Origin of the sequence: Reella acinonychis (assembly GCF_052384575.1) — a bacterium.
In the GTDB taxonomy this organism is placed as follows: Bacteria; Pseudomonadota; Gammaproteobacteria; order Enterobacterales; family Pasteurellaceae; genus JBQSUQ01.
Map to the genome: position 1 here is coordinate 1 of NZ_JBQSUQ010000012.1, position 57,671 is coordinate 57,671.

51 protein-coding genes, 1 tRNA gene and 1 other RNA gene (1 of these 53 running past the window's edge) are annotated in these 57,671 nt (G+C 38.0%); 28 read left to right on the forward strand and 25 right to left on the reverse strand.

Going from position 1 to position 57,671, the window contains the following annotated elements:
• Positions 1 to 60: 60 nt before the first annotated feature.
• A complete protein-coding gene (erpA, locus tag ACT2CV_RS05855; RefSeq protein ID WP_464972198.1) occupies positions 61 to 402 on the reverse strand; it encodes an iron-sulfur cluster insertion protein ErpA in 342 nt (113 codons plus the stop codon).
• A gap of 132 nt (positions 403 to 534) precedes the next feature.
• Between erpA and map the strand changes: the two genes are divergently transcribed.
• Both map and glnD read left to right on the forward strand, forming a co-directional pair.
• Positions 535 to 1,338: a type I methionyl aminopeptidase gene (gene map / locus ACT2CV_RS05860; protein WP_464972199.1), complete on the forward strand. Its 804-nt coding sequence runs from the start codon at positions 535 to 537 to the stop codon at positions 1,336 to 1,338.
• A gap of 45 nt (positions 1,339 to 1,383) precedes the next feature.
• On the forward strand, positions 1,384 to 3,957 hold the full coding sequence (glnD, locus tag ACT2CV_RS05865) for a bifunctional uridylyltransferase/uridylyl-removing protein GlnD (RefSeq protein WP_464972200.1): 2,574 nt from the start codon (positions 1,384 to 1,386) through the stop codon (positions 3,955 to 3,957).
• A 91-nt stretch (positions 3,958 to 4,048) separates the two neighbouring features.
• Here the strand turns inward: glnD and ACT2CV_RS05870 are convergent.
• A tRNA-Asn gene (locus tag ACT2CV_RS05870) sits at positions 4,049 to 4,124 on the reverse strand.
• Positions 4,125 to 4,618: 494 nt separating this feature from the next.
• On the opposite strand from ACT2CV_RS05870, the gene uvrB reads away from it, so the two are divergent.
• From uvrB to ACT2CV_RS05925, 11 genes are all read left to right on the forward strand, one after another.
• Positions 4,619 to 6,652 carry an excinuclease ABC subunit UvrB gene (uvrB, locus tag ACT2CV_RS05875; RefSeq protein ID WP_464972201.1) on the forward strand — a complete coding sequence of 678 codons (2,034 nt, stop codon included), beginning with the start codon at positions 4,619 to 4,621 and terminating at the stop codon, positions 6,650 to 6,652.
• Positions 6,653 to 6,791: 139 nt separating this feature from the next.
• A complete protein-coding gene (locus tag ACT2CV_RS05880) occupies positions 6,792 to 6,959 on the forward strand; it encodes a hypothetical protein (protein ID WP_464972202.1) in 168 nt (55 codons plus the stop codon).
• Positions 6,960 to 6,974: 15 nt separating this feature from the next.
• A complete protein-coding gene (locus ACT2CV_RS05885) occupies positions 6,975 to 8,471 on the forward strand; it encodes a disulfide bond formation protein B (RefSeq protein WP_464972203.1) in 1,497 nt (498 codons plus the stop codon).
• Between the two features lie 161 nt (positions 8,472 to 8,632).
• Positions 8,633 to 9,748 (forward strand): carboxynorspermidine decarboxylase, encoded by a 1,116-nt coding sequence (nspC, locus tag ACT2CV_RS05890; protein ID WP_464972204.1) that lies wholly within the window; start codon positions 8,633 to 8,635, stop codon positions 9,746 to 9,748.
• 192 nt (positions 9,749 to 9,940) lie between these two features.
• Positions 9,941 to 11,179, forward strand: coding sequence for a saccharopine dehydrogenase family protein (locus ACT2CV_RS05895; protein ID WP_464972205.1), 1,239 nt, complete (start codon positions 9,941 to 9,943; stop codon positions 11,177 to 11,179).
• A gap of 52 nt (positions 11,180 to 11,231) precedes the next feature.
• Positions 11,232 to 12,953 carry a protein-disulfide reductase DsbD gene (locus ACT2CV_RS05900; RefSeq protein WP_464972206.1) on the forward strand — a complete coding sequence of 574 codons (1,722 nt, stop codon included), beginning with the start codon at positions 11,232 to 11,234 and terminating at the stop codon, positions 12,951 to 12,953.
• A 122-nt stretch (positions 12,954 to 13,075) separates the two neighbouring features.
• A complete protein-coding gene (locus ACT2CV_RS05905) occupies positions 13,076 to 13,483 on the forward strand; it encodes a DoxX family protein (RefSeq protein WP_464972207.1) in 408 nt (135 codons plus the stop codon).
• A 122-nt stretch (positions 13,484 to 13,605) separates the two neighbouring features.
• A complete protein-coding gene (gene purH, locus ACT2CV_RS05910; protein WP_464972208.1) occupies positions 13,606 to 15,207 on the forward strand; it encodes a bifunctional phosphoribosylaminoimidazolecarboxamide formyltransferase/IMP cyclohydrolase in 1,602 nt (533 codons plus the stop codon).
• Between the two features lie 149 nt (positions 15,208 to 15,356).
• A complete protein-coding gene (purD, locus tag ACT2CV_RS05915; RefSeq protein ID WP_464972209.1) occupies positions 15,357 to 16,646 on the forward strand; it encodes a phosphoribosylamine--glycine ligase in 1,290 nt (429 codons plus the stop codon).
• Positions 16,647 to 16,839: 193 nt separating this feature from the next.
• Entirely contained in the window at positions 16,840 to 18,105 is a 1,266-nt protein-coding gene (gene glyA, locus ACT2CV_RS05920; RefSeq protein WP_464972210.1) for a serine hydroxymethyltransferase, read from the forward strand.
• Positions 18,106 to 18,108: 3 nt separating this feature from the next.
• Positions 18,109 to 18,378 (forward strand): DUF1294 domain-containing protein, encoded by a 270-nt coding sequence (locus tag ACT2CV_RS05925; RefSeq protein ID WP_464973995.1) that lies wholly within the window; start codon positions 18,109 to 18,111, stop codon positions 18,376 to 18,378.
• A gap of 64 nt (positions 18,379 to 18,442) precedes the next feature.
• On the opposite strand, the gene tilS is transcribed toward ACT2CV_RS05925, so the two are convergent.
• The 10 genes from tilS to ACT2CV_RS05975 form a co-directional block, all read right to left on the reverse strand.
• A complete protein-coding gene (gene tilS, locus ACT2CV_RS05930) occupies positions 18,443 to 19,723 on the reverse strand; it encodes a tRNA lysidine(34) synthetase TilS (protein WP_464972211.1) in 1,281 nt (426 codons plus the stop codon).
• Positions 19,724 to 19,765: 42 nt separating this feature from the next.
• A complete protein-coding gene (gene pdxY / locus ACT2CV_RS05935) occupies positions 19,766 to 20,626 on the reverse strand; it encodes a pyridoxal kinase PdxY (RefSeq protein WP_464972212.1) in 861 nt (286 codons plus the stop codon).
• Between the two features lie 63 nt (positions 20,627 to 20,689).
• Positions 20,690 to 21,643 carry an acetyl-CoA carboxylase carboxyl transferase subunit alpha gene (accA, locus tag ACT2CV_RS05940; protein WP_464972213.1) on the reverse strand — a complete coding sequence of 318 codons (954 nt, stop codon included), beginning with the start codon at positions 21,641 to 21,643 and terminating at the stop codon, positions 20,690 to 20,692.
• Between the two features lie 178 nt (positions 21,644 to 21,821).
• On the reverse strand, positions 21,822 to 22,772 hold the full coding sequence (locus tag ACT2CV_RS05945; RefSeq protein ID WP_464972214.1) for a ribose-phosphate pyrophosphokinase: 951 nt from the start codon (positions 22,770 to 22,772) through the stop codon (positions 21,822 to 21,824).
• Between the two features lie 44 nt (positions 22,773 to 22,816).
• The gene (ispE, locus tag ACT2CV_RS05950) at positions 22,817 to 23,725 is read right to left on the reverse strand and encodes a 4-(cytidine 5'-diphospho)-2-C-methyl-D-erythritol kinase (protein WP_464972215.1); all 909 of its coding nucleotides are present in this window, start codon (positions 23,723 to 23,725) and stop codon (positions 22,817 to 22,819) included.
• Positions 23,725 to 24,354: a lipoprotein insertase outer membrane protein LolB gene (gene lolB, locus ACT2CV_RS05955; RefSeq protein WP_464972216.1), complete on the reverse strand. Its 630-nt coding sequence runs from the start codon at positions 24,352 to 24,354 to the stop codon at positions 23,725 to 23,727. The genes ispE and lolB overlap by 1 nt, the downstream gene beginning before the upstream one ends.
• Before the next feature lie 83 nt (positions 24,355 to 24,437).
• Entirely contained in the window at positions 24,438 to 25,703 is a 1,266-nt protein-coding gene (locus ACT2CV_RS05960; protein WP_464972217.1) for a multifunctional CCA addition/repair protein, read from the reverse strand.
• Between the two features lie 13 nt (positions 25,704 to 25,716).
• The gene (locus ACT2CV_RS05965; RefSeq protein WP_464972218.1) at positions 25,717 to 26,328 is read right to left on the reverse strand and encodes a TIGR04211 family SH3 domain-containing protein; all 612 of its coding nucleotides are present in this window, start codon (positions 26,326 to 26,328) and stop codon (positions 25,717 to 25,719) included.
• Positions 26,329 to 26,391: 63 nt separating this feature from the next.
• The gene (locus ACT2CV_RS05970) at positions 26,392 to 27,654 is read right to left on the reverse strand and encodes an inorganic phosphate transporter (protein ID WP_464972219.1); all 1,263 of its coding nucleotides are present in this window, start codon (positions 27,652 to 27,654) and stop codon (positions 26,392 to 26,394) included.
• A gap of 52 nt (positions 27,655 to 27,706) precedes the next feature.
• Positions 27,707 to 28,387: a TIGR00153 family protein gene (locus tag ACT2CV_RS05975; RefSeq protein ID WP_464972220.1), complete on the reverse strand. Its 681-nt coding sequence runs from the start codon at positions 28,385 to 28,387 to the stop codon at positions 27,707 to 27,709.
• Positions 28,388 to 28,544: 157 nt separating this feature from the next.
• On the opposite strand from ACT2CV_RS05975, the gene ACT2CV_RS05980 reads away from it, so the two are divergent.
• Together ACT2CV_RS05980 and radA are read left to right on the forward strand one after the other, a co-directional pair.
• Positions 28,545 to 29,603: a CYTH domain-containing protein gene (locus tag ACT2CV_RS05980; RefSeq protein ID WP_464972221.1), complete on the forward strand. Its 1,059-nt coding sequence runs from the start codon at positions 28,545 to 28,547 to the stop codon at positions 29,601 to 29,603.
• Positions 29,604 to 30,983, forward strand: a complete 1,380-nt coding sequence (gene radA, locus ACT2CV_RS05985; RefSeq protein WP_464972222.1) for a DNA repair protein RadA — start codon at positions 29,604 to 29,606, stop codon at positions 30,981 to 30,983. It begins immediately after the preceding gene.
• A gap of 46 nt (positions 30,984 to 31,029) precedes the next feature.
• On the opposite strand, the gene proA is transcribed toward radA, so the two are convergent.
• Together proA and ACT2CV_RS05995 are read right to left on the reverse strand one after the other, a co-directional pair.
• The gene (proA, locus tag ACT2CV_RS05990; RefSeq protein WP_464972223.1) at positions 31,030 to 32,289 is read right to left on the reverse strand and encodes a glutamate-5-semialdehyde dehydrogenase; all 1,260 of its coding nucleotides are present in this window, start codon (positions 32,287 to 32,289) and stop codon (positions 31,030 to 31,032) included.
• Between the two features lie 2 nt (positions 32,290 to 32,291).
• Positions 32,292 to 32,714 (reverse strand): DNA polymerase III subunit psi, encoded by a 423-nt coding sequence (locus ACT2CV_RS05995; RefSeq protein ID WP_464973996.1) that lies wholly within the window; start codon positions 32,712 to 32,714, stop codon positions 32,292 to 32,294.
• Between the two features lie 148 nt (positions 32,715 to 32,862).
• Here ACT2CV_RS05995 and rsmC point away from each other — a divergent pair, with 148 nt between their 5' ends.
• Positions 32,863 to 33,861 carry a 16S rRNA (guanine(1207)-N(2))-methyltransferase RsmC gene (rsmC, locus tag ACT2CV_RS06000; RefSeq protein ID WP_464972224.1) on the forward strand — a complete coding sequence of 333 codons (999 nt, stop codon included), beginning with the start codon at positions 32,863 to 32,865 and terminating at the stop codon, positions 33,859 to 33,861.
• A 49-nt stretch (positions 33,862 to 33,910) separates the two neighbouring features.
• On the opposite strand, the gene ACT2CV_RS06005 is transcribed toward rsmC, so the two are convergent.
• Positions 33,911 to 35,170, reverse strand: a complete 1,260-nt coding sequence (locus ACT2CV_RS06005) for a NupC/NupG family nucleoside CNT transporter (RefSeq protein WP_464972225.1) — start codon at positions 35,168 to 35,170, stop codon at positions 33,911 to 33,913.
• Between the two features lie 232 nt (positions 35,171 to 35,402).
• On the opposite strand from ACT2CV_RS06005, the gene ACT2CV_RS06010 reads away from it, so the two are divergent.
• The 4 genes from ACT2CV_RS06010 to ffs all read left to right on the forward strand — a co-directional run bounded on the left by ACT2CV_RS06010 (position 35,403) and on the right by ffs (position 40,013).
• Entirely contained in the window at positions 35,403 to 37,421 is a 2,019-nt protein-coding gene (locus ACT2CV_RS06010; protein WP_464972226.1) for a BCCT family transporter, read from the forward strand.
• Positions 37,422 to 37,540: 119 nt separating this feature from the next.
• On the forward strand, positions 37,541 to 38,179 hold the full coding sequence (locus ACT2CV_RS06015) for a tellurite resistance TerB family protein (protein WP_464972227.1): 639 nt from the start codon (positions 37,541 to 37,543) through the stop codon (positions 38,177 to 38,179).
• A gap of 149 nt (positions 38,180 to 38,328) precedes the next feature.
• Positions 38,329 to 39,747 carry an SLC13 family permease gene (locus ACT2CV_RS06020; protein WP_464974051.1) on the forward strand — a complete coding sequence of 473 codons (1,419 nt, stop codon included), beginning with the start codon at positions 38,329 to 38,331 and terminating at the stop codon, positions 39,745 to 39,747.
• Between the two features lie 167 nt (positions 39,748 to 39,914).
• Positions 39,915 to 40,013, forward strand: an RNA gene (gene ffs / locus ACT2CV_RS06025) — signal recognition particle sRNA small type.
• 24 nt (positions 40,014 to 40,037) lie between these two features.
• Here the strand turns inward: ffs and ACT2CV_RS06030 are convergent.
• Complete coding sequence (locus ACT2CV_RS06030; RefSeq protein WP_464972228.1) at positions 40,038 to 41,444, reverse strand: MATE family efflux transporter; 1,407 nt, start codon at positions 41,442 to 41,444, stop codon at positions 40,038 to 40,040.
• A 75-nt stretch (positions 41,445 to 41,519) separates the two neighbouring features.
• Here ACT2CV_RS06030 and ACT2CV_RS06035 point away from each other — a divergent pair, with 75 nt between their 5' ends.
• The 3 genes from ACT2CV_RS06035 to zevB are packed head-to-tail and all read left to right on the forward strand — an operon-like array spanning position 41,520 to position 43,743.
• Entirely contained in the window at positions 41,520 to 42,131 is a 612-nt protein-coding gene (locus tag ACT2CV_RS06035; RefSeq protein WP_464972229.1) for a riboflavin synthase subunit alpha, read from the forward strand.
• Positions 42,131 to 42,760: a zinc transporter binding subunit ZevA gene (gene zevA / locus ACT2CV_RS06040; protein WP_464972230.1), complete on the forward strand. Its 630-nt coding sequence runs from the start codon at positions 42,131 to 42,133 to the stop codon at positions 42,758 to 42,760. Before ACT2CV_RS06035 ends, zevA begins: the two co-directional genes overlap by 1 nt.
• A complete protein-coding gene (zevB, locus tag ACT2CV_RS06045; RefSeq protein ID WP_464972231.1) occupies positions 42,751 to 43,743 on the forward strand; it encodes a zinc transporter permease subunit ZevB in 993 nt (330 codons plus the stop codon). The genes zevA and zevB overlap by 10 nt, the downstream gene beginning before the upstream one ends.
• Before the next feature lie 23 nt (positions 43,744 to 43,766).
• Here zevB and ACT2CV_RS06050 read toward each other — a convergent pair whose 3' ends face one another.
• The 9 genes from ACT2CV_RS06050 to ACT2CV_RS06090 form a co-directional block, all read right to left on the reverse strand.
• Positions 43,767 to 45,005 (reverse strand): DUF2254 domain-containing protein, encoded by a 1,239-nt coding sequence (locus ACT2CV_RS06050; RefSeq protein ID WP_464972232.1) that lies wholly within the window; start codon positions 45,003 to 45,005, stop codon positions 43,767 to 43,769.
• A 12-nt stretch (positions 45,006 to 45,017) separates the two neighbouring features.
• Positions 45,018 to 45,653 (reverse strand): endonuclease III, encoded by a 636-nt coding sequence (gene nth / locus ACT2CV_RS06055; RefSeq protein ID WP_464972233.1) that lies wholly within the window; start codon positions 45,651 to 45,653, stop codon positions 45,018 to 45,020.
• On the reverse strand, positions 45,650 to 46,300 hold the full coding sequence (locus tag ACT2CV_RS06060; protein ID WP_464972234.1) for an electron transport complex subunit E: 651 nt from the start codon (positions 46,298 to 46,300) through the stop codon (positions 45,650 to 45,652). The genes nth and ACT2CV_RS06060 overlap by 4 nt, the downstream gene beginning before the upstream one ends.
• A gap of 39 nt (positions 46,301 to 46,339) precedes the next feature.
• Positions 46,340 to 46,942, reverse strand: coding sequence for an electron transport complex subunit RsxG (rsxG, locus tag ACT2CV_RS06065; RefSeq protein WP_464972235.1), 603 nt, complete (start codon positions 46,940 to 46,942; stop codon positions 46,340 to 46,342).
• Positions 46,942 to 48,012: an electron transport complex subunit RsxD gene (gene rsxD / locus ACT2CV_RS06070; protein ID WP_464972236.1), complete on the reverse strand. Its 1,071-nt coding sequence runs from the start codon at positions 48,010 to 48,012 to the stop codon at positions 46,942 to 46,944. The genes rsxG and rsxD overlap by 1 nt, the downstream gene beginning before the upstream one ends.
• Positions 48,013 to 48,021: 9 nt before the next feature.
• Positions 48,022 to 50,463 (reverse strand): electron transport complex subunit RsxC, encoded by a 2,442-nt coding sequence (gene rsxC, locus ACT2CV_RS06075; protein ID WP_464972237.1) that lies wholly within the window; start codon positions 50,461 to 50,463, stop codon positions 48,022 to 48,024.
• A 1-nt stretch (position 50,464) separates the two neighbouring features.
• A complete protein-coding gene (gene rsxB / locus ACT2CV_RS06080) occupies positions 50,465 to 51,052 on the reverse strand; it encodes an electron transport complex subunit RsxB (protein WP_464972238.1) in 588 nt (195 codons plus the stop codon).
• Between the two features lies 1 nt (position 51,053).
• The gene (gene rsxA / locus ACT2CV_RS06085; RefSeq protein WP_464973998.1) at positions 51,054 to 51,632 is read right to left on the reverse strand and encodes an electron transport complex subunit RsxA; all 579 of its coding nucleotides are present in this window, start codon (positions 51,630 to 51,632) and stop codon (positions 51,054 to 51,056) included.
• A gap of 169 nt (positions 51,633 to 51,801) precedes the next feature.
• The gene (locus ACT2CV_RS06090) at positions 51,802 to 52,155 is read right to left on the reverse strand and encodes a helix-turn-helix domain-containing protein (RefSeq protein ID WP_464972239.1); all 354 of its coding nucleotides are present in this window, start codon (positions 52,153 to 52,155) and stop codon (positions 51,802 to 51,804) included.
• A gap of 217 nt (positions 52,156 to 52,372) precedes the next feature.
• Here ACT2CV_RS06090 and ACT2CV_RS06095 point away from each other — a divergent pair, with 217 nt between their 5' ends.
• The 5 genes from ACT2CV_RS06095 to ACT2CV_RS06115 form a co-directional block, all read left to right on the forward strand.
• Positions 52,373 to 53,263, forward strand: coding sequence for a helix-turn-helix transcriptional regulator (locus ACT2CV_RS06095; protein WP_464972240.1), 891 nt, complete (start codon positions 52,373 to 52,375; stop codon positions 53,261 to 53,263).
• Between the two features lie 11 nt (positions 53,264 to 53,274).
• A complete protein-coding gene (locus ACT2CV_RS06100) occupies positions 53,275 to 54,300 on the forward strand; it encodes a biotin/lipoyl-containing protein (protein WP_464972241.1) in 1,026 nt (341 codons plus the stop codon).
• A 109-nt stretch (positions 54,301 to 54,409) separates the two neighbouring features.
• Complete coding sequence (locus ACT2CV_RS06105) at positions 54,410 to 54,796, forward strand: DNA repair protein (protein WP_464972242.1); 387 nt, start codon at positions 54,410 to 54,412, stop codon at positions 54,794 to 54,796.
• A 13-nt stretch (positions 54,797 to 54,809) separates the two neighbouring features.
• Complete coding sequence (locus tag ACT2CV_RS06110) at positions 54,810 to 55,895, forward strand: chemotaxis protein (RefSeq protein ID WP_464972243.1); 1,086 nt, start codon at positions 54,810 to 54,812, stop codon at positions 55,893 to 55,895.
• A 62-nt stretch (positions 55,896 to 55,957) separates the two neighbouring features.
• Positions 55,958 to 57,671: the 5' portion of a DNA repair protein gene (locus ACT2CV_RS06115; protein WP_464972244.1), read on the forward strand. It continues 71 nt past the right edge of the window; the window shows 1,714 of its 1,785 coding nt (coding positions 1–1,714); its start codon is at positions 55,958 to 55,960; the stop codon falls past the right edge of the window.

A 57,671-nucleotide genomic window follows, 5' to 3' on the forward strand; every position in this document is an offset into this window, starting at 1 on the left:
GTGGTTTTTAGTTAGCAATCAAAATGCTCGTCGCAATTGCTACGAGCATTTTTTATTGAATTAAATACTAAATGAAGAACCACAACCGCAGGTTGTTGTAGCATTTGGATTTTTGACAATAAAACGTGAACCTTCTAAACCCTCAGTGTAATCTACTGTGCCACCAATAAGATATTGCAAACTCATTGGATCGATAACCAATTTTACACCCGAATTTTCAACAATAAGATCGCCATCATTTACTTTTTCATCGAAGGTAAAGCCATATTGGAAACCGCTACAACCACCACCTGTGATGTAAACGCGTAGTTTTAACTCAGGGTTTTCTTCATCTGTAATTAATGCTTTGACTTTATTTGCCGCAGCGTCAGTAAAATGGAGCGGCACTGAGATATCAGACATTTACTTTCCTTAAAAACAAAATAAAAATTTTCGCCATTATCTAATAACCGACAAGTTCGTTCAAGGATATTTTCACATCAAAGGGGTTTAATGGTAATATATGTCAATCTTTTTTATTGTTAAGAGAAAAATATGGCAATTCCATTAAGAAATGAAGATGAATTAGTAAAAATTCGTGAAGCTTGTCAGTTAGCTTCAGATGTATTGGTTATGATCGAACCCTATGTCAAAGCTGGTGTAAGCACTGGCGAATTAGATCGTATTTGCCATGATTATATGGTCAATGTGCAAAAAACAATTCCTGCTTGTTTAAATTACCATGGTTTTCCTAATGCTACTTGTATTTCGCTCAATGAGGTTGTGTGTCATGGTATTCCGAGCCAAGACAAAATCCTTAAAAACGGTGATATTTTAAATATTGATGTCACAGTGATTAAAGATGGCTATTATGGTGATAATTCCAAAATGTATGTGGTGGGTGAAACTAATATTCGTAGCCAAAAATTAGTCGAAGCCGCACAAGAAGCACTTTATGTTGGATTAAGAGCTGTTAAAGCGGGTGTGCGTTTAAATGAAATTGGGCGTGCAGTACAAAAATATACAGAAGCACAAGGCTTTAGCGTTGTTCGTGAATATTGTGGACATGGGATTGGTGATCAATTTCATAGCGAGCCACAAGTCTTACATTATTATGCCGATGATGGTGGCGTGATTCTAAAACCTGGCATGGTGTTTACGATTGAACCTATGATTAATGCAGGTAAAAAAGAAGTGCGTTTAATGGGCGATGGTTGGACAGTAAAAACCAAAGATCGAAGCCATTCGGCGCAATATGAGCATCAAATTGTTGTCACTGAAAATGGTTGTGAAGTGATGACAATCCGAGAAGAAGAAGAGCGGGAAGGACGCATCACGCGTTTTATGATTAACCAATAGTAAGATGGTGGGGGTTACCCACCATTTTTGTATCTTATTGATATTATGTTTGTATTTGATCTCAATCCTAATGACGTAAAAGTTCAGAAAGAAGCGCTTAAACATCAAGAATTGTCTTGTTTTGCGACGACAGAAGTAAAATCATTGATTTCTAACCGCACTTTATTCTGCGATGACCTATTAATGCAATTATGGCAACATTTTCAATTAGATCAAACTGCATTAGCCTTGATCGCAGTGGGCGGATATGGACGTCAGGAAATGTTCCCTTTGTCTGATATTGATATTCTAATTTTATCTGAACAAGAAAACTCAGCTGAAACAGAACAAAAAATTACCGATTTTATTCAGTTTCTGTGGGATTGTGGTTTTGATGTAGGGGCGAGCACTCGAACCTTAACGCAATGTGAGATTGATGGAAAAGCGGATATTACTATTGCCACCAATTTATTAGAGAGCCGCTTTTTATGTGGAAATCAGAAAATCTTTGAAAAATTGACCGCACTTTTACAGCAAGAAGATTTTTGGGATAGAGAAACTTTCTTCAATGCAAAAATAGAAGAAAAAGTGCAACGTTATCAACGCTATAACAACACAAGCTATAATCTTGAGCCTGATTTAAAATACAGCCCCGGTGGATTACGAGATCTGCATTTAATTTATTGGATTGCTTTACGCCATTCTAATGCGATGAATTTAGAGCAAATTTTACAAGCGGGCTTTATTTATGCGGAAGAATATGCGCTATTGCTACAAAGCCAACAATTTTTATTCCGCGTGCGTTTTGCCTTGCATTTAATTTTAAAACGCTATGACAATCGTTTGTTATTTGAGCGCCAGCTAAAAGTGGCAGAAATGTTGGGTTATCAAAGGGAAGGAAATCAAGGTGTTGAACGTTTTATGAAACACTTTTTCCAAGCATTAGCCAATATTTCTATGCTGAGTGATATTTTAACCAAGCATTATCGTGAAAATGTGCTCACAACTGCGGTGCAAATTTCCCCAGTTTTGTTAGATGAAGATTTTGCTTTACAACATAATGCCATTATTTTGCGCAATATGGATTGCTTTACTCAAAAGCCCGACAAAATATTGGACTTATTTTATTATTTAACTCGCTATCCTGAAGCGGAAATTCATTCTTCTACCTTGCGTCAACTACTTATTGCTCTATCTCAATTGAAAGGCTATTTGTCTGAACAGTCACTGGCGAGAGAAAAATTTATCCGTTTATTTGCTCAGTCCAATGCCATTCAACGTGCTTTTGTACCTATGCATAAATATGGGGTATTAACTGCGTACATTCCAGAATGGAAGAATATTGAAGGGTTAATGCAATTTGATTTATTTCATATTTATACGGTAGATGAGCACAGTTTACAGGCAATGTTGAGATTGGAATATTTTTTACAAGCGGAATCTGCGCAAGAACACCCAATGTGCCATCGCCTATTTAGCCATTTTTTTGACCGCACTTTATTGTATATTGCGGCTCTATTTCATGATATCGCCAAAGGATTAGGAGGCGATCATGCTGAATTAGGCGCTGAAATTGTACGTCGTTTTGCGCAACAACATGGTTTTAATAAACGGGAAGTAGAAACGATAAGTTGGTTAGTTGAGCAACATTTATTGATGTCGATTGTGGCTCAGCGCCGAGATATTCATGATCCTGAAGTGGTGCAACATTTTGCTGAAGTTGTACAAAATAGAGTACGTTTAGATATACTAACTTGTTTAACGGTGGCAGATATTTGTGCGACTAATCAAACCTTGTGGAATAGTTGGAAGCGTTCGTTGTTTTCTACGCTATATGAATATAGCTTACAACAATTTAGGCAAGGAATGGATCAGATGTTGAACAATGAGGAAAAGATTGAATATCATCGTCAACAAGCTTTAGATCTGATTCAAAATAGCGATATGGATTTATCATTGACGCAGGTTAAGCAACTCTGGCAACGCTGCCAAGAAGATTATTTTGTGCGTAATACCGCGAAAGAATTGGTTTGGCATGCAGAATTATTACATCAATTTGAAGGTGATTTATTAGTTAAAGTCAGTAATCGTTTTTCTGATGGCGGCACCTTGGTTTTTGTTTATTGCAAGGATCAACCTAATCTTTTTTATAAGGTGGTGAGTCGAATCGGCGCGAGAAAATTAAGTATTCATGATGCTCAAATTTCCACAACTCTTGATGGTTATGCCATGGACAGTTTTATTGTCACTGAATTAGATGGTAGCTTGCTTAAATTTGATCGCAGACGTTTATTAGAACAGCAATTAACTGCGGTGTTAATGTCGGATAAATTACCAAAATATTCTCATAACAGTAATCCCAAATTAGCGCATTTTCATGTTAACACAGAGATTCGCTTTTTGAATATCAACCGGCAAGATCAAACCACAATGGAATTATTTGCGCTTGATAAACCCGGTTTATTGGCTGAAATTAGCCAAGTATTCTCAGCGCTGAAACTGACTTTACTTAATGCAAAAATCACAACAGTGGGGGCGAGGGCAGAGGACTTCTTTATTGTAGTAAATCAACACAAAAAGGCGTTAACCATTGAAGAAAGAAAACAATTAGAACAATGCTTGAGAGAAAAGTTAGCTTAGAAAAATAAATGCCCGAGAAACTCGGGCTAAAGCTTTTGGCGATTAATAAGCCTTTATCAAAGGAGATAAATAAAGACTTACCAAAAGAAAGTGGCTCCTCCTGCGGGACTCGAACCTGCGACATATGGATTAACAGTCCACCGTTCTACCGACTGAACTAAGGAGGAATAATTCTGTACACTTGCGATAATGGGTGCGTATCATACTGATCTGTTTTCCTCTTGTCAACAACAAAATGTAAATTTATTTATAACGTTTTTTGATGAAAAATGCGTCTATTTTTATTTGATAAACTTAACCTATTGTTTTAATTAGTTTAAAAATCACCCAAGCTTAGAGTAAAATTTTTCCTATTTTTAACCGCACTTTTATATCCACAAAATCTGTGGATAACTCTGTGAATTGTTTCTTGAAAAATCCGCTCAACCTAGATGAACACTGAGCTCATCTCTATTCTTATTTTAATTGATTGTAAAATGACATTTTGTTAGAAATCAATAAGTTATATAAAATCTAGGAAAATCTTTATAAAAATTAAAAATTTATTTTTTTATTTAACTTGACAAATATAAGTCTGTGTAAAACTTAGTTTTTTCTCTTCTGATTTTGTAACGAAATTGTGATAAAATTCACCGCACTTTATAAATGATCAGTAGTTTTTATGGCACAAAAAATTAATACCAAATCTTTTATTCTACATTCTGATTTTCAGCCTTCAGGTGATCAACCTCAGGCGATCGAAAAGCTAATAGAAAATTTAAATGATGGATTGGCTCACCAAACTTTATTAGGGGTAACAGGATCAGGGAAAACCTTCACCATTGCTAATGTGATTGCCAAACTCAATCGCCCTGCCATGTTGCTGGCCCCTAATAAAACCCTCGCCGCTCAGCTTTATGCAGAAATGAAAGCCTTTTTCCCTGAAAATGCGGTGGAATATTTTGTGTCTTATTATGATTATTATCAGCCTGAAGCCTATGTGCCGAGCAGTGATACCTTTATTGAAAAAGATGCCTCCATTAATGATCAAATTGAACAAATGCGGTTGTCCGCGACAAAATCTTTTTTAGAACGACGAGATACCATTGTGGTAGCCTCCGTTTCTGCCATTTACGGCTTGGGCGATCCTGATTCTTATTTAAAAATGATGCTGCATTTACAAACAGGTGCCATCATTAATCAGCGCCAAATTTTGGCACAATTAGCCGAATTGCAATATACTCGAAATGACCAAGCATTCCAGCGTGGTACTTTTCGTGTTCGAGGTGAAATTATTGATATTTTCCCTGCAGAATCTGATGATAAAGCGGTACGCATCGAATTATTTGATGATGAAATTGAGCGGTTAAGTTTATTTGATCCTCTTACCAATACGAATTTCGGTGCGGTGCCACGTTATACTATTTATCCGAAAACGCACTATGTGACCCCAAGAGAACGCATTTTAGATGCTATTGAAAAAATTAAAGCAGAATTGGTTGAGCGTAAAAAATTCCTATTGGAAAGTAACAAGTTAATTGAGGAACAACGTATTAGTCAGCGTACGCAATTTGATATTGAGATGATGAATGAGCTAGGGTATTGCTCAGGCATTGAAAACTATTCACGCTATTTATCAGGACGCAAAGAGGGCGAGCCTCCGCCGACCTTATTTGATTATATGCCTTCTGATGCTTTATTAATTATTGATGAAAGCCATGTTACTGTGCCACAAATTGGCGGAATGTATCGTGGCGACCGTTCACGCAAAGAAACTTTAGTGGAATATGGCTTCCGTTTGCCGTCGGCATTAGACAATCGCCCGTTACGTTTTGAAGAATTTGAGCGTTTAGCTCCACAAACGATTTATGTATCCGCTACGCCCGGTCCTTATGAGTTAGAAAAATCTGGCGGTGAAATTATCGACCAAGTGGTACGCCCAACAGGGTTGCTCGATCCTGAAATTGAAATCCGTCCTGTTGCCATTCAAGTAGACGATTTGCTCTCCGAAGCCCGACAACGTGCGGATCAAAATGAGCGTGTGTTAGTTACCACGCTCACCAAAAAAATGGCGGAAGATTTAACGGATTATTTAGATGAACATGGTATTCGTGTGCGTTATTTACATTCCGATATTGATACCGTTGAGCGTGTGGAAATTATCCGAGATTTACGTTTAGGGGAATTTGATGTGCTCGTGGGTATCAACTTATTGCGTGAAGGATTGGATATTCCCGAAGTGTCCCTTGTGGCGATTTTAGATGCAGATAAAGAAGGATTTTTACGTTCTGAGCGTTCATTGATCCAAACCATTGGGCGAGCAGCACGTAACCTAAAAGGGAAAGCCATTTTATATGCGGATCGCATCACCAACTCAATGGAAAAAGCCATTGGTGAAACCAACCGCCGTCGTGAAAAACAAATGAAATATAATGAAGAAAATGGCATAGTTCCACAAGCGTTAAATAAAAAAGTCGGCGAGTTATTGGATATTGGTCAAGGGGCAAATCAAAAAGCCAAAGCCAATAAAAATGCGAAAAAAGTGGCCGAACCTACCGCACTTTATCAGCTACCGCAAAATCCAAAAGACTATCAGCAACAAATTAAAAAGCTGGAACAACAAATGTATAAATATGCACAGGATCTCGAATTTGAAAAAGCGGCGGCAGTGCGCGATCAGCTACAACAATTAAGAGAACAGTTTTTGTTGGATTGATTTTAATATATTTAAAATAAGATATATTCTATTTCTGTGAGTTTCATCAAATGTTTATTTATCATTTAATGGTAGTATAAGGCGATTAATTTTTAGATCATATATTTTTGTTTTATTTAAATTAATGGAGGATGACCTTATGGAGTTGTTACAACTTTGTTTATATTTAGTTGCAGCGTACTTGATTTTTGCTAAACCAGAAAAAGAGAAATGGGCTTATCGCTTAACATACTTAGTTGTTTTAAGTGCATTTTTTGTTTTCTTTATGGCTACAAAAGCAATGCTTTTACCTGGTGTAAACTATTAAGGTAAGGAAATTAGTATGAATGAACGAATTTTTAATTCTATATTGACTTTGTGTGCGTTAGTTATAGCAGCAGTACTAGGGGGTGCCTCATTTTATTTAGGATTTATTGCAAAAGAGTCGCCTTGTATCCTCTGTTGGGCACATAGAATGTTGATGATCGGTGTTTCAATGTTCGCATTTTTAATTGTTCGCTATGGACCAAAACCAAAATATATTGGATGGATTATATTTATTGGTGTATTTGGTATGTTTGCTGGATTTAGACATTCTGCAGGTAGCTTTGCTTGGGATATTCATCAAGGTTGGTGGGATGAAATTCTAGGGGCACATACTTATACATGGCCTATTGTTATTCAAGCTGTAGTACTTTTGTTTACAGCATTAATTTTCTTATTCTCAAAAAATTTATATGGTTTCGTAAGCCAAACTTATAAGCCATTATCATCTTTAACTAAAGCTGTTATGCTTCTATTTATGGTGGTTTTAGGGGGGAATATGGTACAAGCATTTATGAGTACTGGGTTACCACCAAATATAGGAGTAGGGAATCCGAAAAGATTATCTTTTGATCCAGAATACTGGTATTGGACAACAGATAGCTGGAAACGCCTTGAAAGACCGACTTCTTTACGTAATGCATGGGATGTAGAACAACCTGATTTACCAAGCCAACCATCAAAGTTAGCATTGACTTCAGATGTTAGCTCTGCACCTTTAAATTCTACTAATAAATTAAATATCTCAAATAAGATTACGATTGAAGCAGATTTAAATGCACCGGCGACAGATTTTTCCTTTAATGGGAAAGATCAGTATTTTGTCGCCACTGAAAAATGGGGAATGTATCTGTTTGATAAAGATTTATCAGAAGTCAAACATTTTTCAGTATTAGATTATTTAAATGGTGCGAATGGTAGAGTTCCTGTTGGCAGTACATTCTTTAATGAAAATGAGTTTGGTGTTTTAGGGTGGAATAAAATATTTGTATTCTTAAAACAAGATAGTACTCGCTCAAAACGTGAAGGATTCCCTAGTTTTATTGAAGGATTACAAAATTATGTGGTAACGGCTAGAGGGGCTTATAACACAATTCGTTCTCGTATGTTCCATGTGCTTTCAATGGCTTATTCTCCCGAGTCAAATAGTGTTTATACAATCACTGTTCCAAATGTAAAAAAACAAGCATTAATTGTCTCTCGATTCGATAAAAACGATAATTTACTTTCAGAAGAGTTTACTCCAACTATTGGTCCTGATATTTTGCAGAAAGAAGGAAAAAATATAGGGGAGTATTACATTACAGGATTGACCAGCTATAAAGGTGATTTATATGCTGTGAGTAAACAATTTTCTCAGATATTGAGAATTAACCCTAATACAAAACAAATTACTCATGTTTATGAATTTAGTGGTATTGAAAATCCACAGGGTATTACGTTTAATTCTGAGCAAATGCAAATTCTTAGTTATGAGAATGGAAAAAATATTGTTTATACATTAACTGAACAATAATAGATTTTTTAAATTAAGCCCTCTAATCTTGGAAAATAATGAGCTAGTAGAGGGCTTGTTTCTTATATGAAAACAAAATATGGGGGACATAATTGCCAATCATCCCTATTTCGCTATAATAGCGCACTTTCTTGATTAATCTTACAAAGGGCGTCGGCATAATGGATGCATTACAAACACCTTATTATTTAATTGATAAAACGAAATTATTGCGCAATATGGAAAAAATTGCTTATTTGCGTGAGAAATCAGGTGCAAAAGCGCTGTTAGCGTTGAAATGTTTTGCCACTTGGTCTGTATTTGATTTTATGAGTCAATATATGGACGGTACAACATCCTCTTCATTATATGAAGTCAAATTAGGAAAACAAAAATTTGGCGGAGAAACCCATGCTTATAGCGTAGCTTATAGTGAGCAAGAAATTGATGAAGTGGTTGCTAACGCAGATAAAATTATTTTTAATTCAATCAGCCAGTTACAACGTTTTTTTGATCGTACTTTAGATTTACAACGTGGATTACGTGTGAATCCAAGAGTAAGTACATCAAGTTTTTTATTAGCCGATCCTGCTCGTCCACATAGTCGTTTAGGTGAATGGGATATTGAAAAAATCCGTACGGTAATGCCATTAATCAATGGATTTATGTTTCACAATAACTGTGAAAATGAGAATTTTGAAAAATTCTGCGAAATGCTTGATCATATTGAACAACAATTTGGTGAATTATTGCAACAAGTTGATTGGGTAAGCCTTGGTGGTGGAATCCATTTTACTGGTGAGCATTATCCTTTGGATGCTTTTGCTGAACGTTTAAAACAATTTTCACAGAAATTTGGTGTGCAAGTGTATTTGGAGCCAGGTGAAGCCTCGATTACTTTAAGCACAAGTTTAGAAGTAACGGTATTGGATATTCTTAATAATGGCAAAGAGTTAGCCATTGTTGATAGTGCGACAGAAGCCCATATGTTAGATTTATTAATTTATCGCTCTGAAGCTAAATTATTGCCTGATGCTTTCCAAGGCAAAGGCGATTATCCTTATATGGTTTGTGGTAAATCCTGTTTGGCTGGCGATATTTTTGGCGAATATTATTTTGAAAAGCCATTACAAATTGGCGATCGCATTTCTTTTTGTGATGCCGCTGGCTACACAATGGTGAAGAAAAATTGGTTTAATGGCGTGAATATGCCCGCTATTGCTATTAAAGAATTGGATGGTTCTATTCGCCTTGTTAAAGAATTCGGTTATCAAGATTACGTCGATAGCTTATCTTAATTCAAGTGCGGTGAATTTTTTGGTTGTTTTACAAAATTAGCGTAAAATACACCGCGCTTTATTTTGGGGGTATTCGTTAAGAATAAAGCCCGTTCCGCCCGATATTGACTTTTTAGGTTTTCAAAATGTATCGGGATTTTATTAACGCCTATGCCAATATAGAAGAATTGGCACCCGGGAGGAAAATACTAAATGAAAAAAAATGTATTAATTATTGGTGCTGGTGGTGTATCCAATGTTGTTGCTCATAAGTGTGCTCAACATAATGATTTACTGGGTAATATTGCTATTGCATCGCGTAATATTAAAAAATGCCAAGCCATTGCTGACAGTGTAGTGGAAAAAGGCAATTTTAAAATTCCAGCAACAATTCAATGCTTTGAAGTGGATGTATTTGATATTGAAGCGACCAAAGCCCTTATTCAACAAACTCAATCGCAAATTGTGATTAATGTGGGACCTTCTTTTGTTAATATGTCGGTATTGCAAGCTTGTATTGAAACAGGTGCTGCTTATATTGATACTGCAATGCATGAAGACCCCGAAAAAGTATGCGAGCCACCGCCTTGTTATGCGAACTATGAATGGAAACGCAGTGAATTATGTAAGCAAAACAAGATTACAGCAATTTTAAGCGTGGGATTTGATCCAGGTGTGGTGAATGCCTATGCTGCCTATGCTGTAAAAGAAGAATTTGATAGCGTAGAGAGTATTGATATTATTGATATCAACGCAGGTAGTCATGGACGTTATTTCGCCACAAATTTTGATCCTGAAGTAAATTTCCGCGAATTTAGTGGTAGTGTGTGGAGCTGGCAAGATCGTAAGTGGGTTGAGAATAAAATGTTTGAAATCAAACGTTCGGACGATCTACCAATTGTGGGAATGCAAAATTCCTATTTAACAGGGCATGAAGAAGTTCATTCACTTGCCACTCATTTAAATGTGCCAACTATTCGTTTCTGGATGGGATTTGGTGATCATTATATTAATGTTTTCAATGTGTTAAAGAATTTAGGCTTATTGTCTGTTTTCCCAGTTAAAACAGCAGAAGGTGTTGAAGTTATTCCATTGAAAGTGGTGAAAGCGGTATTACCAGATCCTGCTTCTTTAGCACCAAATTATACGGGCAAAACTTGCATTGGTAATTTGGTTAAAGGAAAGAAAGACGGTAAAGAAAAAGAAATTTTCATTTACAATGTTGCTGATCACAAAGAAGCCTATGAAGAAGTGGGTAGTCAAGGGATTTCGTACACAGCCGGTGTACCTGCGGTGGCTGCAGCAATGCTTGTGGCTACGGGCGAGTGGGATGCACAGGAAATGTGTAATGTGGAACAACTTGATCCAAAACCATTTATTAATTTATTAAATAAAATCGGTTTGCCAAATCGTATTAAAGACGAAAACGGTGATCGTGAATTAGCCTTCTAAAAAAGGGTGCTTAGCACCCTTCATTTTAGCTCAGTATTTTGCAAGGGAAGATATGAAAAAATATATTGTTGGATTTTTATTATTTTGCACCGCACTTTTGGCGCAAGCAGGCATTTTTGATAAAAAACCACAATTTCTCAAACCAGATCAAGCCTTTGCCTTCTCAGCTAGCGTCCAACAACAGTCATTAGCATTACATTGGGATATTGCGGATGGCTATTATTTGTATAAAAAAGAAATCACCGTTGAACCTGAGAATGTAAAGTTTGGCGATCCTATCTTTCCGCCTGCAGAACAATATGAAGATGAATTTTTCGGCAATGTTGATATTTTTCGGGATGATTTAACAGTTAATGTGCCATTATTAGAAATGGCGAAAAGCTCAAAAGTCATCGTCAATTATCAAGGTTGTACTAAAGGTTTTTGTTACCCACCAGAACAAAAAGTGGTTGATTTAGCGATGATTGGTGCACAAAGTGCGGTGCAAAATGACGCACTTTTTCAGCAGAAGATTGCTTCAGATAACTTGTTATTAAGTGAGCAAGATCAATTGGCACAACGTCTGTCGCAATCGTCTTATTCTGTATTGTGGTTTTTCGTACTTGGGCTTGGCTTAGCTTTCACCCCTTGTGTGTTACCAATGTTGCCGTTGTTGTCTGCCATTGTGATTGGCTCTGGACAGCGCCCAAATACTTTACGTGCATTTTCGCTCAGTTTTGTTTATGTACAAGGCATGGCATTGACTTACACTTTGCTTGGCTTAATTGTTGCCATGATCGGTTTACCATTTCAAGTTGCTTTGCAAAGTCCTTATGTGCTAATAGGTTTGTCGATTTTATTTGTTTTGCTCGCCCTTTCTATGTTCGGTGTATTCACATTACAACTACCGAGTCGCTTGCAAACAAAATTAGCGCAATATAGCCAGCAACAAAAAAGTGGTGCCTTTGGTGGCGTATTTGTGATGGGAATGATCGCGGGATTAGTCGCTTCTCCTTGCACTTCAGCACCATTGTCCGGTGCATTACTTTATGTTGCGCAAAGCGGCGATCTCTTTACTGGTGCAATTACGCTTTATCTTTTGGCATTAGGCATGGGATTACCGCTGATGTTAGTAACGATTTTTGGTAATAAAATTTTGCCAAAATCGGGACAATGGATGAATACGGTCAAAAATCTCTTTGGCTTTGTGTTGTTATTACTTCCTGTATTTTTATTAGCGCGCGTATTCCCCAATTTTGAAGCTCAGATCAAAGCGACTTGGCTTGCATCTATTATTGTTTGGATCTGTTTCCAATTAGGGCGTTCTTGGCAAGGTTGGTTGATTGTGACAGGATTAGCCTGTGCTATGTTTTTCTTTAAAGCCCCTATTCAACATTGGGTCAGTGGTGAAAGTGCGGTGCAAAATGGTGAAGTTTCTGTGCACTTACAACGCGTGACCAGTTATGATGAGTTACAACTGGCGCTAGCCAATAATCCAAAATCCATTGCAATGTTAGATTTATATGCAGATTGGTGTGTAGCGTGCAAAGAGTTTGAAAAATACACCTTTCCTGATGCAAAAGTACAGCATGCTTTCGAGAACATATTGTTATTACAGGTTGATATGACAAAAAACAGCGATAAAAATCGAGAGTTAATGGATAAGTTAGCAGTCATTGGCTTACCAACGATGATTTTCTTTGATAAACAAGGGAATGAAATCGAGGGGGCGCGAGTAACAGGGTTTATGCAAGCGCAACCTTTTACAGATTGGTTAAATCAATTACTTAAATAAGATTGTTTACTCTCAGTTGAAAGTTCTTCAATAATTCGTCGCTTTCTTAAATAAATTTCATATTATAAAATGCGCACTCTCCATTAGATTGTCCATTTTTATTAATTTAAAAGGAAAGCAAAATGAACTCACAAACCTTAACTAAATTCGCACCTTATAGCTTAGCGCTTTTACGTATTTTAGCTGCCTATATGTTCCTCTTACATGGTACAGCGAAATTCTTTGAATTCCCAATGTCGATGACAGGTGGCAATGGTGCGATTCCATTGATGTCACAATTAGGTATTGGTGGCGTATTGGAAATCGTTGGTGGGATTTTGTTAATTCTTGGCAAGTTTACTCGCCCAGTTGCTTTCTTGTTATCAGGTATGATGGCAGTTGCTTATTTCCAAATGCATGCGCCAACAGGAAATGTCTTGTTCCCAGTGGCAAATCGTGGTGAATTAGCAGTGTTATATAGCATTGTATTCTTTCACTTTGTTTTCTCTGGTCCAGGTGCTTGGGCGTTGGATAATAAAACAGCTAAATAATTATTCTACCTTTTCTTTAAGCTCGCAAATGCGAGCTTTTTTTATGAAAAAACTACATAAAAGCAAACGATTGCGTTATAATGCCTGTCGATTTTTTACTTCAAATTTAAAGGAAATTTTCAATGCAATCTCATCGTCCGATTCGTCAAGCATTATTAAGTGTGTCAGATAAAACTGGCATTGTTGAATTTGCTCAAGGCTTAGTACAACGTGGTGTGAAATTACTCTCTACAGGCGGAACTGCAAAATTATTAGCAGATAGCGGTTTACCTGTTACCGAAGTATCTGATTATACAGGTTTTCCAGAAATGATGGATGGACGTGTAAAAACCTTACATCCAAAAGTACATGGTGGTATTTTAGGGCGTCGTGGCACTGATGATGAAGTCATGAGCCAGCATGGCATTGAAGGCATTGATATGGTGGTGGTGAATTTATATCCGTTTGCTGCGACTGTTGCGAAACCAAATTGTACATTAGAAGATGCAGTAGAAAATATTGATATTGGCGGGCCAACAATGGTGCGTTCTGCTGCGAAAAACCATAAAGATGTCGCGATCGTAGTCAATAATAATGATTTCAACGCTATTTTGGCTGAAATGGATCAACATCAAAATGGATTGACTTTAGAAACTCGTTTTGATTTAGCCATTAAAGCGTTTGAACATACCGCACAATATGATTCCATGATTGCTAACTATTTTGGGCAATTAGTGAAACCTTATTTTGTGGCAGAGGAAGAAGATGCTGACGCGAAGTGCGGTCAATTCCCACGTACTTTAAACCTCAATTTTATTCGCAAACAAACTATGCGTTATGGCGAAAATGGTCATCAAAAAGCGGCATTTTATGTAGATCAAGAAGTGAAAGAAGCTTCTGTATCAACAGCAAAACAATTACAAGGCAAAGCCCTTTCTTATAACAATATCGCAGATACTGACGCGGCACTTGAATGTGTGAAAAGTTTTGATGAGCCAGCTTGTGTGATTGTAAAACACGCGAACCCTTGTGGCGTGGCGTTAGGCTCGGATATTTTAGAAGCTTATAACCGCGCTTATCAAACTGACCCAACCTCAGCTTTCGGTGGTATTATTGCTTTTAACCGAGAATTAGATGCAACCACTGCACAGACTATTATTGATCGTCAATTCGTCGAAGTGATTATTGCACCGACAGTTTCTGCAGAAGCGCAAGCTTTACTTAAAGCGAAGAAAAATGTACGCGTTTTAGAATGTGGTGAATGGGCGAAAGCAGAGCAGCGTTTAGATTTTAAACGTGTGAACGGTGGTTTATTAGTGCAAGAAGCAGATTTAGGTATGGTAGACTTAGCTGACTTAAAAGTTGTAAGTAAACGTCAGCCGACTGAACAAGAATTAAAAGACTTATTATTCTGCTGGAAAGTAGCGAAATTTGTGAAATCTAATGCCATTGTGTATGCGAAAGATAACCAAACCATTGGTATTGGCGCAGGACAAATGAGTCGAGTATATTCAGCTAAAATTGCGGGTATTAAAGCGCAAGATGAAGGCTTAGATGTAGCGGGTTGTGTAATGGCGTCTGATGCTTTCTTCCCATTCCGCGATGGTATTGATGCTGCAGCAAAAGTGGGTATTCAATGTGTGATCCACCCAGGTGGTTCAATGCGTGATCAAGAAGTTATTGACGCCGCAGATGAACACAATATGGTGATGGTATTAACTGGAATGCGTCATTTTAGACATTAAAATAGATGTTACTTTTCTTTACTTATGTAGAGAAAAGTAACTAAAAAAGTACCGCACTTTTATCTTCATTCACATAAAAAGAAAAGTCGGTTGCCATCAGTAAAATGATATATATTAGAAATAAGCAAAAAATTAATAGGAAAATTACAATGAACATTCTCATCATCGGTAACGGCGGACGTGAACACGCATTAGCTTGGAAAGTGGCACAATCACCATTAGCTGATAAAGTTTTTGTCGCACCAGGTAATGCGGGGACTGCATTGGAAGCGAAAGTGGAAAATGTGGCAATTTCAGCGACAGATGTAGAAAAATTGGTGGCATTTGCACAAGAAAAAAATATTGGCTTAACCATTGTTGGCCCAGAGGCACCGCTTGTGATTGGTGTGGTTGATGCGTTCCGCGCAGCCGGGTTGAAAATTTTCGGCCCAACTCAAGCAGCAGCACAATTAGAAGGTTCAAAAGCCTTTACTAAAGATTTCTTGGCTCGTCATAAAATTCCAACCGCTGAATATCAAAACTTTACTGAAGTTGAGCCAGCACTCGCTTATTTACGTGAAAAAGGTGCGCCAATTGTGGTCAAAGCGGACGGTCTTGCTGCGGGTAAAGGTGTGATTGTTGCAATGACTTTATCTGAAGCGGAAGAGGCTGTGAAAGATATGCTTTCTGGCAATGCTTTCGGTGACGCAGGAAGTCGAGTTGTCATTGAAGAGTTTTTAGATGGTGAAGAAGCCAGTTTTATTGTGATGGTAGATGGTAAAAATGTGGAGCCGATGGCAACTAGCCAAGACCACAAACGTGTAGGCGAAAATGATACTGGCTTGAATACGGGCGGTATGGGCGCGTATTCCCCAGCGCCAGTGGTGACACCAGAAATTCATGATCGCATTATGAAAGAAGTCATTTATCCAACAGTGAATGGCATGGCGGCGGAAGGCAATGTTTATACAGGTTTCTTGTATGCTGGTTTGATGATTATGCCAAATGGTCAACCGAAAGTAATCGAATTTAACTGCCGTTTTGGTGATCCTGAAACCCAACCAATTATGTTGCGTTTAGAATCTGACTTGGTTGAGCTTTGTCTTGCTGCTTGTGAAGGTAAATTGAATGAGAAGAAATCTCAATGGTGTGAAAAAGCATCACTTGGCATTGTGCTTGCAGCGGAAGGTTATCCTGGCGATTATCGTAAAGGCGATGAAATCACAGGTATTGAAAGTGCGGTGGAAAATCAAAAAGTTTTCTTAGCTGGCGTAGAAAATAAAGAGGGCAAACTGGTGACCAATGGTGGTCGTGTGGTTTGTGTAACAGCTCTTGGCGATAGCGTTTATGATGCGCAACAACAAGCTTTATCATTGGCAGAAAAAGTACAATGGAAAGGTCGATTCTATCGCCGCGATATTGGCTATCGTGCAGTAGCAAGAGAAAAAAATAACGCATAAACTGTGTTTTAGAGAACTGAAATGGCTTTTATCTTAATGGATAAGAGCCGTTTTATTTGATGAATAGAATTCATCATTAAAATGAAAAAATAGAGTAAAAAATTTACTGCGTTTTTATCTTGAATTGAGGTAAAATACCGCACGCAAACGTTTTACAACCCCATATATTTGACTTTAGGAGAAGGAGACCTTTATGTTTAACAAAAGTATGACTATCGCTGATTATGATCCGGTTTTATGGCAAGCTATTCAAGATGAAAATCGTCGTCAAGAAGAACACATTGAGTTAATTGCATCTGAAAACTATGCGAGCCCACGAGTCATGGAAGCGCAAGGATCTCAATTTACCAATAAATATGCAGAAGGTTATCCAGGTAAACGCTACTACGGCGGTTGTGAATATGCTGATATCGTTGAGCAACTTGCTATTGATCGTGCAAAAGAATTATTTGGTGCAGATTATGCTAACGTTCAACCGCACTCTGGCTCACAAGCAAATGCGGCGGTTTATATGGCGTTGATTAATCCAGGTGATACGATTTTAGGGATGGACTTAGCGCATGGTGGTCATTTAACTCATGGTGCTAAAGTAAGTTTCTCAGGAAAAATCTATAATTCAGTTTTATATGGTATTACCGCTGATGGTTTGATCGATTATGAAGATGTGCGTCAAAAAGCATTAGAATCTAAACCTAAAATGATCGTTGCAGGTTTCTCTGCTTATTCTCAAGTTGTTGATTGGGCAAAAATGCGTGAAATCGCAGATGAAGTCGGTGCTTATTTATTCGTTGATATGGCACATGTGGCAGGCTTAATTGCAGCCGGTGTATATCCAAATCCACTTCCTCACGCACATATTGTTACCACAACAACACATAAAACCTTAGGTGGTCCACGTGGTGGTTTGATTTTATCTGCTTGTGGTGATGAAGAAATCTATAAAAAATTACAATCTGCAGTATTCCCAGCAGGTCAAGGTGGTCCATTAGTGCATATTATGGCAGCGAAAGCGGTATGCTTTAAAGAAGCTTTAGAACCTGAATATAAAGTTTACCAACAAAATGTACTTAAAAATGCGAAAGCAATGGTGGAAGTGTTTAAACAACGTGGTTATGATGTTGTTTCAAACGGTACAGAAAACCATTTATTCCTTGTGAGCTTCATTAAACAGGGCTTAACAGGTAAAGCTGCAGATGCTGCTTTAGGTCGTGCAAATATCACTGTAAATAAAAACTCAGTGCCGAATGATCCACAAAAACCATTTGTGACTTCAGGTATTCGAGTTGGTACGCCATCAATCACACGTCGTGGTTTCAATGAGAAAGATGCAGCAGAGCTTGCAGGCTGGATGTGTGATATCTTAGACGTCCTAGGTAAACCAGAAGAAGAAGCAGTTATTGAAGCAACGAAAGTGAAAGTATTAGAAATCTGCAAACGCTTACCAGTTTACGCAGCTTAATTGATGCTTTGGTTTATTGTTATTTATTTTGCGGCGATGAATATCGCCGCTTATTTTTTAATGCGAGTAGATAAGCAACGCGCGCAAAATAAAGAATGGCGTATTGCAGAATCTATTTTCTTTTCATTCTGCTTTATGGGCGGTTTTGTGGGCGTTCATTTAGGTATGCAACATTTCCATCATAAAACTCAGCATTGGCAATTCAAAACCGTAGTGATCTTAAGTGCGGTGCTTTTTTTGATTGTTTTGCCGATTTGGTTGATGATTAAGTAACAAAAAAGTGCGGAAATTTCACCGCACTTTTTCTTTAATCATTGTTTATCCTTGTTAGTCTAGGCTAGTAATTAACAAAATAGCCAATTGCAGCTTTTAACTCATCAGCATAAAAAATCAATGGAATACGGTTACGTTGCCAAATTGGTACTTGATGTTGTTGCCAGATTTTTTTGATATCGCGATGCAGATCATTGGACTTTATGCAAACTGTACCTGAATAGGCAAATTTCACCTTAATGGGCTGATTTGTATTGGCTAAAACTGTCTGCTTAATTTGTTGTTCATTTTGCCAACAAAAAATTAGTTCCTCGCTGTTTTGCTGCAAACTGAGTAATCCTAAGTTGTCAGGTAATGTAATTTGTTGACCTATTTTTAGAGGAATACAGTAATCCTGCAGATTGATGAATTGTGGTGTGAGATAGAGTTTCTGCTGATAGCGACGCACAACTTTATCAGCCAATTGAAATTGAGGATTGGCATCAGCTCTTGCAAATGCGACATCAGCAATGATTTTTTCTAATTGTTTGGCGCTTGGCATCGCTTGATTTTGTTGCTCAAACCACATTCTTAATAAAGCATTTTGTTTGGTTTTACTGTATTGAGCAAAATATTGGAGCGAAAAAGTGCGGTGAATTTTATCGAAGTTTTGTGCAAATTCTTCTGCTAAAAGTTCATTAATTAATTGTTGTTGTTCATAACAATGTTGTGCGCTACGCACGACTGCTTGATCAAAATAATTCCAGCGTTCGCGCAATTGAGGTAAAATTTGGTTACGCAAAAAATTGCGATCGTAGCGATTGTTTTCATTACTGTCATCTTCAACCCAGCTTAAACCTTCATCAGTCACATATTTTTCTAATTCACTTCTGCTAATATTAAGTAATGGACGATAAATAGGCATATCGTTTAAGCGGCTTTCAGCTTGCATCGCCCCTAACCCTTTAAGGCCACTGCCTCGTTTTAATGCTAGAAAAAAAGTTTCAGCTTGATCTTGTAGATGATGTGCAGTAACCACGACTTCATGTGCCATTCGTTCTTCCGAAATAGCTTGATAACGAGCTTCTCGGGCGGCTTGCTCAATATTGCTCGTTTGTTTGATTTGCACTTTTTTAATGATTAATGGAATATTAAATTGTTGGCAAATTTGTGCGCAATGCATTGCCCAATCATCTGCCTTAAGGTTCAAACCATGATGAACATGAATCGCTCTTAATTGTAAGTGCGGTTGATTTTGACGGGATTTTGCTAATAAAGAAAGTAGCGCAGTGGAATCTAAACCGCCGCTAAATGCAATTAAATAAGCTGAGTGTTTGAGTTGATGTTGAAAAATATGGGCTAGCATTTAAAATAGTGGGGCAATTTCTGCCCCGAATATAAGAATTAATTAAGCAATTTTTTCCGCTTTATAATTTGAAACTGGATTCATAATTACATGGCGGGCCTCAATTAATTGTAATTCATAAGAATTTTTCTGATAAGTGATTGCCATCACGTCATGAACAGCATTTCCCATACGCTCAAAAGCGTCTAATTCGGATTGACCATTTAACATATTAGCAAGGAATAATCCTGCAGTTAAATCGCCCACACCTACAGGATGTTTAGCAAATGGATATAATGGGCGGCGAAGGCTCCATACACCTTCAGATGTTGCCATTAACATTTCAAATTTATCTTCGTCACGTCCTGCGGATCCTAAATGTTTCACGATAACAATTTTAGGGCCTTTAGTTAATAAATGTTGTACTGCAACAATGGCCTGATCGATATTTTCAACAGGCAAGCCACTAAGCTCGCGTAATTCCAGTAAATTTGGGGTAATAATATCTGCTTGTGGCATGGCGATATCAATTAATCCTTCACGCACACCACCAGCCACTACGCAACCTTTTTCTGCGTTGCCCATAACTGGATCACATAAATATAATGCATTAGGATTAACAGCTTTAACTTTTTGTGCGACTTTAATTATTTCTTCCACTTGTTCAGCCGAGCCAATGTAGCCTGATACAACAGCGTCGCATTTGCTTAATTCGCCAATTTCATCAATACCGCGAACAATTTCACCAATTTGTTCTTTTGGGATAACCATGCCTGTCCATTTTCCATATTGGGTATGGTTGGAGAATTGCACTGTATTTAATGCCCATACATCAATACCATTTAGCTGCATAGGGAAGGTGGCAGATTTATTCCCTGCATAGCCAAAGACAACATGTGATTGAATGGAAAGTACATTTTTCATATCTAATCCTTTAAATTTGATATAGCATAAAAGTGCGGTTAATTTCACCGCACTTTTTAATCATTAACAATAACCGTAAGACATTAATCGCTGGTAACGGCGATCTAGTAAATCATCCGACGACAGTGCATTGAGATCCTCTAAATCTTGTTTAATGCGATCTTTTAAATTTTGCGCCATTTCCGCATAATTGCGATGAGCTCCACCTAATGGTTCAGGCACGACATTGTCAATTAATTCTAACTCTTTTAAACGATTTGCCGTTAACCCCATCACTTCTGCAGCGGTAGAAGCTTTGTCTGCACTTTTCCATAAAATAGACGCACAGCCTTCAGGTGAAATTACAGAATAGGTGCTATATTGTAGCATGTTCACTTTATCGCCAACGCCGATAGCCAACGCACCGCCAGAACCACCTTCACCAATCACCGTACAGATAACAGGTACTGTTAGCGTTGACATTTCGCGTAAATTACGTGCGATTGCCTCTGCTTGTCCTCGTTCCTCTGCACCAACACCTGGATAAGCTCCAGGAGTGTCAATGAACGTAATAATAGGTAATTTAAAGCGTTCAGCTAATTGCATTAAACGTAAAGCTTTACGATAGCCTTCAGGTGCTGGCATACCGAAATTACGCATTACTTTTTCTTTGGTTGAGCGACCTTTCTGATGACCAATAACCATCACAGGTTTGCCATCTAAACGCGCAATACCACCGATAATTGCTTTGTCATCTGCAAATGCACGATCACCAGCCAATTCTTCAAAATCAGTGAAAATATGCTGAATATAATCAAGAGTATAAGGGCGGTTTGGATGACGAGCCATACGAGAAATTTGCCACGCATCTAAGTTAGCAAAAGTCTTTTGCGTCAATTCCTCACTTTTCTTTTGTAAGCGTTTGATTTCATCATCAAGATTGATACTCTCATCATCACCAGATACTGAGCGTAATGATTCAATTTTTGCTTCTAATTCAGCGATCGGAAGTTCGAAATCTAAATATTCCTGGTTCATTTTTCTTCCTTAATATGAAAATTAGCCTAAAACACACCGCACTTTATCAGTAATTTGTTTACAGTGCAAACTTGTTCCATATTCTATGCTTTTTCAGGGGAAATTGCAGTATTTTTTCAGTGGTAGGAGGGGATAAAATAAAAGCTGCCAGAGGGCAGCTTTTGGACGTAACGTAAACTTAATTGTTGAACATCGCAGAAATAGATTCTTCGTTGCTAATACGACGAATCGCTTCTGATAACATGCCTGATAAAGTTAATACACGAACTTTACCTAATGCTTTAATTTCTGCACTTAATGGAATGGTATCTGTAACAACAATTTCATCTAAGGCTGAGCTTGCGAGGTTTTGTGCAGCAGTACCTGAGAACACTGCGTGGGTTGCATAAGCGAATACGCGTTTTGCACCACGTTCTTTTAATGCTTCTGCTGCTTTCATTAAGGTACCGCCTGTGTCGATCATATCATCAACAAGAATACAATCACGACCAGCAACATCACCAATAATATGCATTACTTGCGAAACGTTCGCTTTTGGACGACGTTTGTCGATGATTGCCATATCTGCGTCGTTTAATAATTTTGCAACAGCACGAGCACGTACAACACCACCAATATCAGGAGAAACAACGATTGGGTTAACTAAATCTGTTTTTTTCAAAATATCATCTAATAAAACAGGGGAACCAAATACGTTATCCACTGGCACATCGAAGAAACCTTGAATTTGCTCGGCATGTAAGTCACAAGTAAGTACGCGGTCAACACCTACGCTAGAAAGGAAATCAGCCACAACTTTTGCTGTGATTGGTACACGAGCAGAACGCACGCGACGATCTTGTCGAGCATAACCAAAATAAGGAATAACCGCAGTAATACGACCTGCAGAAGCACGACGTAATGCATCAACCATTACGATTAATTCCATTAGGTTATCGTTTGTTGGTGCACAAGTAGATTGAATGATAAATACATCACTACCACGTACATTTTCATTGATTTGTACTTGAATTTCTCCATCGCTAAAACGACCTACTGTTGCATCGCCTAATGATGTATAAAGACGTTCAGAAATTCGTTTAGCAAGTTCTGGTGTGGCATTACCAGCAAAGAGTTTTATGTCAGGCATTTTTAGTGAACCTCGGGGTTTATAGTTACAATATAAGGAAATAATTAAGCTTGCTGTTCAAGTTGATTAAGCAATATATGTAATGGCGAAATATTGCATCCTTGGGCAACAAAACCAGTAAAATGCGTTGGTTTCTGTGCAAAAACAGCTTGCGCTTGTTGTTCAGAGCTAAATTCTGCAAAAACACAAGCACCTGTTCCCGTTAATCTTGCAGGGGCATATTTTAACAACCAACAGAGTAATTCTTCAACCTCTGAATAATGATTTCTTACAACTTTTTCGCAATCGTTTACGTATGGCTCGGCTAATAGCGTTGCCATCTCTTTTTTCGGTGTGTCACGTGTTAAATTTGGATCTTGGAACACCTTGGCTGTCGAGATAGATACATCCGGTTTTAATACCACATACCATTTTTCATCAGGATAACAAGGCAGGATTTTTTCACCTACACCTTCTGCAACGGCAGCTCGTCCGTCAATAAATATAGGTACATCAGCCCCAAGTTGAATACCTAATGAGGCTAACTGTGGTAAAGACAGGTTGGTCTTCCACAAATAATTCAACGCTAACAATGTGGTTGCGGCATTCGATGAACCGCCACCAACACCACCGCCCATAGGCAGAATTTTATCTAAATGTATATTGGCGCCTAACTGGCAACCTGTTTCTTGTTGCAGCAGTTTCGCTGCGCGGTAAATGAGATTGTCTTCTTTTTTTAGATGAGGAATGTCTGGGCTAAGATGAATTTGATTATCTTCTCTTAAGCTAATGCTTAACCAATCGCCATAATCTAAAAATTGAAATAGAGTTTGTAATTCGTGGTAGCCATCAGCACGTTTGCCATTGATATATAAGAATAAATTGAGCTTGGCAGGACAAGGGAAACGAATTTCGTTCCCTTGCTTGAGGGCATTTATATCTGAAAGTGCGGTGGAAAATCGATAAGTTTTCATTAATATTTCCAATTATCGACCCGAATTTTTAAGGTTTGGGCATTATTTTTCAACAAAATATCTTTTGGTAACGCGGGTTGTTGCGTTTGATGATAAACCAGATAATCTGCAGTCCACATTGTCCCTTCTACTGGATAGCTAAAATTCGCTAAGTAATGATTCTCACCCACTTGGTATTGTGCCTGTTCATCAGGTTGACCTTTTAACCAAGTTGCTAAATGCTCTAATGGCACTTCCATTCCAATGATTTCTTTTAATAAATATTTGGCATCTGCTTCTGAACGTTTATTGCCTTTATTATCAGAAATTGTCATGCCGGCATTGTGCATTTGCAGCACAAGACTAGTAGAACTGATGGTGGAGTAGAGTTTAAGGGTATAATTATTGGCGGCATAATATTGCCATTCAAAGCGGCTTGAAAAACGTTCTTTTGCGCTGATGTAACCTAGTTGACCTTGTGCTTGATAGGTGTTGATTTTTTTGAGTTGAGCTAAATGTTGTTGCCAACGGAGATCGGATTTTTCAATGGTTTTTACGTCTTGTGGACGATGTTCACTAATATCTAAATTAGTACAGGCTGCCATAACAAATGCGGACAGCAAAACTGGCAGAAATTGAGGCGATTTCATAATATCATTGAGTTAAAAATAACAAGTCTGTATTCTACGAATTTATGCTGACTTAGTAAAGTGCGGTGTCATTTTTTGCCGTTTTAGTTAAGCAACGCTGAAAATTGAGCACGTAATTCAGGTTGTTTTGCTTTAATCGCCATTGTGCGACGTCTATTTAATTCATCTCGAATAGCTTGCTTTTGAAAGCCATCATTGATTACTTGTTGCACATCGACTTGTTTAGCCTGGTGGTAGCAAGCTAATAAATAGTCTTTCTGTGGGTAATTGCGTTGTTCAAATCCCGTTCTTCCCCTTGTATCTGCCATGCATACAGTGAGAAATTCTAAGAAACGTTGCGGTTTACGCCAGATATCAAACTGATTAAATAATTTCATAATGGTTTCGGCGCGTAACTCAAAGGCTTTGTGAACATGGGTATGATATTTGCAGCTTAGTTCGGCAAGTTCTTTGTAATAAGTCGGCACATTAAAACGACGGCAAAGTTGTCTTGTCGGCTGAATTCCTCTTTCTTCATGGCCATAATGATGAGGCAAAATAGATTTATCCGTCAGCGCTTTGCCTAAATCGTGGCAAACTGTGGCAAAACAAACCGCACTTTTATTGATATCTTCTGATGCACTGAGTTGTTTGGCTTGTTGCAATACCAACATCGTGTGTATAAAACTATCGACTTCCGGATGATGTTGAACAGGATTAGGCACACCATATAATGCGTCGAGTTCAGGGAAAAGGACCTTTAACGCCCCCGCTTGCCTTAATATTTCAAAATAAATTTGAGGATCTTTTTCATTAAGCGCTTTTTCTGTTTCCAGCCAGACACGTTCAGGCGTGAGATAATCAAGCTCTCCTTGTTGACTGAGTTGTTGCATCAATTCAAGGGTTTCTTCGGCAACGCGAAAACCTAAGTGATGAAATCGCGCAGCAAAGCGAGCGACACGCAACACGCGTAAAGGATCTTCAGCAAAAGCGGGAGAAACATGGCGTAAAATGCCTTGTTTTAAATCTTCCATGCCAGCATAGGGATCATGGTAATTGCCTTGCATATCTTGAGCGATGGCATTGATGGTTAAATCACGACGTTGTAGATCTTGTTCTAAACGAATATCAGGTGAAAAGTCGCAAATAAACCCAGTATAACCCGCACCTGATTTGCGTTCTGTGCGTGCTAAAGCATATTCTTCTTTACTGTCTGGATGAAGAAAAACAGGGAAGTCTTTGCCGACTTGAATGTAACCTTGAGAAAGGAGTTGTTGTGGTGTGGCACCAACTACAAGCCAATCACGATCTGTTATTGGCAAACCGAGTAATTGATCTCGAACGGCACCACCCACAAGGTAAATTTGCATGGCGATGGGCTCTTTATACCCAGCCATCTCTACGACGACGTTTTGGCATGATGAGTGGAATAATTAAGCCTAATAGTAAGCCTACGCCTAAAACAGATCCGCCATAAATAAACCATTGAATTGCAATTTCACGTTTGCCCGCATCGAGTAAGGCCTCTAAATCACGATTTTTATTTTTTGTGATTTCTAATTCGCGTTTTAATTGGGCATTTTCTTCTAATAGTTGGCTGCTACGTTGATCGCTATCTTTCGCGCGACGTTGCATTTCTACCGTTCTTTGTTGCCAATCCGCATCAATTTTGCTCAGTTTTAGGGTTAAGTCTTGCACTTGCGCTTTTAATTTTGGATTTTCATTTTTACTGCTTGGGGTAGAAGATAATTCAGAATTTAAGATCCAAGCTTCACGATGTTTACTGTCACGAATGAGTGAGTAACGATCTTGGCGATTTAGCACAGTCACTTCTTCGCCTGCTTGGATAGAACCTGCAATTTTAAAATTATCGCCTGCACCTTTACGTAAAAAAGTGTGTAAGTTTTCTGTTACATATTGTGTTTCTGCTTGAGCTGCTTGAATACCTGTACCTAATAATAAAATAGACAAAAGAAAGGTTAATCTTTTCTGCATTATGTCATCCTATGAGTTATGAGAAGAAAAAGTGCGGTATTTTTTACCGCACTTTTATTAAATTTAGCGGAAGATTGCATTTAACGCATAGTAAATGATAATCGCGAAGAATGCACCAGCTGGTAAAGTAACAATCCATGAGGCAATAATATTACGAATTACAGTTAGATTCAACGCAGCAATACCGCGTGCTAAACCGATACCAAGTACTGCACCCACTAAGGTTTGTGTTGTTGAAATAGGCAATCCTGTACCAGACGCGACCACAACGGTTGTGGCTGTGGCAAATTGGGCGGCAAATCCGCGACTTGGCGTTAAATCTGTAATGCCCGTACCAATGGTCGCCATTACTTTGTACCCCATAATGATCAAACCTGCAGCAATCCCTGCGGCACCTAATGGCAGAATCCACCAAGCTAATGGATTTTTCGCCATAATATCGCCACCACTTTCGATAATACTAACAACAGCAGCAAGAGGTCCGATAGCATTTGCAACGTCATTGGAACCATGAGCAAATGCCATTGCACAAGCGGTCATTAACATGAGAATACTAAATACGCGTTCAACGCCACCAAATACCCCTTTGCGTGCTTTTTTGATGAAGTTTCTGCTGCGGAAGTAGAAGTAACTGATTACAACGGAAATGGAACTTAAAGCTAAGGAAATTAATACGGTTTCGCCTTTAGATAGGTTAAGTCCAACGTGTTTCAATCCTTTAGATACGGTAACGATGATGAGAATAAAAACGGTTAAGCCCATAAAGTAAGGACCGAATTTTTGTGCGTTACGCAATGGGTTTTCTGTATCAAAAATGAGTTTTTGAATAATGAAAAAGATACCATATGCGAGCACACCAGCAATAACTGGGGTAATAAACCAGCTACCGACAATGCCACCAATCACGCCCCATTTTACTGCTGCAACGCCTGCGGTAACGCAAGCAAAACCAATGATAGCACCAATAATTGAATGGGTGGTGGACACTGGCCATCCCCAGCGGGAAGCGATGAGAAGCCAAGATCCAGAAGCAAAGAGCGCTGACATCATACCTAACACGAGAGTGTCAGGATGTGCGATAAAATCAGAAGCATCAATGATACCACTTTTAATAGTTTCGGTTACTTCTCCACCGGCTAAATAAGCACCGGAAGCTTCAAAGATTAATGCGATAATAATTGCTTGTTTTGCTGTAATGGTACCTGAACCAACAGAAGTACCCATTGCATTTGATACGTCATTTGCACCCACACCAAATGCCATAAAGAAGGCGAAGGCTGCAGTAATAATAATTAAAATTGTGCCATAGTTATTTAATAATTCCATCGTTGTTTCCTATTGGTTACAAGCTTTGGGAGGTCTTATCTTTTGCCAAAGATTAAGAACGCGCTAACATTAATTCAATACGAGATCCTACACGCTGGGCTTGATCGGCCAACACACCAATCCATTCAAAAATTTTGTATAGGAACATCACATCGATTGGATTATAACGATCTTCAATTTCACGTAGCATTAAACGTAATTTAATTTGCATTTGATCCGTATCGTCTTCAATTGTATCTAATTCGGTGATCATGTTATTCACAAAATGCAATTCACGTCCTCTAAAGCCGGTTTCTAGTAATTGATCCATTTCATCAATAACGCGATGGGCTTGTACAGTTGCGTCAAGGCTACGACATAAGAATGACATGAAATTTTCTTGTAATTCAGAAGGAATACCAAGGTTGCGTCCCACCATTCTGCCTGCAATATCTTTGGCGTAGTTAGCGAGCTTGTCTTGTTGGGTAACTAATTCTAATAAATCAGTTCGATCGATAGGTAAGAATAAACCGCGGGGTAATTTTAGACGAATTTCACGTTTTAACGTGTCTGCTCGGCGTTCTGTTTCAGAAATGCGTAAGCGTAATTCCTCTGCTTCCTGCCAGTTATTTGCAAATGTCGCTTCAAAGAAAGGAACTAACAAACTACAAGCTTCAGTAACCGTATCTGAATGTTGCTGCAGAGGCTTTAAAGGCGAATGCGCAAATAATCCTAAAATATTGTTGATTGCCATAAGGAACTCCAAGTGATTTAAGATAAATTGCGAGCATATTACAATATGTAAGTGAAAAACTCACGATTTAAATCAAAAAGATTTATAATATTGCAAGATTTTTCACCGCACTTCTATGCTAGAATGAAGTAGAAGATTGATTATAAAGGAAATAATAATGTCGAATGAAATTGAGCTAAAATTAGCCATTAGCAATGAGTTTGCTGAAAATATCCCCCAATTATTGACTGATTTCCACATTCTAAAACAGCAACATTCTAGTTTAGGCAACACTTATTATGATAGTGCTGATCGTCATTTTGCCCGTCATAAAATGGGGTTGCGTGTTCGTTCTGAAAATCAACAGTTTGAAATGACCTTAAAAACTGATGGCAATGTGACGGGTGGGTTACATGTTCGTCCAGAATACAATATGCCTTTAACGTCAAACCAACCTGATATAGAGAAATTATTGGCACTGAAAGAGTTCGATTTTCCTCAAAATTTAACCTTACAACCTATTTTTAGTACCGATTTTGAGCGTGATAGTTGGTTAATTGAATGTGGTCAGCATACGGAAATTGAAATTGCCTTGGATCGTGGCGAAATTATGGCGAATGGTCAGGTTTCACCGATTTGTGAATTAGAATTTGAACTAAAAAATGGTGAAGTACAAGATTTACTGACCTTTGTGGCAAATTTAGGCTTAATGAATGGTGTGCGTTTGAGTAGTGCGAGCAAAGCACAGCGCGGTTATCAATTAGCAAAAGGTGGCGTGCCAAGCTTAATTGATTGGATTGAAAAATGGCGCGATTTTCTAAAAACAGAACAAAGTGCGGTGAATTCTCGCCAAGTTTTAACCGCACTTTTAGTTCATGAACAGCAATTAATTGAAGAGACTATGTGTTTTGGTGGTGCGTTTTTTGCACAGGATTTTATGAAAACGGTTGAACGTGTTGGTGCTTTTTTCAACTTGTACCACCATTATTTAGAGAATGGAAAATTGCTGCAAGCTGCATGGCAAGAACAAATTGACGATGGCGTCCATCTGGACGAAAGTCTATTAGCAGATCTTTGGGAAGATCATCAATATTTATTTGAACATATTCGTGACATTATTCGTTTACATAGTGAAACAAAAGATAATACCTTAGCGATGAAAAAATTAGTTGAGCTATTAGTGCAACCACAATATGTTAAACGTATGATTAACTTAATGAAATTAACGGTGAAGTAAATGGCAAAAGCGCCAAAAACAGCTTATGTTTGTAATGATTGTGGAGCTGAGTTTTCCCGTTGGCAAGGGCAATGCTCCGCTTGTAAAGCTTGGAATACCATTAGTGAAGTGCGATTAGTATCGGCTAAGTCAGCGGTTAAAAATGATCGCTTTAGTGGATATGCAGGAGATACGCAGGCTAAAGTACAAACCTTAGCCGAAATTAGTTTGCAAGAAACACCAAGATTTTCCAGTGGATTTAATGAATTGGATCGTGTGTTAGGTGGTGGCATTGTACCAGGCTCGGCCATTTTAATTGGTGGTCATCCGGGCGCGGGAAAATCAACATTATTATTGCAAATGATGTGTGGTTTAGCGAAAAATTTGACCGCACTTTATGTGACAGGTGAGGAAAGTTTGCAACAGGTGGCAATGCGCGCCAATCGCTTAGGATTGCCGACGGATCGTTTACAAATGCTTTCTGAAACCTCCGTTGAGCAAATTTGTCAATTGGCGGATCAATTGAAACCGCAAATTATGGTGATTGATTCCATTCAAGTGATGCATTTGGCAGATATTCAATCTTCTCCTGGCTCAGTGGCACAGGTGCGTGAATGTGCTTCTTTTCTAACCCGTTATGCTAAAACCCGACAGGTTGCCATTATTATGGTAGGGCATGTCACTAAAGATGGAACACTTGCTGGTCCAAAAGTGTTAGAGCACGCCATTGATGCTTCTTTGTTATTAGAAGGGGAATCGGATTCTCGTTTTCGTACCTTGCGTAGCCATAAAAATCGTTTTGGTGCGGTGAATGAATTGGGCGTTTTTGCTATGACGGAGCAAGGTTTACGCGAAGTGAAGAATCCATCAGCGATCTTTTTAACCCGTAGCGAAGAGCAAATGCCCGGAAGTTCAGTGATGGTACTTTGGGAAGGTACAAGACCTTTATTGGTTGAAATTCAAGCCTTGGTTGACCACTCGATGTTAGGGAATCCTCGACGTGTTGCAGTGGGATTAGAACAAAACCGTTTAGCATTATTATTGGCGGTGTTACATCGTCATGGTGGTTTGCAAATGTCTGATCAGGATGTGTTTGTGAATGTGGTTGGTGGTGTCAAAGTGACGGAAACTAGCGCGGATTTAGCCTTATTACTAGCCTTAATTTCCAGTTTCAAAAATCGCCCTTTGCCACAGGATTTGGTTGTTTTTGGTGAAGTAGGATTGGCTGGCGAAATTCGCCCAGTGACAAGTGGACAAGAGCGAATTCACGAAGCAGCTAAACATGGCTTTAAGCGAGCTATTGTGCCTTTTGCTAATAAGCCAAAAAGTGCGGTACCAAATATGCAAGTTTTTACAGTGAAGAAGCTGTCCGATGCATTAACCATTTTAGATGATTTTTAACAAAAAAAGGTGCATGATTATGCACCTTTTTTATGTTACGGATATGTTATGAACGAGAAGTGTAATCGCCAACCGCCACCCATTTATAAGTAGTGAGTGCTTCTAACCCCATTGGACCTCTTGCATGCAGCTTTTGCGTACTTACTGCAACTTCTGCACCTAAGCCAAATTGTGCACCATCGGTAAATCTAGTGCTAGCATTAACATAAACTGCCGCAGCATCAACCTGAGCCACAAATTGTTGTGCTAATTTTTGCGATTCCGTTAGGATTGCCTCAGAATGTTGGCTGCCGTATTCACGAATATGCTCAATTGCTGCAACTAAATCTTCTACCACAACCACATTTAAATCTTTACTTAACCATTCTTGGCGCATCTCTTGGTCTTTTACTGGAACCACATTGGCACCGGCTTTTTCAAGAATAGAAAGTGCGGTGTGATCTGCATGAAATTTTACGTCTTTTGATTGCAAATGCTGTGCTAATTTAGGTAAAAATTCCTCGGCTATGCTACCTTGCACCAAGAGGGTTTCTAAAGTATTACAGGTGCTTGGACGTTGTGTTTTCGCATTTTCAATTACAGAAAGTGCCTTATTTTGATCCGCACTTTGTTCAACAAAGGTGTGGCAAACGCCAATGCCACCAACAATCACAGGAATAGTGGAATGTTGTTTGCATAATTCATGCAATCCAGCTCCACCGCGAGGAATTATCATATCAACATAGCGATCCAATTTGAGTAATTGCATCACCAAATCACGATTGGGATCTGTAATAGCTTGAACTGCCGCTTTTGGTAAGCCAGATTGTTGTAACGCATTTTGCACGACATCCACTAAAATTTGGTTTGAATGTTGGGTTTCTTTTCCTCCGCGTAAAATAACTGCGTTTCCTGTTTTTAAGCATAGGCTTGCTACATCAATAGTCACATTTGGGCGCGCCTCATAAATAGTGCCAACAACACCAAGCGGAACACGAATTCGCTCCAATTTTAAACCGCTGTCTAATACACCGCCATCAATGATTTTTCCCACAGGATCTGCCAAAGAAACCACATGACGAACATCATTAGCAATGCCTTTGAGGCGTTCTTCCGTCAATAACAAGCGATCAATAATTGCTTCGCTCAGTCCATTTTGTTTGGCTGCTTCAATATCTTTTGCATTGGCTGCGAGAATAGGATCCTTTTGTTGTTCTAATTGTTCTGCAATGCACAATAATGCGTGATTTTTTTCTTGTTGTGATAATTGGGACAGGATAAATGCCGCTTGTTTAGCAGCTTTTCCCATGGCAATTAAGTCGGTCATAATTATTCCTCTGAATGAAAGGCGGTTTGAATTTGTTGCCACAGATGACGTTTTTCTTTTCCATTTTGTTTTAACAATGGTAAATCAGGGCTTTGCCATAGACTCGTTACTTGGCTAAAGTGCGATAAAGTGCGGTCTATTTTTTGTTGATTTTGAGAGAGTAACCAATAGTGTACAGGTGTTGTTGTTTGCAAATGATCCACTTGGCTAAAATCAATTAACAGGCAATCCTTTACATTAATAGCAATGCTGCGTAGCACATCTTGAATAAAAGGTTCTTGCACAGACAGCGTTTGTTCAGCAACAATGATGAGTTTGATATTGTCAGCAACAGAAATATTCACCACGCCTTTTAACGCTTCTGGACGGCGCAATTGCCATTGTTTAATGCCCATTTCTTGCAATAAAAGATCGCGTCTATTCACTGATTTGCCCTTTGTTAATTGAGATGAAAAGCTATTGTAAAGGGGATTTTTCATTTCGTAAATAGCCGTTACAGATGGTGTATTGGTTATTTTGTGATTGAAAGCTATAATGCTCGCCAATTCTTTATTTTTTGTTATGGGACATTGTATGATTTCTGCAGAAAGCCAAGTGCTTGAACGTCATTTATCCTTTTTTGAGCAGAAAAAAGTGCTATTTGCTGGTGGGGTCAGAGATGATTTTCCTTTCAAACCAGCATTAAATGCACAATCTGTTAAAATTTGGTCTTGGTATTTTGATTATGCGAGAACGCAAAGTGCGGTGGATTTTTCCGTACTTTGTGATTCACAAGCAGATATGATCGTTTTTTATTGGACAAAAAACAAACAGGAAGTGCAATTCCAATTAATGCAATTGTTAGCAAATGCAAGTGAAAATCAGGAAATGTTGATTGTGGGCGAAAATCGCTGCGGTGTGCGTTCAGTGGAAAAAATGTTGGCGCCTTTTGGTGATATCGCGAAAATAGACAGCGCTCGTCGTTGCGGCTTGTACCATTTTTGTCTGAAAAATAAACCGCACTTTGACTTGCAAGATTATTGGAAAACCTATTCCCATCCTCAATTACAACCATTGAGCATATATAGTTTGCCGGGGGTGTTTAGTGCTGATGAACTTGATGGCGGAACAGCATTATTATTAACTACTTTGGATCGCCAAATAAGAGGTAAAGTGCTCGATCTTGGCTGTGGAGCGGGTGTCATTGGCGCAATGATTAAGCATAAATATCCAAAGGTAACATTGACAATGACTGACATTCACGCTATGGCAGTCGCTTCTGCACAAGAAACGTTACGTCAAAATAAGTTGGAGGGCAAGGTGCTTGCCAGCGACGTTTTTTCTGAACTGGATGTGCAAAATAAATTTGATTTGATCATTTCTAATCCACCATTCCATGATGGCATTGATACCGCTTATCAAGCGGTAACGAATTTAATTGAGCAAGCCAAATGGTATTTAAATTCGGGCGGAGAACTGCGTATTGTTGCTAATAGCTTTTTGCCTTATCCTGATTTATTAGATCGCTATTTCGGTAGTCATCAAGTATTAGCACAAAATAATAAATTTAAAGTATATTCGGTGAGAGCCTAGAAAAAAGTGCGGTGTTTTTCACCGCACTTTTTGTTTGCATTTACGTTGATTAAATTGCGCCACCAATACCAATAAATAATCCTGCAATGGCGCCGCTCATTAAGTTAGACATAGAACCTGCAATCACCGCTCTAATACCTAAACGAGCGATATCACTGCGGCGATTTGGTGCCATGCCACCTAAGCCACCAATTAATACTGCAATGGAACCGAGATTTGCAAAGCCACATAATGCAAAGGAAATAATGGCGACGGTTTTCGCACTGAGTTGTACTGGCGCATCGGCAGTCAGATATTTACTGAAGTCTGCGTAAGCAACAAATTCATTTAACACAATTTTTTGCCCAATCATCGAACCTGAAATGTGTGCTTCTTCCCAAGGTACACCAATTGCCCAAGCTAATGGCTTGAAGGCATAACCTAATAAGGATTGCATCGTCACGTCGGTATAACCGAATAAACTCGCAATACTACCAATTCCCCAGTTCAACATGGCGATCAAGGCAACAAAGGCAAGTAGGATCGCACCAATATTTAACACTAATTGAATGCCAGATATTGCACCACCAGCCGCTGCTTCAATAATATTTGCCGGTTTTTCTTCATCCGTAATGGTAATGTTATCTTGCACTTTTTCTGTTTGTGGGCAGAGTAGTTTTGCGAATAATAAACCGCCCGGAGCTGCCATGAATGAAGCTGCGATTAAATAGGGGAGTGGCACACCCATATTGGCGTATCCTACTAATACAGAACCAGCAACTGAGGCTAATCCCCCCGTCATTACAGCAAATAATTCGGATTGTGTCATATTATTGATAAATGGTTTAACTAAAAGCGGAGCTTCAGTTTGACCCACAAAAATATTTGCTGCAGCAGATGTTGATTCTGCTTTAGAGGTTTTTAGGATTTTTTGTAATCCGCCACCTAAAATTTTAATCACAAATTGCATAATGCCGAGGTAGTAAAGCACAGAAATGAATGCTGAGAAGAAAATGATTGGCGGCAGTACACGAAAGGCAAAGACAAAACCACCATCACCAAAAACTTCAAACATTTTCGGGCTGACTAAACCGCCGAATAAGAATTTAATGCCTTCGCTACTGAAATCAATAATTTTGTTCATTGCTGATGACGCGGACATTAAGGCATCTCGCCCGACAGGAAAGTAAAGAATTAGTGCGCCAATACCAATTTGGATGGCAAATGCGCCTAATACGGTGCGGTAATTAATCGCTTTTTTATTATTGGATAGCAAAAATGCGATCAATAAGAGTACAAATATACCAAATAGACTGTTTAATATACTCATGGGGACCTCAATACGAAAGAAATCAACGTTGGGCGCAATTCTACCTTATTTTGAGTGAAATAGGATCTTTCTATATGAAACTTTTATACTAATTTGAGAACTGCCATTTTCTTTTGGCAAAAGACAATGTTGGATAGCTTGTAAGTGTCTCTAAATAGGGCTGATTTGTGAGAAAATGGATTTTCTGATATAATATTCTGGATTATTAATTTTTTTAGGAGAAAATATCGTTTTGTTTCATAAATCCTCTTTAAAATCATCTTTTAACCCTTTCGTTATTTCCACGACATTATTTCTTGTTATTTTATTAGTCGCTTTTACCCTTGTTGCACCAGATGCTATGCAGTCAGGATTAAACTGGGCTAAACAAGGTATTTTTGACCATTTTAGTTGGTTCTATATTTTATCTTTTTCTATTTTCCTCGGATTTTTAATTGTTTTATCTGTCAGCCGCTTTGGTGCTATTAAATTAGGTAGCAATGAAGAAGAACCTGAATTTTCGTTTCTTTCTTGGTTAGCAATGTTATTTGCTGCTGGTATGGGGGTTGGCTTGATGTTCTTCGGTGTTGCCGAGCCACTCACTCATTATTCTTCAGATATTACTGTTGGTTCTGCTGGTCAGCAACAGCAACAAGCCTTATTACATACCGTTTTTCACTGGGGAATTCATGCTTGGGCAGTTTATGCAGTTATTGCCCTCGCTTTAGCTTATTTCGGTTTCCGTTATAAATTGCCTTTAGCGCTGCGTTCTTGTTTTTATCCTTTATTGAAAGATCGTATCAATGGCAAATTAGGGGATTTAATTGATATTGTTGCTTTAATAGCAACACTTTTCGGTATTATTACAACACTCGGTTTTGGCGCGGCGCAATTAAGTGCAGGTTTAGTGCAAATAGGTTTATTATCAGAAAGTAATTTTGCTATTCAAACTGGTATTATTGTTATTGTCATGGGATTAGCGGTTTTTTCTGCTATTTCTGGCGTGGGCAAAGGCGTTAAATTACTCAGTGAAATTAACTTAGGATTAGCTTTCACATTAATGTTATTTGTGTTGATTGCGGGTCCTACACTTTATTTATTGTCTTCTTTTAGTGATAACTTAGGCACATATTTAAGTAATATTATTTCTTTTAGTTTTAAAACCTATGTTTATGATAGTGAACATACGGGCTGGTTCACTGGTTGGACCGTACTTTATTGGGCTTGGTGGTGTTCTTGGGCTCCATTTGTAGGGCTTTTTATCGCGCGTATTTCTCGTGGACGTACAATTCGTGAATTTATTTTTGGTGTATTAGCCATTCCAAGTCTTTTCTGTATTTTATGGTTTACTGTTTTTGGTAATTCAGCGATTTGGTTAGATGATAACATTGCTAATGGTGCGTTAAGTCAGCTTACTTCATCGCCAGAAATGTTATTATTCCGTTTCTTAGACTATTTCCCATTATCAACGCTGACAAGTGTAGTTGCATTGGTGATTATTTCCTTGTTTTTCATCACTTCTGCGGATTCAGGCATTTATGTATTAAACAATATCGCTTCTCGTGATAAAAGTTTGGTTTCACCAAAATGGCAAGCGGTGATGTGGGGCTGTTTAATGTCAGCAGTTGCTATTACATTAATCAAAACAGGTGGATTAGCAACCTTACAAACCATGACATTAATTGTTGCTTTGCCTTTTGCCATGCTAATGCTGGTGATGTGTGTGAGTTTATGGAAAGGCGCAAAAGCGGATAGCCAATATTTTGAAGCAAAAGTGACACCAACCAGTATTTTCTGGACTGGCGATTCTTGGAAAGAGCGTTTAGGTCAAATGTTAAACCAAACGCAAGAAAAAGATATTTTAAAATTCTTGAAACGTAAAGCTTTGCCTGCTATGAGAGAATTACGCCAAGAATTGATTGATGTGCATAATTTAAATGTGGAAGTTATTGAGTTATTTGATAATGAGCCCGCAGTAGAAATTCACATTAAGAAAGAATCAATGAGAGATTTTATATATGGTATTAAATCTGTCGCGAAAGAGGTGTCAGATCAGTTGATTAATGACGATAATCTACCTCATATTCAACATGCGGTGACTTATGAGCCAATTACTTATTTCTTTGATGGACGAACAGGCTATGATGTTCAATATATGTCAAAAAATGAGTTAATCGCCGATGTGTTAAAACAATATGAACGCTATTTAGGCTTGCTTGATAATGTAGGGCAAGAGCTGATGTCTCATGAGCAAACAGAATTAGCAGAGTAACTTAATTGGCCGCATAAAAAAGTGCGGTCAATTTTTCATTAATTTATTTTCTCATTGGGAACATTTTCTTTTATATTTTGTCTAAGCAATGTATTTCAACAAACCAATAAGGTAACAATATGAATGTTAATGACATTTTAGGTGTGGTATTAAGTACAGCAAAACAATCAGCTGAAAATGTAAGAAGACCGAGTGAAACCCCATCAGATATGATTAATAAAATGGGTGGTGGTGCCGCTTTAGCGGGTATTCTATCAATGGTGCTTGGCCGTAATGGTGGTGCAGGTTTAACGAAATTAGGCTCTTTAGCGGTATTAGGTAATTTAGCTTATCAAGCATACCAAAATTATCAAAAAAGCCAAATGTCAGCTAGCCAATTAACTGAAAGTGATTTTGATTCAATGCCATCAACAGCAACGAATGAAAAAAGCATGGTGATTTTACGTACTATGATCGCTGCTGCTTTATCTGATGGTGATTTAGATGAGCAGGAACAAGCTTTAATTGAGCGTGAAAGTGGTGATAACCCAGAATTACAACAGTGGTTAATTAATGAAATCCAACGCCCAATTTCTGTTGAAGAAATTGCCCAAATTGTTGGTCGTGATATGGCATTAGCGAGCCAAGTTTATTTAGCGGCAAGAGTGGTATGTAAAGAACTTTCTCGTAAAGAAATTGTTTTCCTTTCACAACTCGCTGAGGCATTACATTTAGATGATGCATTAGTTGAGCAATTGGAAAAACAAGCTGGATTTTAAAATATAACTTCAAATAAGTTTAAAAAAGGGACGAAAGTCCCTTTTTTATTGCTAAATTTGGAGCAATGTTGTCAATTTGTGACCTTGATCAGAGATTACCTACCTATTTTCTATTAGAATATAATTATTAAAATTAATTTGAGGTATTTATGAAAATCATACAACAGCTCTATCAAGGAAAAAGCCGCATTATTGGTCGTAATGCATTATTTTTTATTTTTTCTGTGATCTTCGCTGTCTCAATGACAGTTCTGCTTTCTGATTCATCTTTCACATCTATTCAGAATTACGTTCTTTTCTTATTATTTCTAGCAATTTCTTTGTGGGTAACCGAAGCAATTCCAGCGTTCTCAGTCAGTATTTTAATTGTGGGTTTCCTTGTTCTTGTCATGGGGAAAAGTGAGGCTCATGATGCAATTCAATATTTACAGACTTGGTCAGATAGTGTTATCTGGTTGTTTTTAGGTGGTTTTTTCTTAGCGGAAGCGATGAAAAAAACGCAATTGGACTTGCTATTATTGAAATCTGTGTTGCCAAAATTTGGGCAAAAGCCGGTGAATGTATTATGGGGGCTAATGTTATTAACCGCAGTCATGTCGATGTTAATGAGTAATACGGCAACAACTGCAATGATGATCGCAACTATCAGTCCATTATTCACCCGATTAGACAGTGAATCTAAATTATCTAAAGCACTCTTATTAGGAATTCCTGCTGCAGCTTCCGTTGGGGGAATGGGGACGATCATTGGTTCAGCACCTAATGCTATTGCGGTGGGGGCGTTAGATAAATTAGGTCATCCAATTTCATTTTTAGAATGGATGATGGTGGGGACGCCACTTGCTCTTGTGTTACTTTTTGTTTTTTGGCGTGTATTAGTCATCAAATATCAAGTCAATAAAGAACAAAATCTCGACTTTAGCTTTTTAAATGAAACCAATACAAAAATACCAACAGTCCAAGAAAATTTTGATAAATTAATCGTTATTGTTATTTTAGCGGTTACCTTGTTCTGTTGGTTGACTTCTAAATTAATTGGTATTCCCGTTGCGGCAGCATCAGGAATTCCAATTGTGTGCTTAACTATGTTTGGTATTTTAGATGCCAAAGACATACGTCAATTGCCATGGGATACTTTAATGTTAGTTGCTGGTGGCTTGGCGTTAGGATTGGCGATTGAAGAACAGCGTATTGCTGCGCATTTCGTTGAACAATTAAGCAATGTTCAAGTGAGCTTTATGATGTTGTTATTTATCTTCGGTTTTATCACTGTGATTTTATCGAACTTTATGAGTAACACTGCAGCGACGACAATTCTTATTCCTATGGGGGTATCCTTATTAGCAATGGTAAATAGTACGGATGTCAATCCAGTTATATTACCTCTTGTGATCGGTTTAAGTGCTTCTTGTGCTTTATTCTTACCTGTATCAACTCCACCAAATGCGATTGCATTTAGTACGGGATTAGTCAAACAAGCAGAATTCCGTTTAGGTGGGGTTGTTATCGGCTTATTAGGTCCAATTCTGAGTATTGCTTGGGTATTATTAATTTATTTATTATTCTAGTTCTTAGTTGATAACAGTAAAAAGTGCGGTGAAAAAGAGTAAAGATTTTCACCGCACTTTTTTGTTGCTTATGTCTTGTTTTTGACTTGCCAAATAAATATTTGCAATCAAGATTGCTTTATAGCATAATGCACAGCCTAAGCCGTTGGCTTAGTTCAATGGAAACCTTCTCGGTCTCTCGCAATGGTGTCTGGTTTACTCGGTCAGGTTCGGAAGAAAGCAGCCAAAGTCAGAATTTCTGTGTGCCGAGAATTCGCTGGGAAGGTTTCCGCCCTATAAGACCTTCCCTTTTATTTCATTTTTTCCAATTTCGCTAATAACAATTCTTCTGGTTGAGATTGTATTTTTCTCATTCGATAGAACAACAAAATTGCGGCAGCAGTTAATGCAACGACAAAAGCAATCCAAAAGCCTTTCGCGCCCAAATGAGGCAAGATGAGGTCTGTCATTGCTAAGCTATAACCAAGGGGAATACCAATCACCCAATAACAAAATAGCGTGATGTATAAAATTGCTTTTGTGTCTTTATATCCTCTTAGAATACCACTAATCACAACTTGTACTGTATCGGAAAATTGATAAAGTGCGACAATTAAAAATAAGGAACTCGCCAGTGCAATAACTTCCTTGTTTTTATCACTATTCACAAATAATGCTGCGATTTGCTCTCTAAATAATACGGTCACTAATACAGTGATAATCGTGATATTCAAGCCAACGGCGAGTGCAATATAGGAAATTTGTTTTGCTTGATGTGGGCTTTTTTCACCTAAACGTTGTCCGATCAGAATTGTTGCTGCCATGCCCAAGGACATTGGGAACATAAAAATAAATGAGCTGGTATTCAATGCGATTTGGTGGCTTGCAATCACAATTTCGCCAAGTGGGGAGAGGAATAAAGCGGTTAAAGAAAATAGTGCCACTTCTGCCCATAGGGCGAGGGCAATGGGCAAGCTTAAGCGCAATAATTTAGCTAATGTTTCGCCATTTGGTTTTTCGATAACATGTTCAAACACCTTAAGATCCCGTTGGTTTGCGGCAACTTTACTGTAACTTATCATCATAATGCACATTGCCCAGTTCACAATTGCGGTTGCAATGCCACAGCCTACCGCGCCAAAAGCCGGCAAGCCAAATTTGCCATAAATAAAAATGTAATTGAGGGGAATGTTTAATAATAAACCGAGAACCGTAATCACCATTGCGGGTTTCGTTTTGGCGATACCATCATTTAAACAACGAAAGTTGATCATCAATAAATAAGCGGGTAGCCCCCAAAGCATCACGCGTAAATAACTGATGGTGATATCCGCAAGATCTTTTTTCATTTCTCTTGCCATAATCACAATATCACTGTGATAAATAAGAAAAGCAATGGGAATACAGCTAGCCAATACAATCCACAAGCCTTGTCGTACTTGATGTGCAATGCGATGACGTTGACCTGAACCATTCAAATAAGAAATAGTCGGAGGTAGCGCAAGTAAAAGTCCTTGACCAAATAACACCAAGGGAAACCAAATGGAAGCACCAACCGAAATGGCTGACATATCCGCTGCACTAACGCGTCCCGCCATAATAGTATCCACAATCCCCATGGAGTTTTGTGCCACTTGCGCCAATAAAATAGGAATGGCAATTTGAATTAATTTTTTTGCTTGTTCGTGGTATGCTTGCCAACGTTGAAATAATTGCATAATAAATCCGAGTTTATTTTATAATGGAAAAATCTTGGAAAATACACCGCACTTTTGCGGGTTAAGAGAGTTAATATGTTTACAGGTATCGTGCAAGGTACTGCACAAATTCATTCAATTGAGAATAAAACGAATTTTAGAACACATACCATCAAAATGCCACAGGAATTGTTGGCAGACTTGCAATTAGGGGCGTCAGTGGCGCATAACGGTGTTTGTTTAACCGTTACCCAAATTGAAGGTGATTTAATTAGCTTCGATTTAATGCAAGAAACCTTACGTATTACAAATTTAGGCGCTTTAAAACAAGGCGATAGTGTCAATGTGGAACGAGCTATGCGTTTTGGGGCCGAAGTTGGCGGGCATTTGCTTTCGGGGCATGTGTATTGCACCGCTAAAATTAGCGAACGTATTGCAACAGAAAACAACCTGCAATTGTGGTTTGAGTTGCCTAATCAAGAAGTGATGAAATATATTTTAACCAAAGGTTTTATTGCTATTGACGGTATTAGTTTGACCATTGGTGAAGTAAAAGGTCTGAAATTCTGTGTTAATCTCATTCCTGAAACTATCGAACGCACATTAATCGCGAAAAAAGCCATTGGTGAGTTGGTGAATATTGAAATTGATCCGCAAACGCAAGCCATTGTGGATACAGTAGAACGTTATTTGGCGACCAAAGCATAATGAAAAAAATTCTCTTTTTTTTCACCGCACTTTTTATGTGGCAGCAAACGGCATTGGCTCATCCTCATGCCTTTATTAGTATGCAGACTAAACCTCTAGTGGAAAACAATCAGCTAATTGGTTTTTCGCTGCAATGGTTGTTGGATGAAGCGAGTTCTGCAGAAGTTCTGTATGATTTCCAATTGGCTCAGGATGATGAAAAAGCCAAGAAAGAGATGGCAGAAAATATTATCAAAAATGTGATTGCTGAGCATTATTTTAGCTATCTGTATGATAAAAAAGGAAATAAAGTCAAATATACCTCTCAGCCTAAAAATTATGGTTTAAAAGCGGTTGGTAACCAAATTGCCTATTACTTTGATTTCTTTTTATCTAAACCTCAGGCGTTGGTGGATAATCAGTTAACTTTTATGGTGTATGATCCCACTTATTATGTTGCCATGTTTTATGATGCTCAAAGTGCGGTTGATTTTTCGCCACTTCCTTCAAATTGTGAAGGCAAATTAATTCATCAGCAAGTGGATGAAAAAACAGAAAAATATGCGTCATCTTTGGATAAAACACAAAAAGAGGCGGATTTCTCATTAGGCGTGTTATTTGCGCAAAAAGTGATAATTCAATGCAAATAAAAAAATATCGATTAGTTGTATTATTGTGCCTGTTGATTGCAGGCATTTGCTTTTTATTCCCTTTGTTATTTCAACAGGTTGTAGGTTGGCAAAAGGATATTAATCAATTGCTTTCACAACAACTACATCAAATTAAGCAAGAACCTATTTCCGCTGGCATTGGTTTAGTAGCAGCGAGTTTTCTATATGGTGTGTTTCATGCTTTAGGCCCAGGGCATGGTAAGTTTATTATCACGAGCTATTTATCTACACATCAATCCAAATTAGCAACCAGTATGCGGCTAACTTTTTTATCTTCATTAATGCAAGGTATTGTAGCGATTGCTGCTACTTCGATTATTGTGGTGCTGCTTAACCTTTCTTCTGCGCAATTTAAAACAAGCCAGCTTTGGTTGGAACGTGTGGCGTACGGCTTAATTTTTTTATTGGGTTTACAATGGTTGTGGCAAGCCATTAAAAATGTGCTATCACAGAAAGGTAAACCGAAAATTCGTGCCATTCAGCCAATTTCTCAAGCGCAACTATCTAAAAGTGCGGTGAAAAATCCACAAGTTTTTCATCAGCATAGTGAAAACTGTGCGTGCGGTCACCAACATTTGCCTAATTCTGTTCAGCTTGAGGGAATTACTGATTTTAAATCACAATGTTTAGTCATTTTCAGTATTGGCATGCGCCCTTGTACTGGTGCGATTTTTATTTTATTTCTTTCTTATATGCTTGATCTTTATTGGTGGGGGATGTTAGCCACAATGGCAATGGCATTAGGAACGGGAATTACTTTGTCGAGTTTTGCATTATTAGTGCAATATGCGCGACAAACTGCGGTTAAATTAGGTAAATGGTATGTTTCGCCACAGTTTAAACAACATATCCCAAGCATTGTGAAATTGATTTTTGCTTTACTATTAATGGGATTTGCATTAAGCCTAATGTACGCCACAACCTTGCAAAGTAGTGGCGGGGCATTGTTGTTGGGAAGGTAAACTTCCCAACAGATTGGGATTATTTATGATTGAAATAATTTGTTATATTTCTGCGTTAAAATCTCTTTCTCAACATCAAATTTAATTTCTTCCATTGCTCTTTCTAATGAAAGTTGCGCCATTTTTTGCGCTTCAATGGCTATTTCATGATGTGAGTTATTTATAGCAATACTAGCTAATACTTTTTGTATTGTGAGATTCACTTCGATGATATTGATACCATCTCGCGCAATAGGCCAAAAACCATTTCTAATTAATTTACCATAGTCAAAAGGTTTTATGGACAAACGGTTATAATCAGGTTTATCCTCTTGGGGTGTGACTTTTTCTGATAGCAAGGACATCATTCTTGTCATCACATTAATAGCTGTTCCCGGATCATTTACAGCAGGTGATAATGCACGTTGTGCAACTTCACTTAGTACAATAAATCCCCAAGAGGGATCTTGCTCAAAAGTTCTTTCTGTTGAGTGAATAAAACATGCTTTAAATGCTTTGTCATCAGGAATTGTTTTTTCTGCGTAATAGAGAATCGTATGAGGTGTAATTAATTCGCCTGGTCGAACATTAATATGGAGATTACAATCATGATTTTCAGCCAGTTTTTGTAATGTCTGCATATTAATATGGGTGAGATAGCCTGTAAATTCAGCATATGTAGGCAGATTTTTAGATATCATATCCACATTGCTTGTGGCTCCCATTGTTGGGCTATTCCAATGGTTTTCCAAAGATAATCTGGTGGCATTTTCGATTTTTGTTAATGTATTCCCTAAACGACCAAGTTGAGATAAGGTATAAACCCATTTAATTAAAGTAATAATTAAATAAATAAGTACAGCAACCGTACTAATAAATAAAACAAAATGTCCATTTTGCTCGTAGAATCCCATACTTAATGCTGTTTTAGCAATAATGGCGTAAATAAAAGCACAAATAAAGCTACTAATAGCTGTTCTTGTGCTTTGATCATCAACGACTAAATCGATAGCTCTTGGTGTTGCGCCATTTGTTACTGCAGAATAGGCTGAAACCATGATCGATAATGAAAAGGTGGTTACAGCTAGCATACTTGAGGCAATAATATTTAATAGGTCATGTAAGACTTTGTCTGGAATCCCTGGCAGTATATTTTTATCAGGAATTTGAGCACCTAATCTCAATAAAAAGACAAATAAAATGGTGACTATGGTCCAATAACTTGGTGTAATCCATAACTGATTGCTCGGTTTTTTGAGCATGAGTAGCCATTTATAGAACATGAAAATACCCCATTAACATTCCGTCTTTTCTTTAAATTCGCATAAATCTTCAATAATACAGGAGCCGCATCTTGGTTTACGGGCAATACAAGTGTAACGTCCATGTAAGATCAACCAATGATGAACATCGACTTTAAATTCTTCAGGAACAACTTTAAGCAGTTTTTCTTCTACTTTCACCACATCTTTTCCGGGAGCGAAATTCGTGCGGTTGGAAACGCGGAAAATATGGGTATCAACAGCGATAGTTGGGTGACCAAAAGCAGTATTTAGCACTACATTCGCTGTTTTACGACCTACTCCCGCTAGTGCTTCAAGGGCTTCGCGGTTTTCAGGCACCTGACCATTGTGTTTTTCAATTAAGTCTTTACAGGTTTTGATAATATTTTCTGCTTTGCTATTAAATAAACCAATAGTTTTGATGTATTCTTTTAATCCATCAACGCCGAGTGCATAAATGGCTTCGGGTGTATTGGCAACGGGAAATAATTTGTCTGTTGCTTTATTCACGCCTTTATCTGTGGCTTGAGCGGATAAAATGACTGCAATAAGCAATTCAAATGGCGTGCTGAAGTTAAGCTCTGTTGTTGGATGCGGATTTTGATCGCGTAAGCGCGTTAAAATTTCAATGCGTTTTTGTTTATTCATTTTTTCTGATCCAACTTATTTTTGCATGCCAAAATAATACCTAAACCGATGAAGGCTCCTGGTGGTAAAATGGCTAACAATAAATGATTTTCTTGATGGAATAGTTCGATTCTCAGTACTTTTGCCCAATCCCCCAACAATAAATGGATACCATCAAATAAGGTGCCATTGCCCAAAATTTCACGTAATGCACCAAGTAGAACAAGACTTAATGTCATCCCTAAGCCCATTGCAAAGCCATCAAAGGCAGAATGAATAACGGTATTTTTACTAGCAAAGGCTTCTGCTCGTCCAATAACAATACAGTTTGTTACAATTAAGGGAATAAAAATGCCCAAGGATTGATAGAGATTATAAGTATAGGCATTCATTAATAATTGGACAGTGGTTACCATTGTAGCGATAACCATCACATAAATTGGGATACGAATTTCATAAGGAATTTGTTTGCGGAATAGGGAAACAATGGTATTGGTGCAAACTAATACCACAAGGGTTGCAATGCCTAATCCCAGTGCATTAGTGACGGAATTTGAGACCGCGAGCAAGGGACATAAACCTAATAATTGCACAATCGCAGGGTTATTACGCCATAGCCCTTGGCTTAATAAATCTGACCAGATACTTTTTTCTGTTTGTTCAGTCATATAAAACTCATTAAAAATTGTCTTTTTTTCACCGCACTTTTAAGGTTGTGGCGATGAGGTTTGTTCTATTTTGAGAATTTCTAAAGCGCTACGTTTTACTTGATTAACAACAGCGCGTGGCGTAATCGTGGCGCCAGCAAATTGGTCAAACTGACCGCCATCTTTTTTTACTGCCCAATCTTGTAAGTTATCCTCATGGATTTTTTTATGGTTAAAGCTCAGGATCCAATTTGATACTCGGGTTTCGATTTTATCGCCTAACCCCGGTGTTTCTTTGTGTTCAAGTACGCGAACGCCCAATACTTCGCCCTGTGGTGTGATTCCCATTAATAAGCGAATATTGCCAGAATAGCCATCAGGTGCGGTGCTTTCTACCAAATAAGCTGTTTTCTTGCCCGCTAAAAGTGCGGTGCAAATTTTTTGAATTTGTGGGTTATTGGGTTGCTCACAATTTTGCATAACAGGATTGTCAAAATAATGTTGAGGGATAATTTCTAGCAATAAAGCTTGCTGTTGCTTGGCAATTTCATCCTCGATTTTCGTTTTTGTCAGACGATAAACACCCGTTGAAATAGCGGTGCAAATTAATGCTACTAAACCTAACAATAAGCCATATTTAGACGAAATTTTACCGATGTTCATTATTTTCTCCCTAAATGACCACTAACTCTTGGACGAGTGTATTGATCGATAAATGGCACACAAATATTGGCTAATAAAACGGCAAATGCCACGCCATCAGGGTAATTGCCATAGTAGCGAATTAAATACACAAGTAAGCCAACCAAAGCACCAAATATGAGTTTTCCTTTTGGTGTGATAGAGGCGGTAACGGGATCGGTTGCAATGAAAAATGCACCGAACATCATCGCACCGCTGAGCAATTGAGCCTGAGAAGATAGCACTTTTGAACCGATAATGACTTCTGTGCCGAAACTAAATAATGCAAAGCTGATCAACATCGCAACAGGAATTTGCCAATGGATGATTTTTTTCCAAATAAGGAATACCCCCCCCAATGCAAAGGCTAAATTCACTTGCCACCAACCTAATCCAAACTCAAAGGCATTGTTGAAAAGCGGTTGTTTGATTAAATCATAATGTAGTACATCAGGATTGCCCATTTTATACAGGGTTTTTGCATTATCTAACGGGGTTGCTGCTGTTAAACCATCAATAGATTGCGCTAATTGGCTTAAGCTAAAACCATCGGTGGTGGAGCCTGAGAAAATGAGGCTTAGGCTATCGGCGAATGTTGGAGGTTCATTCAGCAAGCTGATCGGTGGCATCCAAGATGTCATTTGGACAGGAAATGAAACCAGTAATACGACATAGCCAACCATGGCTGGATTAAATAAGTTTTGTCCTAAGCCGCCATAAACATGTTTACCTAAAATAACCGCGCTGAAGGTACCAATAAGTACAATCCAATAAGGCGCGTAAGGGGGAATTGCTATTGCCAAAATAAGTGCGGTTAAAATTACGCTAAAATCAGCCACATAAAATAGGGTAGGCTTACGGCGCAATTTAGTTACTATAAGTTCTAAAAAAATGGCAAAGCTGAGTGCTAGAGTGGTTTGCAATAACACGCCAAAACCAAAAAAGTAAATTAATGTTGCTAAAGCGGGGAGCATTGCAACGATAACCCACAACATAATGCGTGCGGTTAATTTACCTGAATGACTGTGTGGTGAACTGGTTATTCTAAACATATTTACTCATTATTTTCTTTCTGTCTGTGCTTGTTGCGCTAATTTTTTCGCTTTAGCTCGCGCGATAGCAGCGGCAACCGCAGCTTTTTTCGGATCAACTTCGCTTTCAGTCGGTTGTTCGTTTGATGCATTTTCAGCTTGTTGCGCTAATTTCTTCGCTTTAGCTCGCGCAATAGCAGCGGCAACCGCTGCTTTTTTCGGATCAACTTCGTTGTCAGTCGGTTGTTCGTTTGGTGTATTTTCAGCTTGTTGCGCTAATTTCTTCGCTTTGGCGCGTGCAATAGCAGCGGCAACCGCTGCTTTTTTCGGATCAACTTCGCTTTCAGTCGGTTGTTCGTTTGATGTAGTTTCAGCTTGTTGCGCTAATTTCTTCGCTTTGGCACGCGCAATAGCGGCGGCAACCGCTGCTTTTTTCGGATCAACTTCGTTTTCCGCAGGCTGTTCGTTTGATGTAGTTTCAGCTTGTTGCGCTAATTTCTTCGCTTTGGCACGTGCAATAGCGGCGGCAACCGCTGCTTTTTTCGGATCAACTTCGTTTTCCGCAAGCTGTTCGCTTGATGTAGTTTCAGCTTGTTGTGCTAATTTCTTCGCTTTAGCTCGCGCAATAGCGGCGGCAACCGCAGCTTTTTTCGGATCAACTTCGCTTTCAGCTGGATGTTCGTTTGATGCATTTTCAGCTTGTTGCGCTAATTTCTTCGCTTTGGCACGCGCAATAGCGGCGGCAACAGTGGCTTTTTTATCATCAAGTGCGGTGGAATTTTGCGACGTTTTTTCTGATGAATTGAGTTCGCTGTTTGTTTCCTGTTGTGCTTGTTGACGTGCTAAGCGGCGAGCTTTACGTTCTGCCATTAACTCTGTATTATCAGGTAGCACTTCACCTTTTTCGCCAACAATTGTTTTAACCGCTTGATTTTCATTAGCTTGTTTCGCTTTTAAACGTGCCAAAGCAGCTTTGACAGGATCTTCGCCATTACTTGCTGCGACTTCTTCACGACGATTAGCTGCGGCACGTTGCGCCCTTGCTTTACGTGCTTGTTCTTCTTTTTCTAACCGCGCTTGTCGTGCTTCAAAACGAATTTTTGCTTCTTCTGCTTTTTTCGCTTTTTCTGCAATATCCCAGATTTTCGCTTTTTCTTGGCGGAAATATTGAATAAGCGGGATGTGGCTTGGGCAAACATAGGCACAAATGCCACATTCAATGCAGTCCATTAATTGATGTTGTTCAGATTTATCATGTTCTTCTGCACGAGCAAACCAATAGAGTTGCTGTGGCATTAAATGCACAGGACAAGCATCCGAACAAGCAGAACAACGAATACAAGATTGTTCTGCAGGAGGTGGTGCATATTCAAAATGGTCTGGAGCAAGAATACAGTTAGCCAATTTTGTGATGGGCGCGGCTAAATTAGGGAGTGCTAATCCCATCATTGGCCCGCCTAAATACACAGGGAAGCGTTCATCCGTTTGGTAGCCAACTTGTTGCAATAATTGATTAATTGGCGTACCTAAGCGAACCCAAAGGTTACCTTTATTTACAACTTTATCGCCAGTTAAGGTCACGACTCGTTCAATTAAGGGTTCATCATCAATGACTGCTCGTTTGATCGCAAAAACGGTGCCTACATTTTGCATCATTACACCAATGCTAGACGCGCGTTGACCATTGGGCACTTCCATACCTGTTAGCACATAAATTAATCGGTCAGAATCGCCTGAAGGATATTTAGTTGGGATGACTCGAACCTCAATATCATCTGCCCCTTGTAATGCTTTTTGTAAGGCAGAAATGGCTTCTGGTTTGTTGTCTTCAACCGCAATAACAATTTTTTCTGGGCGTAGAATATAGCGTAAAATGCGAGATCCTTCGATAATTTCGTCGGCGTAATCACGCATTAAACGATCATCACAGGTGATATAGGGTTCACATTCGGCACCATTAATAATTAACAGTTTTATTTTATGTTGTGCAGAATGTATTTTGGCAGCAGTTGGGAACACTGCGCCACCTAAGCCTGCTACGCCAGCTTGATAAATTCGATCAATCAATTGCTCAGCAGAATGGGTAAAAAAGTCTTCAATAGGTTGTTGTTCACGCCAACGATCTTCGCCATCCGCTTGAATATGAACGCATAATTCCGATAGACCTGAAGGATGAGCTGCTACATAGGGCGCAATATCAATCACTGTGCCAGATGTTGGGCTATGAACAGGCAAAGCGCGTAAGCCTTCACCTTGTGTTAAAGGCTGACCTTTTAGTACTTTATCACCAACCTTGACCAATAAATTGCCCGCTTGTCCTGAATGTTGTTTAACAGGAACATAGAAATCGTTGCTTAAAAGTGCGGTCTTAATTGGCTGAGAATTGGATTGCGATTTCATATCGGGTAAATGCAAGCCACCCTCAAAATCCCATAATTTGCCTGAATTGTAGCGAGTTAATACATCTGTCATTTTATTCTCCCACAACCCATTTTTTCTGTCCGTCAGTAGTATTCATAATTGGAATCACTTGTTTCGGATCGATTTTCCAATGCCAATTTTCTAATTTTTCTTCAACTTTAATCATATGAATACAGTCTGTTGGGCAAGGCGCTACGCAAAGTTCACAACCAGTGCATAGGTCAGCAATGACAGTATGCATTGCTTTGTTGGTGCCAATAATAGCATCCACAGGGCAGGCCTGAATGCATTTAGTGCAACCAATGCACATAGCTTCATCAATCCAAGCTACTTTGACTTCAGGTGCGGCATCGCCTTCAATATGAGGCGCATCAACCCCCATTAATTCTGCAATTTTAACTACTAAAGGCTGACCGCCGGGAACACATTTGGTAATTTCATCGCCATTAGCAATGGCTTCTGCATAGGGTTTACAACCAGGATAACCGCATTGTCCGCATTGGCTTTGAGGTAATAATTCATCAATTTTTTCGACAATGGGATCGGCTTCAACCTTTAATTTTATCGACGCAAAGCCTAATATTGCACCGAAAATCAATGCCAAAATAGCGACAGCAATGAAAATATAATAAATACTCATCTTAGCTTCTCACTAATCCAGCAAAGCCCATAAAGGCAAGGGACATCAAACCTGCGGTAATTAATGCAATAGATGCACCTCGAAATGGTGTAGGAACATCCGCAGCGGCTAAGCGCTCGCGTAAAGATGAGAATAACACCAATACCAAAGCAAAGCCTAAGGACGCACCAAAACCATAAATAACAGATTGCACCAGATTATGAGCTTGATTGATATTTAATAATGCCACACCTAATACAGCACAGTTTGTGGTAATCAGTGGCAAAAATATACCGAGTAAACGATAGAGAGTAGGGCTGGTTTTATTGATGACCATTTCCGTAAATTGCACCACAACTGCAATCACTAAAATAAACAGTAGCGTACGCAAAAATTCAGCGTCAAGCGGCTTTAAAATATAGGTATCAATTAAATAGGAGCATAGGGAAGCAACGGTTAGCACAAACATAGTGGCTAATCCCATACCAATTGCGGTTTCTACTTTTTTAGATACGCCCATAAACGGACATAAGCCTAAAAATTTAACCAACACAAAGTTATTAATCAGTGCGGTTGAAATAATGAGTAAAATATATTCCATAGTAATCAATACAGTGACGCAAAGTGCACCACAAACAAAGCTCCCCTCAACAAACCCCATATTATCCTTGTTTTAATCCCTAAGAACAATAAAAAAATCGAGGTAGCTGATGAAGTTAATAAGAAAAGTGCGGTGGAAATTGGGCGAGTTTTTATTTGAAGGGAGATGATTAACTTTTATGAGTTGATCGTTTCCAATTTATCATTTTTTCGATTAATACAAGTAATTCAGCTCGTTCAAATTCATCTAATTGATTGAGTAAACGCTCAAGGCTACGTGCTTGATCCATAGAACGATGACTCGTATCCGTAATTAAATCAGCAAGTTCGCATTGGAATATGTCGGATAACTCAATTAAACGAGAGATAGTAGGAACAGTTGTTCCTCGCTCCATTCGAGAAACCGCATCATTGCCTATTCCCAATATTTCAGCGAGTTCAGCCTGCGTTAAGCCAATAGCTTGTCGATATTTTGTGATTGCTCTACCAATAGTATTGATTAATTGCTGATTTTTATCTAACACGCCATTGCTCCTTCGTTTAGGCGTAATTATAGATATTGACTTTTGCTAATAAAGGGCTGAATATACTTGCATTATACTTTTAAAGTATAATATTTGGTGATGAAGTCTATATTTAGAAAAAATAAAATAAAAATGTTTGCACGACACAACCTGACGATATTTATTTCTGAGTTCTTGCTAGAATGGAAAAACATTAACGGACAAGAGGTTTTTATTCATGTCAAAAAATAAAATGCTAGCTGAACGCCTTGCCAAAATTCTAACCTTACTAAATAAAGGAAGTCGTATTGATATTTATCAACTTGCTGAACAATTTGATGTATCGGTACGAACGATTCAGCGGGATATCAATGAACGTTTTGGCTTCCTTGAATGGAAAGAAAAAGGAGCGCGTTATTATCAACTTAACCTGAAACAATTAGGTTTATTAAATGAAATTGATATTCAGCGCTTCGCTAATTTTTCCAGTGTATCAGAGTTGTTTCCTAAGTTAGATCGTGAATTTTTCCAAAATAAACTAACTGAAAGTGTGCAAGTGAAAGGTTTTGAATATGAAGATATTCATCATTTACATAAAGAATTTGATCTCATTCAAAAAGCTATTTCTCAGCATCAATATATTGATTTTAACTATACAAAAAGCGGACAAAATGGAGGAAAATTTTACAAGATCGCGCCTTATGCGTTACTAAATAAAAATGGCATTTGGTATTTGATCGGCTCTGATCACGATAAACAAAAAACTTTCTGTTTTACTCAAATGTCAATGCTCAGAATCTTGCCAGAAACCTTTGCACCAAACGAACAATTTTTAAAAGAAATCAAAGAAAATGACAGCATTTCTCACGGCAATCAAATTTCTGAAGTTATTATTAAAGTCAGCAAATTTGCCGCCCCTTATTTTTTAAGACGCAATTTATTACCCAATCAAAAACTATTACATTCCCTTGATGATGGCGGATTATTACTTGCCAGCCACAATGTGAATGAAATGGATATTATCCCTTTAGTGCAATATTGGATACCTCATTTAGAGATTATTAACCCTGTGGAATTACAAGGGAAAATGATTGAGAAGTTGCAGAATTATTTGGCGAATAAAAATTAAGGAAAAAAGAAATGAAACTACATACCGTAAAATTTACCCAAGCAGATGAAGGTTTGATTATTCCAATGATTAAGCTAAGAGAAGGGGATTACATTACAAAAGATCAGATTCTTTATTACGTTGAATATAATGATGTCGAAGTTGCCATAAAAAGCCCTGTCAATGGCACGATTAAAAAGGTATATGCCATTGGTGGCAGACAAGTTATTAGAAAAGATAATTTGATTGTTGATATTGAAATTGATGAAAACGTTAAGATTGAAGAACAAAAATTCGAAGGTGAAAATTATAAAGAGATTATTTTTACGCAATTTGACTCTGCAGTAATTAAAGAAATGAAGATTAAGCTCGGCGATATTCTTGATGATTATAAAGAATATTTGCTCTGCGCCCAAAATGAAGAATATGAATTTAAAATGGTCAACCCTTCATTAGCAGGAAAAGTAGTTGAAATTTGCGTTAAGGAAGGGCAAACCATTAGAAAAGGCGATGTTATTGCCAAAGTCGCCCCATTATCTGAGAACGATGTAGCCTTATTAGAATTAAATCAAGAATTTGACAAGTTAAAACAACTTGTAGGCGAATTAGAAGCCGCTCCAAAAGAAATGCACAAAGCCTATTATGCTTTAATGAATAATGGTGCTGAACCGCCTAGTTTCGGTGAAGATGAGAAATTATCGAATAAAGAATTTGCTCGTAAATATGGCGATAAAACCTATCAAACTGAAGATATGACCCCAGCCTTGATGAGAGAACTGATTCTGCATAAGTGTAACTTTTCCATAAAAACCGATGATATTGCAAGCGTTGTTGATGAGGTTGAGGAAATGATCGAAAAATGTGGTTATAAATGCCGTGTTTATATGGAAAACCGAGCTTCTGCAATGGCAGCCGCCGCTGTACCAGGTGTGGGAATGATTGCTAGTATCGCTGCTGGAGTTGCTATTGCTGCACACAATTTAGCGACTTTTGATCCTGATTTTGAAATTGGAAAAAATTTCTGGGATGGAAAAGTGAATGTGGTTTATAAGAAGTAATTTCATTACTTTCCTGATATCTAAAATAGATATTGTTAATAATAGAATCAATGTTAAATACAAGAAAAAGATTTAATTTTATTTATCAACCTACAATTGGAGAACTACTATGTTTGTACAAAACTTAAATACACAGCAACAGTCTGTATTATTATCTTTAGCACAAGAAATTATTGCTGCAGATTCAAATTTAACTGATGCTGAAACAGCAATGCTTGAAATTTTAAAATCTCAAGCAAATCCTGATGCTAAAGCAAGTTCTGTTGATTTAGCTAACTTATCAACTATTTTTACAACCAATAAAGAAAAACATTCTTTATTACTTGAATTATTAGGTATTGCTCACGCTGATAATGAATATCATCTTGATGAGAAAGACTTAATTAGTTCATATGCTAAACATTTGAATGTTTCCCCTGAAACTTTAAATGAATTAGAATTTTGGGTAGAGAAGCAAATTGCTCTATCTGTTGAAATTGAAATGTTATTATCTTAATTAGGAGTTTACTATGCCTTTACCATTTATTTTAGCTGGGGCAGCTGTCGCTGCCGCAGGTTTTGGAGCTAAGAAAGGATATGATGGCTATCAAATTAAATCTGCAGCTGAAGCCATTTCCAAAAGAGCTACTGATAAATACGAGATTCATAAAAATTTATTTGAAGAACAAAGTGAATTAACCACAAAATCTTTAGATAAATTAGGCGAATTACAGTTACAGATTGGCGTTGATTTTAAGAGTTTCCAAGAAATTGCTGAAGAATTATTAAATCAGGTAGAAAAATCTCAAAATAAAGATTTAGAAATTAATTTACCTCAACATCAATTAGATAAAATTGCAGATCTTTCTCTTTCTGCTACAGAGTATCTTGGACAACTAGCTACTGGAGCTGTGGCGGGAACGGCTGCTGCTTATGCTGTCTATGGTGGAGTAATGGCTTTCGCTGCTGCTTCTACAGGAACACCTATCACAGCTCTTGCTGGTGTGGCTGCCCATAATGCCGCTATGGCTGCTATTGGTGGCGGCTCTATTGCGGCTGGAGGATTCGGAATGGCTGGTGGAGCAATGGTGCTAGGCGCTGCTGTTGCAGCTCCAATTATTGCCGTGGCTGGTTGGGCATATAATAGCCATGCTGAAAAAGCAAAAGCAAATGCAGAAAAATACGCTTCAGAGGTTAAAGATGCTATATATAAGATGTGTTTATCTACAAAACATCTTTGTGAAACAGAAAGTTATGTCAGTAGCTTACATAAAGAATTGGAGCGTATTTACACTGTATTTAAACAATACTTTGAAGAGTTAAAATCCATCAATACGTTATTAAAATCTGGTAGCATAAATTTAGATGTTGTAAGTGATTCTTTATTATTGTCAATTGATAATGGATATCAAGTTGCTGCTATTTTAACTGATATTATTACTACTCCTTTATTCAAAGTGAAAACCGACTTCTCAGGAAATGCTATTATAAATAAAGATGGCATTCCTGAAATGGAATTAGATAAGGATAATATGAAAATTATTAACGAAGATGAACTAAAAGCAGTTCTTCATAAGGGATCTTATGAGGAGCTAAAAAAGTTAGCTAGAAGTTAATAATTTATTAGCGAGATAGAAATATCTCGCTAAATTACACTTAATATACTAAGGAATAATTTATGAATAACAATGCAGTTTTAAAAGAATTTAATTGGCAAGGTGAGTTAGAAAAAACGATGGTTAATTCCCTTGTAACTACGTTTGGATTGGATTTTTTATTTGCTGAAGATAAAACTGGAGGGGATGTTGATACTATTCATAATGCAAGAGAATATCAAAAACAAATTAAACATGATGGCTATTCTGACATTAATTTATCTGAAGATCTTTCCGAAAAAATCGACTTAAATGGAAGAAATGTCGATCCATATAAAAAAATCCAATATGATGAGCAAGGTAATATCAAAGTTGATTCTAAAGGAAAAGCAATAAAAAAAGACGATTATCATCAAAAAAGTAAGCAATATACAAATAGAAAAGAGCAAGATCGTCAAAAAGAAGATCAAGGAACAATGGTTGATGGTTATACAGGAAAACAAATATCATCTAATGATGTAAAAAAATCAAGAAATGGTGAAGAATATAATTATGTTACAGAATTAGATCACGTTGTAGCAGCTAGCGAAATTCACGATGATTTAGGAAGAATATTAGCAGACATCGATGGTGTCAGTTTGGCTAATTGTGATGATAATCTTGTTTCTACTCATTGGGTAATCAACAATGCTAAAAGCGATCATTCTCTTGAAGACTTCTTCAAAGAAGGAGGTGTTAGAGATAAGAAAGTAGAAAATTTCAAAAATGAGTTAACTAAAAAAGAGAATGAATTACTATGCTCAGATTTATCTCAACCAGATAAAGAAAAAATAAAAAAAGAGATTCAAGATTTAAAAAAGAAAAAAGAAATACTAGAAAATCTTGATGAAGAAAAGATGAAAAAAATAGAGAAAGATGCTAGAGATAAATATAACCAAAAAATCAACTGGTCTTACTATACAAGTTCAAAATTTTTTACTGCTACTGCAAAAGATATGCACAAAAAAGGGTTGGCAATGGGGGCTCGTCAAGCTATTGGTATGGTATTAGCTGAAGTATGGTTTGAATTACGGAAGCAAATACCTGCAATCTATAAAAAGCATAAAAATAATTTTGACTTCGAGATTTTTTTGCAAGATATTGCAGTTTCTTTTCAGCGTATTTGGGAAAAGATAAAAAAACGGTTTAATGATCTTTTAGTAACATTTAAAGATAGTTACATTGGGGGAGCATTATCGAGTTTAAATACTACGTTACTAAATACGTTTTTAACGACCCAAAAAATGATTGGAAAGATGATTCGAGAGCTATGGAATAGTCTTATCGGAGTCATTAAATTAATTGCTTTTAATCCGAATAGATTAGCTATGGGAGATTTGCTAAGAGAGGCATTTAAATTATTAGGGTTAGGTATTTCTGCATTAGTTGGAACTCTATTGCACAGCCATTTAGCTGCTATATTAACAATCCCTTTTGGAGAAGCCATATCTTCCTTCATAAGTGCTTTAGTAACAGGAATTATAAACTTAGGTTTTGTTTACTTCCTTGAACATAGTGAGATCACACAAAAAATCTGGAATTTTCTTAATCAATTTAAGCCAAAAGATACCATAGAATATGGTATTGAGAAAATGAAGCAGATCAATGCTGAATTAGATCGCTATCTGACTGAATTAACAAAAATTGAGTTTAATCTAAATACTCAAGAATTAAAAGCATTCTCTGATTCTCTCACTCTTAGCAGTAACGAATTCGAACGTAATTTTATTCTAAACCAAGAAATTCAACGCAGAAACA

Bases quoted from the DNA above. Each gene is read 5' to 3' on its own strand.
- erpA (WP_464972198.1), bottom strand. From the start codon at position 402: ATGTCTGATATCTCAGTGCCGCTCCATTTTACTGACGCTGCGGCAAAT.
- map (WP_464972199.1), top strand. From the start codon at position 535: ATGGCAATTCCATTAAGAAATGAAGATGAATTAGTAAAAATTCGTGAA.
- glnD (WP_464972200.1), top strand. From the start codon at position 1,384: ATGTTTGTATTTGATCTCAATCCTAATGACGTAAAAGTTCAGAAAGAA.
- uvrB (WP_464972201.1), top strand. From the start codon at position 4,619: ATGGCACAAAAAATTAATACCAAATCTTTTATTCTACATTCTGATTTT.
- ACT2CV_RS05880 (WP_464972202.1), top strand. From the start codon at position 6,792: ATGGAGTTGTTACAACTTTGTTTATATTTAGTTGCAGCGTACTTGATT.
- ACT2CV_RS05885 (WP_464972203.1), top strand. From the start codon at position 6,975: ATGAATGAACGAATTTTTAATTCTATATTGACTTTGTGTGCGTTAGTT.
- nspC (WP_464972204.1), top strand. From the start codon at position 8,633: ATGGATGCATTACAAACACCTTATTATTTAATTGATAAAACGAAATTA.
- ACT2CV_RS05895 (WP_464972205.1), top strand. From the start codon at position 9,941: ATGAAAAAAAATGTATTAATTATTGGTGCTGGTGGTGTATCCAATGTT.
- ACT2CV_RS05900 (WP_464972206.1), top strand. From the start codon at position 11,232: ATGAAAAAATATATTGTTGGATTTTTATTATTTTGCACCGCACTTTTG.
- ACT2CV_RS05905 (WP_464972207.1), top strand. From the start codon at position 13,076: ATGAACTCACAAACCTTAACTAAATTCGCACCTTATAGCTTAGCGCTT.
- purH (WP_464972208.1), top strand. From the start codon at position 13,606: ATGCAATCTCATCGTCCGATTCGTCAAGCATTATTAAGTGTGTCAGAT.
- purD (WP_464972209.1), top strand. From the start codon at position 15,357: ATGAACATTCTCATCATCGGTAACGGCGGACGTGAACACGCATTAGCT.
- glyA (WP_464972210.1), top strand. From the start codon at position 16,840: ATGTTTAACAAAAGTATGACTATCGCTGATTATGATCCGGTTTTATGG.
- ACT2CV_RS05925 (WP_464973995.1), top strand. From the start codon at position 18,109: ATGCTTTGGTTTATTGTTATTTATTTTGCGGCGATGAATATCGCCGCT.
- tilS (WP_464972211.1), bottom strand. From the start codon at position 19,723: ATGCTAGCCCATATTTTTCAACATCAACTCAAACACTCAGCTTATTTA.
- pdxY (WP_464972212.1), bottom strand. From the start codon at position 20,626: ATGAAAAATGTACTTTCCATTCAATCACATGTTGTCTTTGGCTATGCA.
- accA (WP_464972213.1), bottom strand. From the start codon at position 21,643: ATGAACCAGGAATATTTAGATTTCGAACTTCCGATCGCTGAATTAGAA.
- ACT2CV_RS05945 (WP_464972214.1), bottom strand. From the start codon at position 22,772: ATGCCTGACATAAAACTCTTTGCTGGTAATGCCACACCAGAACTTGCT.
- ispE (WP_464972215.1), bottom strand. From the start codon at position 23,725: ATGAAAACTTATCGATTTTCCACCGCACTTTCAGATATAAATGCCCTC.
- lolB (WP_464972216.1), bottom strand. From the start codon at position 24,354: ATGAAATCGCCTCAATTTCTGCCAGTTTTGCTGTCCGCATTTGTTATG.
- ACT2CV_RS05960 (WP_464972217.1), bottom strand. From the start codon at position 25,703: ATGCAAATTTACCTTGTGGGTGGTGCCGTTCGAGATCAATTACTCGGT.
- ACT2CV_RS05965 (WP_464972218.1), bottom strand. From the start codon at position 26,328: ATGCAGAAAAGATTAACCTTTCTTTTGTCTATTTTATTATTAGGTACA.
- ACT2CV_RS05970 (WP_464972219.1), bottom strand. From the start codon at position 27,654: ATGGAATTATTAAATAACTATGGCACAATTTTAATTATTATTACTGCA.
- ACT2CV_RS05975 (WP_464972220.1), bottom strand. From the start codon at position 28,387: ATGGCAATCAACAATATTTTAGGATTATTTGCGCATTCGCCTTTAAAG.
- ACT2CV_RS05980 (WP_464972221.1), top strand. From the start codon at position 28,545: ATGTCGAATGAAATTGAGCTAAAATTAGCCATTAGCAATGAGTTTGCT.
- radA (WP_464972222.1), top strand. From the start codon at position 29,604: ATGGCAAAAGCGCCAAAAACAGCTTATGTTTGTAATGATTGTGGAGCT.
- proA (WP_464972223.1), bottom strand. From the start codon at position 32,289: ATGACCGACTTAATTGCCATGGGAAAAGCTGCTAAACAAGCGGCATTT.
- rsmC (WP_464972224.1), top strand. From the start codon at position 32,863: ATGATTTCTGCAGAAAGCCAAGTGCTTGAACGTCATTTATCCTTTTTT.
- ACT2CV_RS06005 (WP_464972225.1), bottom strand. From the start codon at position 35,170: ATGAGTATATTAAACAGTCTATTTGGTATATTTGTACTCTTATTGATC.
- ACT2CV_RS06015 (WP_464972227.1), top strand. From the start codon at position 37,541: ATGAATGTTAATGACATTTTAGGTGTGGTATTAAGTACAGCAAAACAA.
- ACT2CV_RS06020 (WP_464974051.1), top strand. From the start codon at position 38,329: ATGAAAATCATACAACAGCTCTATCAAGGAAAAAGCCGCATTATTGGT.
- ACT2CV_RS06030 (WP_464972228.1), bottom strand. From the start codon at position 41,444: ATGCAATTATTTCAACGTTGGCAAGCATACCACGAACAAGCAAAAAAA.
- ACT2CV_RS06035 (WP_464972229.1), top strand. From the start codon at position 41,520: ATGTTTACAGGTATCGTGCAAGGTACTGCACAAATTCATTCAATTGAG.
- zevA (WP_464972230.1), top strand. From the start codon at position 42,131: ATGAAAAAAATTCTCTTTTTTTTCACCGCACTTTTTATGTGGCAGCAA.
- zevB (WP_464972231.1), top strand. From the start codon at position 42,751: ATGCAAATAAAAAAATATCGATTAGTTGTATTATTGTGCCTGTTGATT.
- ACT2CV_RS06050 (WP_464972232.1), bottom strand. From the start codon at position 45,005: ATGTTCTATAAATGGCTACTCATGCTCAAAAAACCGAGCAATCAGTTA.
- nth (WP_464972233.1), bottom strand. From the start codon at position 45,653: ATGAATAAACAAAAACGCATTGAAATTTTAACGCGCTTACGCGATCAA.
- ACT2CV_RS06060 (WP_464972234.1), bottom strand. From the start codon at position 46,300: ATGACTGAACAAACAGAAAAAAGTATCTGGTCAGATTTATTAAGCCAA.
- rsxG (WP_464972235.1), bottom strand. From the start codon at position 46,942: ATGAACATCGGTAAAATTTCGTCTAAATATGGCTTATTGTTAGGTTTA.
- rsxD (WP_464972236.1), bottom strand. From the start codon at position 48,012: ATGTTTAGAATAACCAGTTCACCACACAGTCATTCAGGTAAATTAACC.
- rsxC (WP_464972237.1), bottom strand. From the start codon at position 50,463: ATGACAGATGTATTAACTCGCTACAATTCAGGCAAATTATGGGATTTT.
- rsxB (WP_464972238.1), bottom strand. From the start codon at position 51,052: ATGAGTATTTATTATATTTTCATTGCTGTCGCTATTTTGGCATTGATT.
- rsxA (WP_464973998.1), bottom strand. From the start codon at position 51,632: ATGGAATATATTTTACTCATTATTTCAACCGCACTGATTAATAACTTT.
- ACT2CV_RS06095 (WP_464972240.1), top strand. From the start codon at position 52,373: ATGTCAAAAAATAAAATGCTAGCTGAACGCCTTGCCAAAATTCTAACC.
- ACT2CV_RS06100 (WP_464972241.1), top strand. From the start codon at position 53,275: ATGAAACTACATACCGTAAAATTTACCCAAGCAGATGAAGGTTTGATT.
- ACT2CV_RS06105 (WP_464972242.1), top strand. From the start codon at position 54,410: ATGTTTGTACAAAACTTAAATACACAGCAACAGTCTGTATTATTATCT.
- ACT2CV_RS06110 (WP_464972243.1), top strand. From the start codon at position 54,810: ATGCCTTTACCATTTATTTTAGCTGGGGCAGCTGTCGCTGCCGCAGGT.